Genomic DNA, 57,671 nt, shown 5'->3' with positions numbered 1-57,671 from the left:
TGGTCGGGCTCTGCACCGGCGGCGAGAGCAGCCTGCTGCTCGCGGTGCTGAGTGCGTCGTTCGCGTACCGGACCGCGCACTGGCGGTGGCTCGGTGCCGGGCTCGCGGTCGCCTGGATCTGCTTTCTGGGGTCCGAATGGTGGTGGGCGAGCCGGCCCGACCTGGAAACCGTCGTCCTGCTGTCGGCGTTCTTCGCGCTGGTCGCGCTGTTGCCGGCCGGGGTGGCCCGGCTGGTACGGCGGCAGCGCACGCTGCTCGCGGCCATGCACGGCCGCAACGAACAACTGCATCGCCAGCAGAGCGAGATCGCCCGGCAGGCGCAGACCCGCGAGCGTGCCCGGATCGCGCGGGACCTGCACGACTCGCTCGGCCACAAGCTGACGCTGATCTCGCTCTACTCCGGCATGCTGCGCGCCTCCGACGAGGATCCGGGCCGGACCGCGGAGCTGTTGGGCCGGACCTCGGCGGCGGCGATGACCGAGCTGCGGCAGATCCTCGGCATCCTCCGGCAGGACGACGAACAGCCCGCGGTGCGCCCACTCACCGGGTTGGACGAACTCGCCCGCGACGCGCGCGGATCCGGCGCGCGGGTCCGATTCACGCGGGAGGGACAGCCCCGGCCGCTGACCGCGCTGACCGAACACGCGGCCTACCGCGTCATCCAGGAGGGAGTGACCAACGCGCTCCGGCACGCGTCCGGCGGCGAGATCGTCATGTCCCTGCGGTACGAGCCGGACGCGCTGGTCGCCGCGGTGACCAACACCGCCGGGCGGCGCGTGGCGGGGCCGACGTCCGGGCAGGGGCTGCTCGGACTGGCCGAGCGGGTCCGGGTGGCGAGCGGCGTGCTGCACCACGGCCGTACGCCGGACGGTGGGTTCCGGTTGGCGGCGACGTTGCCGTACCCGGCCCGGGAGAGCCCGGAAGAACCGGCCGGAACCGAACCGGGGCCCCTGCCGCCACCGGCCGCCGAGGCCGACTTCGCGCACCTGGTGGACCGTGACCGTCGCCGGTCCCGGCTGATCCTGGTCGCCACCACGCTCGCCATCGGCGGCCTGCTGGCCCTGTGCGGGGCGGGAATGTGGCTCTCCACCACGTTCGTGACCGTCGACCGTGCCACCTACGACGCGGTCCGGATCGGACAGCCGGAGGCCGAGGTTCGCTCGCTGCTGCCCGACCAGGACGCCGGCACCGTCGGCGGAACCGGCGGCCGGCCGGTGCCGGACGCCACCTGCGTCGACTACCAGGCGTCCCCGCTGGAACAGCTCCGCGCGGAACCGGGCCAGGACTTGATCTACCGCCTCTGCTATCGCTCCGGCAGGCTGGTAGACAAGCAGGCGTTCCTGAACTCGCGGTGACGACCGCGCCGACGCGGCGAGGAATGGTAAGCCATGACCGACCCCATCCGGGTCCTGCTGGCCGACGACGACAGGCTGGTCCGTGCGGCGATCGACGCGATCCTGCGGTCGGCGGGCGACATCGAACTGGTGGGCCAGGCGGCCGACGGCGCGGAGGCGATCGATCTAGCCCTGCGGCACCGCCCCGACGTGGTCCTGCTGGACGTACGGATGCCGGTTGTCGACGGGCTGACCGCGCTGCGGGAGATCCGCCGGCTCGTCCCCGAGGTCAACGCCGTGGTGCTGACCACCTTCGGCGAGGACGAGTACGTCGCGCGGGCGCTGGCCGCCGGCGCGGCCGGCTTCCTGCTCAAGGATTCCGCCGTGGACGAGCTGCCGAACGCGGTCCGGGCCGCCGCGGCCGGTGCGGCGTTCCTGTCGCCGAGAATCACCCGGCAGGTGCTCGACCGGTTACCCGCCACGCCGGCCCCGCCGGCCGAGGACCTGGCCAGGATCGCCACGCTGAGCGACCGCGAGCGGGAGATCCTGGTGTTGCTGAGCCAAGGGCTGTCGAACGCGGAGATCGGCGCCCAACTGTTCATCACCGAGGGGACCGTGAAGACCCACGTGTACCGCGTCTTCACGAAGCTGGGCTGTGACAACCGGGTACGGGCGGCCATGCTGGCGCAACGCGCAGGTCTGCTCGACCCGTACCGGGCCTGATCCGTCCGCTTCCCCGGCCGGCTCGACCGGTCACGCCAGCATGGTCTGGCCCACGACATCGCCTCGGCCGGGCAGCCGGTGCCGGACGACGGCTGGAGCCGGTCGTTTCTCCGAGCCGGGTACAATGCTGCTGATCTGCGACCCGGTGATTCGATCACCCTGGGGCCCGGGAGCGCGCTGTCAATTCGGAGTGAACAGATGTCAGAGCTTGGCCGCGTACTCGTGATCGCCGGAGGGCTCTCCCCCGAGCGGAAGGTGTCCCTGCAGTCCGGGTGGCGGGTGTTCGACGCGCTGCGCGGGCTCGACGTGGACGTCGAGTTCGGCGATCTGGGTCCCGACACGATCAAGGCTCTGATCGCCGACCCGCCGGCGGTGGTGCTACCCGTCCTGCACGGCATCGCGGGTGAGGACGGCACCGTCCGGGAGGTCCTGGAACTGGTGGGCGTGCCGTACGTGGGGGCGTCCGCCGAGGCCTGCCGGTTGGCCTTCGACAAGCCGCTCGCGAAGGCGCTGGTGGCCCAGGCGGGTCTCGGTACGCCGGCATCCGTGACGCTGCCCCGGGAAGCCTTCCACGACCTGGGCGCCGCCCCATTGGTCTCGCTCATCCTCAAGCGGCTCGGACTGCCCCTGTTCGTCAAGCCGCGGGCCGGCGGATCCGCCTTCGGTGTCAGCCACGTCAACGACGCGGACCAGCTGCCGGCGGCGCTGATGGCCTGCTTCGCCTACCACGACACCGCACTCATCGAGCGGGCCGTGGTCGGCGTCGAGGTGGCGGTGGGCGTGGTCGACCTGGGGGACGGACCGGTCGCGATGCCGGCCGTCGAGATCGTCCCCCGGCGCGGCATCTACGACTACGCCGCCCACTACACCGCCGGGGCGACGGAGTTCTTCTGCCCGGCCCGCCTGAGTGACGAGGCGGCGGCGGCGGTCGCGCGGGCGGCACTCACCGCGCACAAGGCGCTGGGCCTGCGTGACCTGTCCCGGACCGATCTCATCGTCGACAAGGACGACCAGGTGTTCGTCCTGGAGACCGCCGTCGCCCCCGGGCTCACCGACACCTCGACCTTCGTCATGGGCCTCGCGGCCAAGGGCTACGCGTTCGACCGCGTCTGGCTGCAACTCGCCCGGCTCGCCGGGGCGAGGAACGGCGGGGCGCCCGCGCAGGGGTCGTGAGGCGGGCGGTACGCCGACGAACGCTACCGGCTGGTAGCAACCAGGGTGGCGGCCGGGCGCTGCCGGTCGGCCGATCCGTACGCCCGGTTCCGCGCCGGATGCCCGGTTCCGGGATCATCCATGGGCAACGGCTACGAATCGTCGGATGACGTTCCGTGATCGGGGCCGAGACGACGTGAGAGATGGTACGCCGCCCTCCGTATCGTCGGCGTATTCAAAGCGTGATACGCGCCGGCAACATCACGATTTGTTGACTGGGCAACCACGGCTACGCTGGCCACGCGGGCGTGTTCGACCGGCCGGACGGGGCCTACCTGGTCGTACGGGCACTGTCCTCCGAGGCGTGTCTCGCGGCCTCCTCCCGGCATGTATCGTCAGCATATGAAAAACCGCATACGTGCTGGCAACAGGACGTTGCCTTGACTGGGGGCATGGGTCACAGCGAACGAGTGCGAACAGCGGACTCCGGCGCCCGATCGCTGCCGTCGTCGTCCGCCCTGGTCGCTCCGGTAACCGGGATCACGATGTACGGCTGCGGCCAGGACGAGGCCGCCCTGTTCCGTGAGCTGGCGCCGCGCCTCGGCGTGCGGCCGACCATCATCGAGGACGCGGTGTCCGAGGCCAACGCCGAACACGCGGCCGGAAACCGGTGCATCAGTGTCGGCCACAAGACCCAGGTCACCAACGGCACGCTGCTGGCGCTCAGCCAGGTCGGGGTGGAGTACATCTCGACCCGGAGCATCGGCTACAACCACATCGACATGGCGTATGCGCAGAGCGTCGGCATCTCCGTCGGCAACGTCGCCTACTCGCCGGACAGCGTGGCCGACTACACGCTGATGCTGATGCTGATGGCCGTGCGCCAGATGAAGGCCACGATCCGCCGCACGGACGCCCATGACTACCGGCTGAGCGACGCGCGCGGGAAAGAGCTGCGCGACCTCACCGTCGGGGTGGTCGGGACGGGACGCATCGGCTCGGCGGTCATGGACCGGCTGCGGGGTTTCGGCGGTCCGGTACTGGCCTACGACACCTACCACGGCACCGCCGCCCGGTACGTCCCGCTCGACGAGTTGCTGCTGGAGAGCGACATCGTCACGCTCCACACCCCACTCACCGAGGAGACGTACCACCTGCTCAGCCGGCAACGCATCGCCCAGCTGCCGTACGGCGCGTTCGTGGTCAACACCGGGCGCGGTGCGCTCATCGACACCGAAGCGCTCGTCGAGGCGCTGGAGAGCGGCCGGCTGGGCGGCGCGGCGCTCGATGTCGTCGAGGGCGAGGAGGGCGTGTTCTACACCGACTGCCGGGACAAGCCGATCGCGAGCAAGGCGCTGTTACGGCTGCAGGAAATGCCGAACGTGCTCATCAGTCCGCACATGGCCTATTACACCGACCATGCGCTGCGTGACACCGTCGAGAACAGCCTCATCAACTGTGTCAATTTCGAAAGGGACAAGCAATATGGATAGGTTGAAGATCGGAATCATCTTCGGTGGAACGTCCGAAGAGCACCCCGTCTCCATCAAATCCGCGAATGAGGTGGCGAAGAGTCTCGACACCGAGAAGTACGAGCCGTACTGGATCGGGATCACGAAGGACGGCGCCTGGCGGCTCTGTGACGGCCCCGGCGCGGACTGGGAGATCGGTGACTCCCGCCCGGCCATCCTGTCGCCGGACCGGAGCGTGCACGGACTGCTCGTTCTGGAGCAGGGACAGTACCGGGAGATCCGCCTGGACGTGGTGCTGCCGGTGCTGCACGGCAAGCTCGGCGAGGACGGCGCGATGCAGGGTCTGTTCGAGCTGTCCGGCATCCCGTACGTCGGCTGTGACGTGCAGAGCTCCGCGATGTGCATGGACAAGTCGCTGGCCTACGCCGTGGTCGGGGGCGCGGGCATCCCGACCCCGAAGTTCTGGGTCGTGACGGCGGACGACACGCCCGATCCCGCGCAGCTCACCTACCCGGTCTTCGTGAAGCCGGCCCGCTCGGGGTCGTCCTTCGGCGTCACCAAGGTGACGAGCGGGGAGGAACTGGCGAGCGCGGTGGAGACCGCGCGACAGTTCGACTCGAAGGTGCTGATCGAAGAGGCCGTTGCCGGCAGCGAGATCGGCTGCGCCATCATGGGGAACGACCTGGACCTGGTCGCGGGCGAGGTCGACCGGGTCGCGCTGTCCCACGGCTTCTTCCGGATCCACCAGGAGAGCGAGCCCGAGCGCGGTTCGGAGAACTCCACGTTCATCGTCCCCGCCGACATCCCGGAGGAGTCCCGGGCGCTGGTCAAGGAGACGGCGAAGGCCATCTACCACGCCCTGGGCTGCCGCGGGCTCGCCCGGGTCGACATGTTCCTGCAGGAGGACGGGACGGTCGTCCTCAACGAGGTCAACACCCTGCCCGGACTGACCTCGTACAGCCGTTACCCGAGGATGATGGCGGCCGCCGGACTGCCGCTCTCCGAGGTGATCGACCGGGTCGTGTCGTACGCCCTGCCGGGTGATGTTCGATGAGGGACGGCTTCGCCTTCGTGGACGAACTCGTACCGGGAATACGTTGGGATGCCAAGTACGCCACCTGGGACAACTTCACCGGCAAGCCGGTGGACGGATATGCGGTGAACCGGATCGTCGGCACGAGGGAACTCTGCGCCGCCCTGGAGCGGGCCCAGGAGAAGGCGGCGGCCCTCGGCTTCGGCCTGCTGCTCTGGGACGGGTACCGGCCGCAACGCGCCGTGGACTGCTTCATGCGCTGGTCGGAGCAGGCGGAGGACGGCCGGAAGAAGGCGCGCCACTACCCGAACATCGACCGGCCCCAGATGTTCGAGCAGGGATATGTCGCCGCCAAGTCGGGCCACAGCCGCGGTAGCACCGTCGACCTGACGATCTACGACCTGGCGACCGGTGAACTCGTTCCGATGGGCGGCGACCACGACCTGATGGATCCGATCTCGCACCACGGAGCGAGTGGGGTCGCGCCGGAGGAAGCGAAGAACCGCGAGCACCTCTGCTCCATCATGGAGGGCTGCGGATTCAGCCGGTACGACTACGAGTGGTGGCACTACACGCTGAAGGACGAGCCCTACCCCGACACCTATTTCGACTTCCCCATCGAATGAACCTTTTTCAACCTCCCCTTGCGCTCCGGCGTCGGCCGAGGTCGAAGACGCGGCTTGCGCACCGCGCGGTTCAGGTTGAAAAGGTTCAATGATCGTAGGCCGGCGATCTCCCGCACCGGTGGCCTGCTGTGCGCCCGCTTGCGGTTCAGCGCCCTGAGCCGGAGGACGAGTTCGCGCAGGCCCCGGCCCGGCCCCGGCCGTCAGCCGTCAGCGGGTGCCGTGGCGGCGGGGAGTCGTACCGTGACGCGCAGGCCCCCGGCGGTCCGCGGGGCGAGGGTGAGCGTTCCGTCGTGGGCGTGCACGACGGCCTTGACGATTGCCAGACCGAGCCCGATACCGGCATTGTCGGCATGGATCCGTTCGGTGCCGCGCCGGAACGGCTCGGTGAGGCTCGAGGTCAACTGTGGCGTGAGCCGCTCCCCGGTGTTCTCGACCGTGAGCGTGACGTGTTCGGCGCGGGCACTTGTCGTGACCCGGACGAAGCCCCGTTCCGGCACGTTGTGGACGACCGCGTTCTGCAGGAGATTCATGGTCAGCTGCAGCAGGAGGGCGGGCGATCCGAGGGTGTGCGCCAGGTCACCGGCGGTTTCGACGGTGACGCCGTACTTCTCCGCGAGGGGCAGCAGCGTTTCGGTGGCCTCCTCCGCGACGAGGGACAGGTCGACGTGTTCCCGGGTGAAGGAACGCTGGTCGGCGCGGCTGAGCAGCAGCAGCGCCTCGGTGAGTGCGATCGCTCGGGTGTTGACGACGTGCAGACGCTCGACGAGTTCGCCGGTGACCCGGGTCGGATCCAGCCGGACCACGTCGAGCAGGGTCTGCGTGATCGACAGCGGGGTGCGCAGTTCGTGTGAGGCGTTGGCGGCGAACCTCTTCTGTTCGGTGACCTGTGCCTCGAGCCGGGCGAGCATGGAGTCGAAGGCGTCGGCCAGTTCGCGAAGCTCGTCGCTGCGGCCCGGCAGCCGGATCCGGTGGGACAGTGATCCCTCCGCGGCCAGCCGGGTCGCCTCCGTGATGCGGGTCAGCGGGGCGAGCATCCGGCTGGCCAGGATCCACCCGCCCAGCAGGCCGAACACCAGGATGAACGCCAACACCTCGGCGGCCCGCGGGGCGAACGCGCGGAGCAGGTCGTGCCGGCTGGGACCGGGCAGGACACCGATCGGACCGTCCGGGACGGCGGTGAGATCCGGTGGCGGCCGGTCCGGCGGATCGGGCACGTAGCGCAGGAGGAACACCCACACGACGGCGAGCAGCAGGGCGCCGGTGAGCATGAGGAAACCCGCGTAGCTGAGGGTGAGTCTGAGGCGAAGGCTCGGACCTGGCGCCCTATCCACGGTTTCCTCCCGTGCGCCCGCCGTCGGGCGCGGTGTCGATGCGGTAGCCGACGCCGGGCACGGTGGCGATGATCCAGGGTTCGCCGAGCCGTTTGCGCAGTGCCGAGACCGTGATGCGTACGGCGTTGGTGAACGGGTCGGCGTTCTCGTCCCACGCCAGTTCCAGGAGCCGCTCGGCGCTGACGACGCCGCCCTCGGCGGCGACGAGCACCTCCAGCACGGCGAACTGTTTCCTGGTCAGCGCGACGTACCGGCCGTCGCGGAAGACCTCGCGACGGAACGGGTCCAGCCGCAGACCCGCGATCTGCCGTACGGGTGGTCGGTTGTGGGCGCGTCGGCGGTCGAGCGCTCTCAGCCGCAGCACGAGTTCGCGCAGGTCGAACGGTTTGGTGAGGTAGTCGTCGGCGCCGAGTTCGAAGCCGGTGGCCTTGTCGTCGATCCGGTCGGCGGCGGTGAGCATCAGGATGGGCATGCCGCTGCCGGACGTGACGATGTGTCTGGCGACCTCGTCGCCCGACGGACCGGGAATGTCGCGGTCGACGACCGCGATGTCGTAGGGGTTGACGCTCAATAGCTCCAACGCGGTGTCGCCGTCACCGGCGATGTCGGCCGCGATCGCGTCCAGGCGTAGGCCGTCGCGAATGGCTTCCGCCAGATACGGCTCATCCTCGACAATCAAGACACGCACCGTCCGATGCTACGGCCGGTCGCGGTGTCGAGCGGTGTCGCCGTACGGGTGGCGCCGGACGCGTCCAAGCGTCAGAAACGCACGCTTGGACCGCCTCGTGGACATCGGCCCCGTTCAGCATGATGGAGATCGCTGGCCGCCCGTGACGGGGGCAGCGGACACCGAGGAAGGGACCCGGTCGATGAATGAGTTGAGGGAGTCCGACGACGTCTACCGTCGTTTCCAGCTGATCGTCAACGGCCCGGCGCTGTTCAACGCGGTGGTCACCGGCGTCGAGTTGGGGTTGTTCGACTTCCTCTCCGGCCGGGGCACGGCCACCGCGGCCGAACTCGTCGAGTTCACCGCGATGGAGCCGCACAAGCTGCGCGTGCTGTTGCTCGGACTGACCGCGTCCGGCCTGGTGGAGAAGACCGCCGACGGGTACGCCAACCACCCCGTCGCCGAACGCCTGCTCGCCGCCACCGGCCCGGAGAGCTGGCGGCACATCCTGCGCAGCTGGAAGACCCTGTACTACCCGGCCTTCTACCACATGACCGCGGCGCTGACCGCCGGCACGAACAGCGGCATCCAGGCGCACGAGGGCACCGAGCGGACGCTGTACGAGCGGCTGGCCCACGACGCGGACCTGGCCGAGATCTTCCACTCGGCCATGTCGGCCTTCACCCTGCAGACCATGCCCGGCCTGCTGACCCACCTCGACGTCGGGCAGACCCGACACCTGCTGGACGTCGGCGCCGGCGCCGGTACGAACTGCGCCCACCTGCTGAGCGCCCACGAGGACCTCACCGCCACGCTGCTCGACCTGCCGAACGTGATCGACATGGCCAAGACCCGGCTTCCGGCCGAGCTCACCGACCGGGTCGAGTTCTGCTCGGCCGACATGCTCAACGATCCGTTCCCGACCGGCGCCGACCACGTGCTGTTCAGCCACGTGCTGGACACCGTCTCGGCCGAGCAGGCGATGTCGCTGGTGACCAAGGCGTTCGACGTGCTGCCGTCGGGCGGAAAGATCTCGGTGTACGGCTTCAGCGCCGCCGACGACGAGCGGGGTGGCCCGTTGGCCGCCCGACTGTCGCTGTACCTGAACATCCTCGCCACCGGCCGCGGCATGGCGTGGCCGGTGGCGGAGATCGCCGGGTGGCTGCGGCAGGCCGGCTGCATCGCGGTCGAGGGCGTCGGCGATCTGCCGTACGAACACGCGATGGTCGTCGGCACCAAGCCCTGACCGCGCGGCCTCGCGTCCACGCTCTGACCGCGCGGCCTCGCGTCCACGCTCTGACCGCGCGGCCTCGCGTCCACGCCCGGTTCCGGCCGGGGCCCGACCCGGGCCGGCCGCCGGGTGGCGTGTCCGTGCGGCGTTCCGGGCCGGGAGTGGGTTCCGTCGTGCGCGCCCGGTCGCCGCTGCCACGGACCGGGCGGCACCGGCGGTAGCGGGTGGTCCAAGTGTCAGAAACGGTCGCTTGGACCCGCTCGTAGACATCGATCCGAATCAGCATGCTGGAGACCGGCGAGGCCGGTCGGATTCTCGTGGTCCGCCAAGGCGGGGGCGCGGGACGCACCGGTCGCCGGCCGGCGGCGGTCTCTCGCGCGAAAGCCGCGGCACAGCGGTTCCTCACGTCGAACGTCAGCGGATTGCGGCCCGGCGGCGAACCGGGCCCGGGCCGGGGATCCGGGGAACGGGCCGGGGTCTCGGGAACGGGCCGGGGATCCCGGGAACGGGCCGGGGGCCCGAGCAGCCGACCGGTGCAGCGGGCCGGTGCGGCACATGGTGAGCGAAGGGGGACGATGAATTCCGTAGCGCAGACCACAACGACGGTGCCCGATCTGCTCGCTCGGCAGGCGGACCGGACGCCCGACGCGGTGGCCGTGGTCGACGGGGATCGCGTCCTGACCTACCGGCAACTCGACGAGCTCGCGGGCCGGTTGTCCGGCCGGTTGACCGCGCGCGGCGTCCGGCGCGGCGACCGGGTCGCGGTCCTGCTGGACCGTTCGGCGGACCTGCTGGTGACGCTGCTCGCCGTGTGGAAGGCGGGAGCGGCGTACGTGCCGGTCGACGCCGCCTACCCCGCGCCGCGGGTGGCGTTCATGGTCGCCGACTCGGGGGCGTCCCTGGCGGTGTGTTCGGCCGCCACCCGCGACCGCGTACCGGCGGGGATCGAACCGGTCGTCGGTACGGACGGGGACACGCACGGCGGCCCGGTGGCCCCGGCGCGCCCCGGTGATCCGGCGTACGTCATGTACACCTCCGGTTCGACGGGCGTCCCGAAGGGTGTGGTGATTCCACATCGGAGCGTCGCGGAACTGGTGGGAAGTCCCGGCTGGGCGGTGGAACCCGGCGACGCGGTCCTCATGCACGCCCCGTACGCCTTCGACGCGTCCCTGTTCGAGATCTGGGTGCCGCTGGTGTCGGGGGCCCGGGTGGTGATCGCCGAGCCGGGTCCGGTGGATGCCCGGCGGTTGCGGGAGGCGGTCGCGGCCGGGGTGACGCGGGTGCATCTGACCGCGGGCAGCTTCCGTGCGGTGGCGGAGGAGTCCCCGGAGTCGTTCGCCGGGCTGCGGGAGGTGCTGACCGGCGGCGACGTGGTGCCCGCGTACGCGGTGGAGAAGGTGCGGGCGGCCTGCCCCCGCGCCCGGATCCGGCACCTGTACGGCCCGACCGAGACGACGTTGTGCGCGACCTGGCAGCTGATCGAGCCGGGTGACCCGGTGGGCCCGGTGTTGCCGATCGGCCGTCCGCTTCCCGGCCGCCGGGCCCAGGTGCTGGACGCGCGGCTGCGTCCCGTGGCGCCGGGCGCGGTCGGTGACCTGTACCTGTCCGGTGCCGGTCTGGCGGACGGCTATCTGGGCCGGCCGGAGCTGACGGCGGAACGGTTCGTGGCCGATCCGTCCGCGCCCGGGAGGAGGATGTACCGGACCGGGGACCTCGCCCGGTGGACCGCCGACGGCGAGCTGCTGTTCGCCGGCCGGGCCGACGACCAGGTGAAGATCCGCGGGTTCCGGATCGAGCCGGCCGAGGTCGAGGCCGCGTTGACCGCCCAGCCGGACGTGCACGAGGCCGTGGTGGTGGCGATCGACGGACGACTGATCGGCTACGTGGTGACGGAAGGGTGCGTGGACCCGGGCCTTCTCCGGGAGCGTCTCGGTGCGGTGCTGCCCGATCACCTGGTCCCGGCCGTGGTGGTCACGCTGGACGCGTTGCCGTTGACCGGCAACGGCAAGGTGGACCGGGCGGCGCTGCCCGCACCCGTCTTCGCCGCGAGAACCACGGGTCGGGCCCCCGGCAGCGAGGCGGAGCGGGTGCTGTGCGACCTGTTCGCCGACGTGCTGGACCCGGACCGGGTGGACGTGCCGGGCCCGAACCGGGTGGACGTCGACGCGGACTTCTTCGAGTTGGGTGGGGACTCCATCGCCGCGATGCGGCTGGCGGTGCGGGCGGCCAGGGCCGGGCTGCTGGTGACACCCAACCAGATCTTCACCGAACGGACTCCCGCGCGGCTGGCGGTCGCGGCCGGTACCGTACCGGCCGACGGATCCGTCGACCGTCCGCTGATCGTCCTCTCCGCGCAGGAGGAGGCGGAGCTGGCGGTCGCCGTACCCGACGCGACGGAGGTCTGGCCACCGGCACCGCTGCAGGAGGGGCTGCTCTTCCAGTCGACCCTCGACGACGAGGGCCCGGACATCTACCAGGCACAGTGGATCCTGGAGCTGAACGGACCGCTGGACGTGCCCCGGCTGCGGGCCGCGTGGGAGGCGGTCTTCGCCCGGCACGCCGCGCTGCGCGTGGGCTTCCACCGGCTCACCTCGGGACGGACGCTCCAGGTCGTCGCCGGGCGGGTCGTCCTGCCGTGGCGGGAGGTGGACCTGACCGGCGTCGACGACGTCGACGCGGCCGTGCGGGCCCTGACGGTACGGGAACAGCGGCAGCGGTTCGACCTCGCCGTGGCGCCACTGTTCCGGCTGGTGCTGGTCCGCTACGGCGAGGACCGGCACCGCCTGCTGGTCGTCCACCACCACATCCTGACCGACGGCTGGTCGGTGTCGGTGATTCTCAACGAGGTGGCCGAGACGTACGCGGCCGGGGGGCGGTCGCCGGACCACCCGCCCACGGCCTCCTACCGGGACTACCTGGCCTGGCTCGACCGGCAGGACCGGGACGCGGCGCGGGCGGCCTGGCGGGCGGCGTTGTCCGGCCTCGACGAGCCGTCGTCGATCGCGCGGACGAGCGCCGGTACGCGCTACGAGTACCGGGTCACCTACCTGACGCCGGAACTCCGTACCGGGCTGACGGAGCTGGCCCGTACCCACGGGTTGACGCTGAACACGGTGCTGCAGGGCGCGTGGGCGATGGTGCTGGCGCGACTGACCCGGCGGACCGACGTGGTGTTCGGGACGACGGTCGCCTGCCGCCCCGCGGAACTCGCGGGCGTGGAGGCGATCCCGGGCCTCATGATGAACACGGTGCCGGTCCGGGTCCCGCTGGACGGCGGGCAGTCGATCGTCGACATGCTCACCGACCTGCAGCGGCGCCAGGCGGACCTGATGCCGCACCAGCATCTGGGGCTGCCGGAGATCCAGCGGGCCGCCGGACCGGCGGCGACGTTCGACACGCTGCTGGTGTTCGAGAACTATCCGCGCGACTACGACGGCCGGTTCACCTACCTGGGCACGGTCGAGGGGACGCACTACCCGCTGACCATCGGCGTCCTCCCCGGGGACCGGCTCCGGATCCAACTCGTCTACCGGCCCGGGCAGGTCCGGGCGGCCGTCGCCGAATCCGTCCTCGACTGGTTCGTCGACGCCCTCGGTGCGGTGGCCGCCGACCCGTCGCGGTTGGTCGGCCGGACCGGTGCGGGTCGGGGCCGGGTGGGCGGCTCGGCCCCGGCGCTGGCGGTGGGGCGGTCGCTGCCCGCGTTGGTGCGACGGGTGGTGCGGGAACGGCCGGACGCCGTCGCGGTGGTGGACGGCGACGGTGACCTGTCCTACGGCGGACTGTGGGAGCGGGCGGCGGCGTTGGCGGCGGTGCTGCGGTCCCGCGGGGTCGACCGGGAGAGCCGGGTCGGAGTCGTGGTGGGGCGGTCGGCCTGGTCGGTGGTCGGCATGCTGGGAGTGTCGCTGGCCGGCGGTGCGTTCGTACCGGTGGATCCGGAGTATCCGGAGGAACGGGTGGCGTGGATCCTCGGGGACGCGGACCCGGTGGCGGTGGTCTGCGTGGCCAAGACCCGCGAGGCGGTGCCGGAGAGGTTCGCGGATCGGCTGGTCGTGGCCGGTGGGCCACCGACTCAGCGGCCAGCACCGGCCAATGATCCGGCCGGCGACCCGGACGGGACGCCGCCGCCGATCGGTCCGGACGACGCGGCGTACGTCATCTACACGTCGGGATCGACCGGCACCCCGAAGGGGGTGGTCGTCACGCACGCCGGACTGGGGAATCTGGCGGCGGCGCAGATCGACCGGTTCGCGGTGTCCCCGTCGTCCCGGGTGCTGCAGTTCGCGGCGCTCGGCTTCGACGCCGTGGTGTCGGAGACGTTGATGGCGCTGCTGTCGGGCGCCAGCCTGGTGATGGCGCCGCCGCAGGACATGCCGCCCCGGGTGTCGCTGGCCCGGTCGTTGCAGCGGTGGGACGTCACGCACGTGACCGTTCCGCCCTCGCTGCTGGCCACGGCCGACACGTTGCCGTCCGGGCTGGCGACGGTGGTGGTGGCGGGGGAGGCCTGTCCGCCGAGCTTGGTGGACCGCTGGTCGACCGGACGGCGACTGGTCAACGCCTACGGGCCGACCGAGGCCACGGTGTGCGCGGCGATGAGCATGCCGTTGACGGCGGGCCGGGACGTGGTCCCGATCGGGACGCCGATCGCGGGCGGCCGGTGTTACGTGCTGGACGCGTTCCTGCGACCGCTGGCCCCGGGCCTCACCGGCGAGCTGTACGTGGCCGGGATCGGGTTGGCCCGCGGCTACCTGGGCCGCGCGGCGTTGACGGCCGAGCGGTTCGTGGCCGACCCGTTCGTCCCGGGTGAGCGGATGTACCGGACCGGCGACCTGGCGTACTGGACGGACCGCGACGAGTTGGTGTTCGCCGGCCGGGCCGACGACCAGGTGAAGGTCCGGGGGTTCCGGGTGGAGCCCGGCGAGATCGAGTCCGCCCTGTCCGGCCACCCGGGGGTCGCCCACGCCGCGGTGACCGTCCGCGAGGACCGCCTGTTGGCCTACGTGACGCCGGCCGACGTCGACCCGCAGGCCGTACGGGACGACCTCGCCGCGCGGTTGCCCCAGCACCTGGTGCCGGCGGTGGTGGTGGCGTTGGAGGCGCTGCCGACCACTCCGAACGGGAAGGTCGACCGGGCCGCGTTGCCCGATCCCGACTTCGCGGCCGGGTCGACCGGCCGGGAGCCGCGCACCGAGACCGAGCGGGTGTTGTGCGATCTCTTCGCCCAGGTGCTCGGTCTGGACCGGGTCGGTGTCGACGACAACTTCTTCGAGGTGGGCGGGGACTCCATCTCGTCGATGCAGCTGGTGGCCCGGGCCCGGCGGGTCGGGCTCACCTTCGTCGCGCGGGACGTCTTCGAACTGCGGACGCCGGAGCGGCTCGCGCGATCGGTGGTGGCGGCACAGCCGCCGCGATCCGACCACCGCGCCCCGGCCGACGGCGTCGGTGAGGTGGCGTGGACGCCGGTGATGCGGCTGCTGGGTGACGGCGTCGTCGGGGCGGGGTTCGCGCAGTGGGTGGTGGCGGGTGCGCCGCCGGATCTGACGGTGCCGGTGCTGGCCGCGGGACTGGCGGCGGTGGTGGACACCCACGACATGCTGCGGGTGCGGCTGAGGCCGGGGCGGTTGACGGTGGCCGAGCGCGGCTCGGTGAACGTGGCCAGGCTGGTCGAGCGGGTCGAGGCCGGTGCCGACGACCCGGACGACGTCGCGGACCGTTGCGCCCGGCAGGCGGCCGCCGGGCTGGACCCGCACACCGGTGCGGTGGTCCGGCTGGTGTGGGTGGACGCGGGCCCCGAGCGGGTGGGCCGCGTCGTGCTGGTGGCGCACCACCTCGTGGTCGACGCGGTGTCCTGGCGCATCCTGCTGCCGGATCTGCAGGCGGCCTGCGAGGCCGTGGCCGCGAACGAGGAACCGGCGCTCGATCCGGTGGACGTCTCGTTCCGACGGTGGGCGGGCCTGCTGGGCGAGTGGGCGGTCGCCGCGGACCGGGTCGGGGAGCTGGCGGCGTGGACGAAGATCCTCCGCGGCGCCGAACCACGACTGGACGTCCGCGACCGTACGCGTGACGTCCGCGACCGTGCGGGTGACGCCCCCGACCGTGGCGGTGCGGCCGACCGGGTGGGTGAGGCCGTACCGGCGGTGGGACGGCGGTCGTGGACCCTGCCGCGGGACCGGGCGGGCGCGCTCGTGGAGCGGGTGACGTCGGCCTTCCACTGCGGGGTGCACGAGGTGCTGCTGGCTGGCTTGGCGGCGGCGGTGGCGCGGTGGCGGGGCGGGAACGTCGTGCTGGTCAATGTGGAGGGTCACGGCCGGCACCCGGTCGCGGGCATGGACCTGTCCCGGACGGTGGGCTGGTTCACCAGCGTGCACCCGGTGCGGTTGGACGTGGGCGGGATCGACCTGGCCGAGGTGCCCGGCGGTGGCCCGGCGGCCGGCGCGTTGATGAAGCTCGTGAAGGAGCAGTCCCGGGCGGTGCCGGGGGACGGGCTCGGCTACGGGTTGCTGCGCTTCCTCAACGGGGTGACGGCGCCGGTGTTGGCGGCGCTTCCGTCGCCGGCGATCGCGTTCAACTACATGGGCCGGTTCACCGGCGGCGAGCGCGGTGGCGTACGGGCGTGGCAGCCGGTCGGCGTCATCGGCGGTGCGATGGACCCGGAGCTGGGTTCGCCGCACGCGCTGGAGGTCAACGCGGTCGTCCGGGACACCCGCGACGGCCCCGAGGTGACCCTCACCCTGAGCTGGCCGGCGGACCTGTTCGACGAGGTCGAGATCGACCGGTTCGCCCGGACCTGGTCGGACATGTTGTCGGGACTGGCCCGCCAGGCCGACGACCCCTCGGCGGGCGGACACACCGCGTCCGACTTCGACCTTCTCGACCTGGACCAGGACGAGATCGAGAGCTTTGAGGCAATAGCAGCCGAGCTTGGTGGAGGCAAGACATCGTGAACACCCCGACGACATCCCCCGGATCGGCGCTCGCGGAGGTCTGGCCGCTGTCCCCGATGCAGCAGGGGATGCTCTACCACACCTCGCTCGACGAGCAGGCGCCCGACCTTCATCTCATCCAGCAGTCGCAGATCATCGACGGGCCGCTCGACCCGGTGTTGTTCCGCCGGTCCTGGGCGGCCCTGCTGGACCGGCACGCGGCGCTGCGCGCATGCTTCCACCGGCGCAAGTCCGGCGAGAGCGTCCAGCTCATTCCCCGGCGGGTCGAGCTGCCGTGGACCGAGTACGACCTGTCCGACCTGGCCGAGGACGCCGCGTGCGCCGAGGTGAGCGCGATCGCGGAGCGGGAGCGCGCCCGGAGATTCGACCTGACGAAGGCCCCGCTGCTGCGGTTGGCGCTGATCCGGCTCGGCCCGGAGCGGCACTGCCTCGTGACGACGAGCCACCACGTACTCACGGACGGCTGGTCGCAGCGCATCCTCGAATCCGATCTGCTCGCCATCTACCAGGCGGGCGGCGACGCCGGCGGGCTGAAGCCCGCCGGCTCCTACCGCGACTACCTGGCCTGGCTGGACGGGCAGGACAAGGAGGCCGCCCGGGCGGCCTGGCGGACCGAGTTGGCCGGCGCGGACGGATCCTCGCTGGGGACCCCCGAGGCCCCCGGGAAGGCTCCGGAACTGCCGGTACGGGCGGTGGTCCGCCATTCGCCGGAGTTCACGTCCGCCCTGGTCCGGTTCGCCCGTCGGCACGGCCTGACGATGAACACGTTGGTGCAGGGCGCCTGGGCGTTGGTGCTGGCCCGGCTGGCCCGGCGGACGGACGTGGTGTTCGGCGCCACGGTCGCCGGCCGACCGCCGGAACTGCCCGGCGTGGAGGAGTGCGCGGGACTGTTCATCAACACCGTGCCGGTGCGGGTACGGCTGGACGGCGGGCAGCCGGTGCTGCGGATGCTGACCGAGCTGCAGCAACGGCAGTCCGCGCTGATCTCGCATCACCACCTCGGGCTGCCGGAGATCCAGAAGCTGGGCGGGGCGAGTTTCGACACGATCCTGGTGTTCGAGAACTACGCCGGTCCGGCGGCGGACGCCCCGGGCGACCTCCGGCTGACACTGCGGGACTACCACCAGGCGTCGCCGTACGCGATCGCCCTGGGCGTCATGCCCGGTGAGAGCCTGCAGACCGAGGCGCAGTACCACCCGGCGCTGATCGACGCCCGGGTGGCCGAGGACGCGCTCCACGCGCTCACCCGGGTGCTGGAGCGGATCGTCGCGGAGCCGGCGGCCGTGGTGGGCCGCTTGGACGTGATCGGTGTGGCCGAGCGTGGGCTCACCGTCGAGCGGTGGAACCGTACCGGCGACCCGGTCGCCGCGTCGTCGGCGGTCGAACTGTTCGGCCGGCAGGTGGCGAAGGCGCCGGAGGCGACGGCGATCACGGCCGGGGACCGGTCCTGGTCGTTCGGCGAACTCGACGAGTGGTCCGGCCGGCTGGCACGGGTCCTGACGGACCGGGGCGTGCGGCGCGGCGACCGGGTCGCGGTGCTGCTGGAGCGGTCGGCCGAGGTGCTGGCGGCCTGGCTCGGGGTGTGGAAGGCCGGCGCCGCGTTCGTACCGGTCGACCCGGACTACCCGGCCGACCGGGTGGCGTTCATGCTGGCCGACTCGGCGGCCTCGGCGGTGCTGGGCCGGGCGCGGGCCGCGGGTGCGGTGCCGGCGGGGCACGCGTGGATCGCCGTGGAGGACGCCGACGCGGTCGAGGGCGACGTCCCGCCGGTCGCGGTCGGGCCGGACGACCTGGCGTACGTGATGTACACGTCCGGGTCGACCGGGACGCCGAAGGGCGTGGCGATCGCGCACGGTGGCGTGGCGGCGCTGGCGGGCGATCCGGGCTGGGAGATGGGCGCCGGTGACACGGTCCTGATGCACGCCCCGCACACCTTCGACGCCGCGCTGTACGACGTGTGGGTGCCGCTCCTGTCGGGTGCCCGGGTGCTGCTCGCCGAGCCGGGCGTCGTCGACGCGGAACGGCTCGTCGCCCATGTGGCGGACGGCCTCACCGCGGTGAACTTCACCGCCGGCCAGTTCCGGGCGCTGGCGCAGGAGTCGCCGGAGTCCTTCGCGGGGCTGCGCGCCGTGTCGACCGGCGGGGACGTGGTGCCGCTCGGCGCGCTGGAGCGGGTACGCCGGGCGTGTCCCCGGTTGCGGGTCTGGCACTCGTACGGTCCGACGGAGACGACGCTGTGCGCGACCTGGATGACGATCGAGCCCGGCGACCGGATCGGGCCGGTGCTGCCGATCGGCCGGCCGCTGCCGGGCCGGCGGTTGTACGTGCTGGACGTCTTCCTGCGTCCGTTGCCGCCGGGCGTCGCGGGGGATCTGTACATCGCGGGCGTCGGGTTGGCCCGTGGCTACCTGGGCAGCCCCGCGTTGACCGGCGAGCGGTTCGTCGCCGATCCGTTCGTCCGGGGCGAGCGGATGTACCGGACGGGAGACCTGGCGTACTGGACCGAGGACGGTGAGCTGGTGTTCGCCGGGCGGGCCGACAACCAGGTGAAGATCCGCGGCTATCGCGTGGAGCCGGGCGAGATCGAGACCGCGCTGGCGGAGCAGCCGGGCGTCGACCAGGCGGTGGTGCTGGCCCGGGACGGACGCCTGATCGGCTACGTGGTGTCCGACGCCGGTGGGGTGGATCCGGTCCGGCTGCGCGAGCAGGTGGCGAAGACGTTGCCCGACTACATGGTCCCCGCCGCGGTGCTGGTGCTGGACGCGCTGCCGGTGACGGTGAACGGCAAGGTGGACCGGGAGGCGTTGCCGGATCCCGACTTCAGCGGGCGGACGACCGGCCGGGCGCCGGTCACGGCCGCCGAGCGGTCGTTGTGCGGCCTCTTCGCGGAGGTGCTCGGCCTGGACCGGGTCGGCGCGGACGACAGCTTCTTCGAGCTGGGCGGGGACTCGATCACCTCGATGCAACTCGCCGCGCGGGCCCGCCGTGACGGGCTGGCCATCGGCGCGCGGGAGGTGTTCCAGCACCGGACGCCGGCCGGGCTCGCGGCGATCGTCGAGCCGGGCAACACACCGACGAGCGGTCCGGCCGACGGTGCGGGCGAGGCGCCGCCGGTGCCGGTGCCGGTGCCGCGGTTCGGCCTCGTGGACCTGGACCAGGACGAGATCGGGGAACTCGAGGCCGAGTTCGACGACGACCTGTGAACCGCCTTTCCCAAGCCTTTCTCTGATCGAGGGAGATATCCGTGACCCAGTCGCGCATCGAGGACATCTGGCCGCTGTCGCCGCTGCAGGAGGGCCTGCTCTTCCACACCGTCTACGACGACGAGGGGCCGGACGTCTACGTAGGACATTGGATCCTCGACCTCGACGGGCCGGTGGACCAGGCCCGACTTTGTACGGCGTGGGAGGCGCTGCTGGCCCGGCACGCCTCGCTGCGGGCCTGCTTCCGGCAGCGCAGGACGGGCGAGACGGTGCAGGTCATCGCCGGTCGGGTGGAGCTGCCGTGGCGGGAGGTCGACCTCACCCACCTCGACGATCCCGAGGAGGCCGTACGGGAGCTGGCCGAACAGGACCGGCTGCGGCCGTTCGACGTGGCGCGGGCGCCGCTGCTGCGGTTGACTCTGATCCGCCTCACCGGTGGCGGGCACCGCCTGGTGGTGACCTGCCACCACGCGATCCTGGACGGCTGGTCGTTGCCCATCGTGCTCGACGAGTTGTCGACGCTGTACGCGGCCGGCGGCGCTCCGTCGGACCTGCCGGCGGTGACGCCGTACCGGGAGTACCTGGGGTGGTTGGGCCGGCAGGACAAGGAGCGGGCGCTGGCCGCGTGGGCGGCGGAGCTGCGGGGCGCCGAGGAGCCGACGCTCGTCGCACCCGCCGATCCGGGGCGCGCCCCCGGCACGCCGGAGAGCGTCACGGCCGAGCTGCCGGCGGACCTCACCCGGGCCCTGGACGAGCTGGCCCGTGGCCACGGGTTGACGTTGAACACGGTGGTGCAGGGCGCGTGGGCGTTGCTGCTGGCGCGGCTGGCGGGTCGGACGGACGTGGTGTTCGGCGCGACGGTGTCGGCGCGCCCGGCGGACCTGCCCGGCGTGGAAGGGATGGTCGGCCTCTTCCTCAACACCGTCCCGGTGCGCGTGCGGCTGCGCGGCGCGCAGCCGGTCGTCGAGCTGCTGACCGAGTTGCAGCGGCGGCAGTCGGCGCTCATTCCCGAGCAGTTCGTGGGCCTGGCGGACATCCAGAAGGCGGCCGGGCCCGGCGCGGTCTTCGACACCCTGCTGGTCGTCCAGAACTTCCCGCGGGTGATCGGCGGATCGGGCGCCGCCGGGACCCTCCGGATCCGGGTGCACCAGGGGCAGGAAGCCGCCCACTATCCGCTGACGCTGGTCGCCGTCCCCGGCGAGCCGACCCTGTTCAAGCTCGACTACCTGCCGGAGCTGTTCGACCGGGCGACCGCGCTCGCGGTCGTCGGGCGACTCACCCGGGTGCTGCGGCAGCTGACGGCCGCCGGCGACACCACCGTCGCCGAGATCGACGTGACGAGCGGGGCCGAACGCGACCTGGTGGTACGGGACTGGGGCACGGCATCCGGCGCGCGGCCGGACCGGTCGGCCCTGGACCTGTTCGCCCGTCAGGCGGAACACCACGCCGACCGGACGGCGCTCGTCGACGACGGCGGGACGGTCTCGTACGGGGAGTTGGCGGAGCGCGCCGAACGGCTCGCCGGCTACCTGAGCCGGCGCGGGGTCCGGCGCGGGGACCGGGTGGCCGTACTGATGCGCCGGTCGGCCGACCTGATCGCGACGTTGCTCGCGGTGTGGCGGGCCGGAGCGGCGTTCGTGCCGGTGGACCCCGCCTACCCGGCGGAACGGGTAAAGTTCATGCTGGCCGACGCCGAACCGGCGGCGGCGGTGTGCGAGGAGGCGTTCCGGGCCGCGGTGCTGGACGGCGGGCTCGAACCGGTCGTCCTGGACGACCCCGCGACCCGGGAGGCGGTGGCGCGCTGCCCGCGGCTGTCGGTCGCGACCGGCGCCGACGACCTGGCGTACGTGATGTACACCTCGGGGTCGACGGGGACACCGAAGGGCGTCGCGGTGTCGCACGGCAACGTCGCGGCGCTGGTCGGTGAGCCGGGCTGGGGCACGGGCCCCGACGATGCCGTACTGATGCACGCGTCGCACGCGTTCGACATCTCCCTGTTCGAGATCTGGGTGCCGCTGGTGTCGGGTGCCCGGGTGGTGATCGCCGGGACCGGCGCGGTGGACGGTGCGGCCCTCGCCGCCCAGGTGGCCGGCGGGGTCACGGCCGCCCACCTGACGGCGGGGACGTTCCGGGTGCTGGCCGAGGAGTCGCCGGGGTCCGTCGCCGGCCTGCGCGAGGTGCTGACCGGCGGGGACGAGGTGCCGCTCGCGGCGGTGCAGCGGGTACGGCGGGCCTGCCCGGACGTCCGGGTCCGGCACCTCTACGGCCCCACCGAGGCCACCCTGTGCGCGACCTGGTGGCTGCTCGAACCGGGCGACGGGACGGGGTCGGTGCTGCCGATCGGACGGCCGCTCGCCGGAAGGCGGGTCTACGTCCTCGACGCGTTCCTGCGCCCCCTGCCGCCGGGCGTGACCGGTGAGCTGTACGTCGCCGGAGCGGGGGTGGCCCGGGGCTACCTGGGCCGTCCGGCGCTGACCGCCGAGCGGTTCGTCGCCGATCCGTTCGCCCCGGGCGAGCGGATGTACCGGACCGGCGACCTGGCGTCCTGGACCGACCAGGGCGCGCTGGTGTTCGCCGGCCGGGCCGACGACCAGGTCAAGATCCGCGGTTACCGGGTGGAGCCGGGCGAGATCGAGGCGGTCCTCGGCGACCTGCCGGGGGTCGGCCAGGCCGTGGTGTCCGTACGGGGGGAGCACCTGGTCGGTTACGTGGTCGCCGAGGCGGGGCGGGACGTCGACCCGGCGCGGCTGCGCGAGCGACTCGCCGCGACGATGCCCGAGTTCATGGTTCCGGCCGCGGTGATCGTGCTTCCCGAGCTGCCGCTGACGGTCAACGGCAAGGTGGACCGGGAGGCCCTGCCCGACCCGGACTTCGCCGCGAACTCGACCGGCCGGGCACCGGCCACCGAGGCCGAGCGGATCCTGTGCGGGATCTTCGCCGACGTCCTGGGCCTCGACCGGGTTGGCGTCGACGACAGCTTCTTCGCCCTGGGCGGTGACTCGATCTCCTCGATGCAGGTGGCCGCCCGGGCCCGGCGCGAGGGCATCACGCTGACCCCGCGGCAGGTGTTCGAGCAACGGACCCCGCAGCGGCTGGCGGCGCTGGCCGAGGCGTCCGGGTCGACGCGCCGGGACCGCGGCGCGGCGGACGCCGGCGTCGGCGAGATCCCGTGGACGCCGGTGATGCGGGCCCTCGGCGACGACGCGGTGCGCCCCGGGTTCGCGCAGGCGAGGATCCTCGTCGCTCCGGTCGACCTGCGCCCGGACACGCTGGCCGCCGCCCTGCAGGCGGTCCTGGACACGCACGACGTGCTGCGTGCGCGGGTGACGTCCGATCGGCGGCTAATGGTGCCCGAGCGCGGCGCGGTGGCCGCGGCGGACCTGATCACGCGGGTGCCGGCCGGCACCGGCGACCTCGACGACGTCGCCGCGCGGAGCGCCAAGGAGGCCGAGGCCGGACTGGATCCGTCGGCCGGGGTCATGGTGCGGGTCGGGTGGATCGACCCGCCCGGCGCGGAGCCGGGCCGGTTGGCGCTGGTGGCCCATCACCTGGTGGTCGACGCGGTCTCCTGGGCGATCCTGTTGCCGGACCTGCGCGCGGCGTACGACGACGTGCGCTCCGGCCGGACCCCGACGCTGGAAGCCGCGGCGACGTCGTACCGGCAGTGGGCGCTGCGGCTGACCGAGCAGGCGACGCACGAGAGCACCGTGGCCGAACTCGACCACTGGGTGACGGTGCTGGACGGGGTGGACCCGTCCCTGGGCGAGCACACCGGGCAACCGTCCTCATGGTCCCGTACCCTGTCCGGCGCCGCGGCGGGCAGCCTGGTGGGCCGGCTGCCGGGGGCCTTCCACTGCGGGATCCAGGAGGTCCTGCTCGCCGGACTCGCGGGCGCGGTGGCGCGCGGGCGCGGTGCCGACGCCGGCGTGCTGGTAGACGTGGAGGGACACGGCCGCCACCCGGTCGACGGCGAGGACCTGCTGCGTACGGTCGGCTGGTTCACCAGCGTCCACCCGGTCCGCCTCGACGTCTCCGGCGTCGACCTGGCCGCCGCCGCGGCCGGGAACGCGGCGGCCGGGGAGCTGCTGAAGGCCGTGAAGGAACAGGTACGCGCGGTGCCCGGCGACGGCCTCGGCTACGGGCTGCTGCGCCACCTCAACCCCGACACCGGATCGAGGCTGGCCGGGTTGCCGTCCCCGCAGATCGGATTCAACTACCTGGGCCGGTCCGGCGTCGCCGCCGGGGACACGGCGTGGCAGGTGCGCGACGGGGCGCTCGGCGCCGCGGCCGCCGGCCCGGACGTCGCCCTGGCCCACGTGCTGGAGGCCGCCGCGGACGTGCGGGACACCGACGCCGGTCCCCGGGTGCGGCTCACCCTGGACAGCCGGGACCTCGACCCCGGCGTGGTCGAGCGACTCGGCGAGGCCTGGCTGGAACTGCTGACCGGCCTGGCCACCCACGCCGGTACGCCGAACGCCGGCGGGCACACCCCGTCCGACTTCGACCTGGTCGAGGTGGCCCGGCGGGACGTGGCGGAGCTGGCGGGCGCGGCGCCGGGACTGACCGACATCTGGCCCCTGTCGCCCATGCAGCAGGGCATGCTCTTCGAGCGGGCCCGCGACGGGGACGGGGTGGACGTCTACCAGACCCAGCGGATCTTCGACCTGGACGGACCGCTCGACGCGGACCGGTTGCGGGCGGCCTGGGAAGCGGTGGTCGCCCGGCACGAGTCGCTGCGGACCAGCTTCCACCAGCTGGCGTCCGGTCGGCCGGTGCAGGTGGTCGCCGACGAGGTCGAGCTGCCCTGGCGGATGGTGGACGTGTCGCACCTCGACGAGGCGGACGCGGCCGCGGAGGTCGACCGTCTCGTCGCGGCGGACCAGGCGGAGCGGTTCGACTTCAGCCGGGCGCCGCTGCTGCGGCTGTTGCTGATCCGGCTCGCCGAGGACCGGCACCGGCTCGTGCTGACGCCGCACCACATCGTCCTGGACGGCTGGTCGACCCCGATCGTCGTGGGGGAGATGTCGGCCGAGTACGCGGGCCGACGGAGCGCCTCGCCGGCACCCTCCTACCGGGACTACCTCGGCTGGCTGAACCGCCAGGACAAGGAGGCGGCCCGGGCGGCGTGGCGGTCCGAGTTCGCCGGTTCGGACGAACCGACGGTGCTGGACCCCGACGCGGGCCGAACCATGGTGATGCCGCGGGAGCACTGCGAACTGCTGTCCGAGGAGGCCACCCGGGCCCTCACCGCGTTCGCGCGCGGTCGGGGCCTGACGCTGAGCACGATCGTCCAGGGTGCCTGGGCGCTGGTGCTGGCGCGGTTGGCCGGCCGGACCGACGTGGTGTTCGGGTCGGTGGTGGCGGGACGCCCGGCGGAGGTGCCGGACGTGGAGCGGATGGTGGGGATGTTCATCAACACCGTCCCGGTCCGGGTCCGCCTCGACGGCGGCATGCCGGTGCTGGACCTGCTCGCGGACCTGCAGCGGCGCCAGTCGGCGCTCGCCGAGCACCAGCACATGGGGTTGTCGGAGATCCAGAAGGTGGCGGGACCGGGCGCGACCTTTGACACCATCATGATGGTCGAGAACTACCCGATGGACGCCGTCGAGGTCGGCGACGACGGCGGCGTCACGATCGGCTCGGTGCTCACCCGGACCGGTACCGGTTATCCGCTGACCATGAGCGTCAGTCCCGGCCGGCGGGTGCAGATCCGCGTGTCGTACCGGCCGGGCAGCGTCGACCGGGCGACGGCCGTCGAGGTCGCGCGGCAGGTCGTACGGGTCATGGAACGGGTGGTGGCGGAGCCGGCCACGGTGCTGGGGCGGCTCGGTGTGACCGGCGGGCCGGCGGACGCGTCCGTGCTGGCGGGGCCGGCACCGACCGGTGCCGCGGCCGGTGCGGCGTCGGTGCTGGAACTGTTCCGGCGGCGCTCGCGCGGCACGCCGGACGCGGTGGCCGTCATCGACGCCGGGCGCACCCTGTCCTACGCCGACCTGGACTCCGAATCGGACCGGCTGGCGGGTGACCTGGCCGGGCGGGGTGTCCGGCGCGGCGACCGCGTCGGGGTGGTGCTGGACCGCGGCGCGGACCTGTTCGTCGCCTTCCTCGCCGTGTGGAAGGCCGGCGCCGGGTACGTCCCGGTGAACCTGGCCTACCCGCCGGAACGGATCGAGCGGATGCTGACCGACGCGGGCGTCTCGGTGGCGGTCTGTGTGACGGCGACCAGGGACGCGGTGCCGGCCGGGATCGACCCGGTGGTCATCGACGCACCGGCCGCCGGCCCGGCGCGGCCCGGGGCGCCGGCGCTGACGGTCGCGGCGGACGACGTGGCCTACGTGATGTACACGTCCGGATCGACCGGTGTGCCGAAGGGCGTCGCGGTGCCGCACGCGAGCGTGGCGGCGCTGGCCGGCGACCCGGGCTGGTCCCTCGACCCCGGCGACTGCGTGCTGATGCACGCCTCGCACGCGTTCGACGCGTCGTTGCTGGAGATCTGGGTGCCCCTGGTCAACGGGGCCCGGGTGCTGGTCGCGGAGCCGGGGGCGGTCGACGCGCGGCGGCTGCGGGAGGCGGTCGCCCGCGGCGTGACCACCGCCCACCTGACGGCCGGCAGCTTCCGGGTGCTGGCCGAGGAGTCACCGGAAGCCTTCAGCGGACTGCGCGAGGTGCTGACCGGCGGGGACGCGGTACCCCTCGCCTCCGTCGTACGGCTGCGCGAGGCCTGCCCGCAGGTCCGGGTCCGGCACCTGTACGGCCCCACCGAGACCACCCTCTGCGCCACCTGGCACCTGATCGAGCCGGGCGCCGCGACCGGTGCCGCCCTGCCCATCGGCACGCCCCTGGCCGGCCGCCGGGCGTACGTGCTGGACCCGTTCCTGCAGCCGGTGGCGCCGAACGTGCCCGGCGAGCTCTACCTCGCCGGCGCCGGCCTGGCGCGCGGTTACCTGGCCGCCGGCGCGGCGACCGCCGAGCGGTTCGTCGCCGACCCGTTCGTTCCCGGTGCGCGGATGTACCGCACCGGCGACCTGGCCCGCCGGACCGACGACGGTGAGCTGCTGTTCGCCGGGCGGGCCGACACCCAGGTGAAGATCCGTGGCTACCGGGTCGAACCGGCCGAGATCGAGGTGGCGCTGACCGAGCTTCCCGAGGTGGCGCAGGCGGTCGTCGTGGCGCGGGAGGACCGGCCGGGCGAGAAGCGGTTGGTCGCCTACCTGACCGCGGCCGAGGGCCCGGCCCCGGACCCCGACGCGGTGCGCGAGCGGCTCGCGGCGCGGCTGCCGGAGTTCATGGTGCCGGCCGCGGTGGTGGTGCTGGACGCCTTCCCGTTGACCGTCAACGGGAAGATCGACCGCGGCGCACTGCCCGCGCCCGAAGCCACCGGCCGGCCGGCCGGACGCGAGCCGCGCACCGCGACCGAGCGGGTGCTGTGCGACCTGTTCGCCGAGGTCCTCGGCCTGGACCGGGTCGGTGCCGACGACAGCTTCCTCGAACTGGGTGGTGACTCGATCCTGTCGATGCAGCTCGCCGGCCGGGCGCGCCGGGAGAACATCGTCTTCGGCGCGGAGGACGTCTTCGAGCAGAGGACGCCGGCCGGTATCGCGGCGATCGCCGAGCACGGCGGCGGGACCCGGACCGACCCGGGCGACGGCGTCGGCGAGGTCCCCTGGACGCCGGTGATGCGCGCGCTGCTCGACCGCGATCCGGGCGCGCTCACCCGCGGTACGTCGGCGCAGTGGACGACGGTGGGCGCGCCCGACGACCTGTCCACGGACGTGCTGGCGGCCGGGTTGGCCGCGCTGCTCGACGCGCACGACATGCTGCGCGGCCGGGTCGTCGCGACCGGGGGACAGGAGCTGCGGCTGGTGGTGGCCGACCGGGGCGCGGTGGACGCGGCGGGGCTGGTCGAGCGGGTCGAGGCCGGCGCCGAGGACCTGGACGACCTCGCGGAACGCGCCGCCGAGGCGGCGGCCGGGCGACTGGATCCCACCGCCGGTGTGCTGGTCCGCGCGGTGTGGGTGGACGCGGGACCGGGACGCGTCGGACGGCTCGTGCTGCTGGCCCACCACCTCGTGGTGGACGCGGTGTCCTGGCGGATCCTGCTGCCGGACCTGCGGGCGGCCTGCGAGGCCGTCGCCGCGGGCCGGGCACCGACGCTCGACCCGGTGGACGTCTCGTTCCGGCGCTGGGCGCGGACGCTTGTCGAGCAGGCGGCGACCCGGACCGGGGAGCTGGCGACCTGGACCGGGATCCTCGACGGGCAGGAGCCCCGGCTCGGCGAGCTGGACCTCGCCCGGGACACCATGTCGACGGCGGGCCGCCGGTCGTGGGTGGTGCCGCGGGGACAGGCGCGGGTGCTCGTGGAGCGGGCCACCTCGGCCTTCCACTGCGGGGTGCACGAGGTGCTGCTGGCCACCCTGGCCGGCGCGGTGGCGCGCTGGCGCGGCGGTACGGCCGTCGTGGTCGACGTCGAGGGCCACGGCCGTCAGCCGATCGGCGAGCTGGACCTGTCCCGGACGGTCGGCTGGTTCACCGACGTGCATCCGCTCCGGCTGGACGTGACCGGGATCGACACGACCGAGGCGATCGCCGGTGGCGACGCGGCCGGCCTGCTGCTGAAGACCGTCAAGGAGAGCGTCCGCACGGTGCCCGACGGCGGGCTCGGTTACGGGATCCTGCGCCACCTCGACGCCGGTACGGGACGGGTCCTGGCGGCGCTGCCGGAGCCAGAGATCGGGTTCAACTACCTGGGCCGCTTCTCCGCGCGGCCCGACGGTCGTCCGGAGCCCTGGCAACCGGTGGGAACCATCGGTGGCGCGGCGGGGCAGGACATGCCGCTGCGACACGTCCTGGAGATCGACGTGGTGGTGCTCGACGCCGTGGACGGGCCCGAGCTGCGGCTGACCCTGACCTGGGCCGGGCGGATCGTCGGCGACGCCGAGGCGCGGTCGCTCGGCGACACCTGGCTCGGCATGCTGGCCGGCCTGGCCGCACACGCCGGCCACGACGGCGCCGGGGGGCACACGCCGTCCGACTTCCCGCTCGCCACGCTGACCCAGCGGGACGTGACGGAGATCGAGGACGCCGTACCCGGTCTGCTCGACATCTGGCCGCTCTCGCCGCTGCAGGAGGGCCTGCTGTTCCACGCCGCCGACGAACGCGGTCCGGACGTCTACGCCGGGATGCGTACCCTCGCCGTGGAGGGTCCGCTGGACGTGGCCCGGTTCCGCGCGTCGTGGCAGGCCGTCGTCGACCGGCACGCCGCCCTGCGGGCGAGCTTCCACCAGCTCGCCTCCGGCGCGGCCGTGCAGGCGGTGGCCGGCGAGGTGACGATTCCGTGGCAGGAGACCGACCTGTCCCACCTGCCGGAGGACGAGGCGCTGGCGGAACTCGACCGGCTCACCGCGGAACTGCACGCCGAACGGTTCGACCTGACCCGGGCACCGCTGCTGCGCCTGCACCTGATGCGGCTGGGTGAACGCCGGTACCGGTTGGCCCTCGCGTCGCACCACATCTCGTGCGACGGATGGTCGCTGCCGATCCTGACCACCGACGTGCTGGCGGCGTACGAGTCCGGCGGTGCCGGTGCGGCCCGGCCGGCACCGACGTCGTACCGCGACTACCTCGCCTGGCTCGCCCGGCAGGACAAGGAGGCCGCCCGGGAGGCGTGGCGGGCCGAGCTGGCCGGGATCGACGAGGCGACCCACGTCGTGCCGCCGGAGACGATCAGCACGCCGATCAAGCCCGAGCGGGTGCGGTTCCACCTCGACGACGAGCTGAGCCGGCGCCTGGCGGAACTCACCCGCGGCCACGGCGTGACGATGAACACGCTCTTCCAGGGGCTCTGGGCGCTGCTGCTGGCCCGGCTGACCGGGCGCGGCGACGTGGTCTTCGGCGCCGCGGTGGCCGGGCGTCCGCCGGAGATTCCCGGCGTCGAGGCCGTGGTCGGCCTGTTCATGAACACACTGCCGGTACGGGCCCGGCTGGACGGCGCCGAACCGTTCGTCGAGATGCTGACCGACCTGCAGGGCCGGCAGATCGCGATGATGGCGCACCAGCACATCGGGCTGAGCGAGATCACCCAGTTCGCCGGGCCCGGCGCGGCCTTCGACACGATCGTGGTGTTCGAGAACTACCCGCACCCGCCGCTGCCGTCGGACAGCCCCGACGCGGTCGTCCTGCGGCCGGCGGAGATACCGGAGGACAGCGGGCACTACCCGGTGTCCCTGCGCGCGTCCGAGGGCGGCGGCGTGCACGGCGAGTTCATCTACCGGCCGGACGTCGTCGACCGGACCGAGGCCGAGCGGCTGCTCGCGGGGGTCGTCCGGGCGCTGCGGCAGGTGGCGGCGCAACCGTGGACCCCGGTGGGGCGGGTCGGCCTGATCGGCGCCGCGGAACGCGAGCTGGTGGTACGGGAATGGAACCGGACCGGGGCGCCGCTCGCCGCCGAGCCGTTGCCGGTGCTGTTCCGCCGGCAGGTGGAACGGTCACGGGACGCGGAGGCGGTGCGGGACGCCGCGCGGAGCCTGTCCTACGGCGAGCTGTCGGACGAGGCCGACGGGCTGGCGCGGCTGCTGGTGGCGTCCGGCGTACGGCGGGAGACCCGGGTGGCCGTGCTGGTGGAACGGTCGGTGGAGCTGGTGGTGGCCCTGCTCGGGGTGTCGCTGGCCGGCGGGGTGTTCGTCCCGGTCGATCCGGACTACCCCCGGGAGCGGATCACCCTGATGCTCGCGGACTCGGCACCGGAGGTGCTGGTGTGCACGGCGGACACCCGACCGGTCGTGCCGGCGGAGTTCGCGGGCGCGGTGGTGGTGCTGGACGAGCGGTCCGCCGCCGACCCGGGGACGGCGCTGCCACGGGTGGCGGCGGGTGACGGCGCGTACGTGATCTACACGTCGGGGTCGACCGGGGTGCCCAAGGGGGTGCTGGCCACCCACGCCGGGCTCGGCAACCTGGCCGGCGCCCAGATCGAGCGCTTCGCGGTGACCTCGTCCGCGCGGATCCTGCAGTTCGCCTCCCTCGGCTTCGACGCCGCCGTCTCCGAGCTCTGCACGGCCCTGCTGTCCGGCGGCACGATCGTCCTCGCCGACCCGGCGAGCATGCCGCCGCGGGTGTCGCTGGGCGACGCGCTGCGCCGGTGGGAGATCACCCACGTCACCGTTCCGCCGAGCGTGCTGGCCGTCGAGGACGACCTGCCGGACGGACTGGAGACGCTGGTCGTGGCCGGCGAGGCGTGCCCGCCCGTACTGGTGGACCGCTGGTCGCGGGGCCGTCGCATGATCAACGCGTACGGGCCCACCGAGACGACGGTGTGCGCGACGATGAGCGACCCGCTGTCCGCCGGACGGGACGTGGTGCCCATCGGTGGCCCGATCGCCAACATGCGGTCCTACCTGCTCGACGCGTTCCTGCAGCCGGTGCCGCCGGGGATGACCGGCGAGCTGTACGTCACCGGCGCCGGCCTGGCCCGCGGCTACCTCGGCCGGCCGGGCCTGACGGCGGAACGGTTCGTCGCCGACCCGTTCACCCCGGGCGGTCGGATGTACCGCACCGGCGACCGGGCCCGCTGGACCTCCGGCGGGGAGCTGGTCTTCGTCGGCCGGGTCGACGCCCAGGTGAAGGTGCGCGGGTACCGGGTCGAGCCGGGTGAGATCGAGGCCGTGCTGACGGCCCACCCGGGAGTCGCCCAGGTGGCGGTCGTCGCCCGCGAGGACGGACCGGGCGAGAAGCAACTGGTGGCGTACGTCGTCCCGGCGGCCGCGCCGGCGGCCGACGCCGACGCGCTGGTCGCCAAACTCCGCGAGGCGGCGGCCGACCGGCTGCCGGAGCACATGGTGCCGGCGGCGTTCGTGCCGCTGGAGACGATGCCGGTCACCCCCAACGGCAAGGTCGACCACCGGGCGCTGCGGGCCCCCGACTTCGGCCGGCGCTCGTCCGGGGCGGACCCGCGTACGGCAATGGAGGCCCGGCTGTGCGACCTGTTCGCGGAGGTGCTCGGCCTGGACCGGGTCGGCGTCAACGACAGCTTCTTCGAACTCGGCGGCGACTCGATCAGCTCGATGCAGCTGTCCACCCGGGCCCGCCGGGAGGGGCTGGCACTGACCCCGTGGCAGGTGTTCGACGAGAAGACGCCGGAACGGCTGGCGGCCCTGGTCAAGGAACTCCCGGCCGAGGACGGACAGGACGCGGCGCAGGAGTCCCCGACGGGCATGCTCGTGGCCCTTTCGCCTGAACAGATGGACCAACTCGAGGCCGGACCGGCCGGCGAATGACTCTCCGAAGGAGCAGATCGTGACCGTTGAGGACACCCGTACGAAGCCGCGCTCCGGCGTGGAGGACGTCTGGCCCCTTTCGCCGCTGCAGGAGGGCATGCTCTACCACACCGCGCTCGACCCGGACGGGCCGGACACCTACACCGTGCAGTCCGTCTACGGCATCGACGGCCCGCTGGACGCCGAGCTGCTGCGGGCGTCCTGGCAGGCGCTCGTGGATCGGCACGCCGCGCTGCGGGCCTGTTTCCGGTACGTCAGCGGCGCGCAGATGGTGCAGGTCATCCAGCGGAACGTCGAACTGCCCTGGCGCGAGACGGACCTGTCCGGGCTGCCGGACGACGTCGCCGCCGCGGAGGTGAGCCGGCTGGCGGCGGACGAGATGGCCGAGCGGTTCCGCCTGGAGGCGGCGCCGCTGCTGAAACTGCACCTGATCCGGCTCGGCCCGCGCAGCCACCGGCTCGTGCACACCCTGCACCACGTGCTGGTGGACGGCTGGTCCATGCCGATCCTGCACCGCGAACTCGCCGCGATCTACGCGGCGGGTGGGGACGCGTCCGGGCTGCCCGCCCCGGTGTCGTACCGGGACTACCTGGCCTGGCTGGGTCGGCAGGACAAGGAGGCGGGCCGGGCGGCCTGGCGGGAGGCGCTCGCCGGGCTGGACAGCCCCACCACGGTCGCCCCGGCCGATCCGACCCGCGTGCCGGACATCGACACCGTGCTGACCGAGCTGTCCCCGGAGCTGACGGACGACCTGGCCCGGCTGGCGCGCGGTCACGACCTGACGATGAACACGGTCGTGCAGGGCGCGTGGGCCGTCGTGCTGGCGCAACTGGCCGGCCGTACCGATGTGGTGTTCGGCGCGACCTCCTCCGGCCGGCCGGCCGAGCTGGCCGGGGTGGAGTCGATGGTCGGCATGCTGCTCAACACCCTGCCGGTGCGGGTCCGGCTGGACGGCGGGCAGCGCGTCGTCGACCTGCTCGCCGACCTGCAGCGGAGCCAGTCCGCGCTCGGCGCTTACCAGCACCTCGGCCTGCAGGAGGTGCAGGCCGTCGTCGGGCCCGGGGCGGTCTTCGACACGCTCGTCATCTACGAGAACTTCCCCCGTACCGGACTCGGCGGGTCGGCGGACGACGGCCTGACCATGCGTCCGGTGCAGCAGGGTCGGGACGCCTCGCACTACCCGTTCACCCTGGTCACCGGGCCGGGTGAGCGGATGCCGGTCATCCTCAACTACGAGCGGGGCCTGTTCGACCGGGCGGCCGCCGAATCGGTGCTGGGCGCGATCGTGCGGGTGCTGGAGCGGCTGGTCGCCGAGCCCGGCGTCCTGGTCGGCCGGCTGACCCTGCTGGGCGAGGCCGAGCGCGCCGTCGTGGTGGACGACTGGAACGCCACCGCCGGCCCGGTGCCCGGGCGGTCCGTGGTCGAGATGTTCGCCCGGCGGGTGGCCGCCGCGCCGGACCCGGTGGCGATCACCTCCGCCGACGGCACGGACCGCAGCTACGCCGAGGTCGACCGGGCGTCCGACCGGCTGGCGGCCCACCTCGTCGAGCGTGGCGTCCGGCGCGGCGACCGCGTCGGGGTGGCGATGGAGAGGTCGGCCGAGCTGCCGGTCGTGTTCCTGGCGATCTGGAAGGCGGGCGCCGCGTACGTCCCGGTGGACGTCGCGTACCCGGCCGAGCGGATCGCGTTCATCTTCGCCGACGCCGACGTCTCGACCGTCGTCTGCACCGAGGCCACCCGCGCGGTCGTGCCGCAGGACGCGCCGGGACGGGTCACCGTCGTCCTCGACGCGCCGGGAACCCGTTCGGCCGTGGCCGATACCGCCGCGCCGGCACCCCGGATCCGGCTCGGCGCCGACGACCTGGCGTACGTGATGTACACCTCCGGGTCCACCGGCGTTCCGAAGGGTGTGGCGATCCCGCACGGGGCGGTGGCCGGCCTGGCCGGCGACGCGGGCTGGCAGCTCGGCCCCGACGACGCCGTGCTGATGCACGCGACGCACGTCTTCGACCCCTCGCTGTACGAGATGTGGGTGCCGCTCACCACGGGCGGCCGGGTCCTGGTCGCCGAGCCGGGGGTGGTGGACGCGGGCGGGATACGGCAGGCCGTCGAACGGGGCGCCACCGCCGTGCACCTCACCGCCGGCACCTTCCGCGCGCTGGCGGAGTCGTCACCGGACTGCTTCGCCGGCCTGCGGGAGGTCGGGACCGGCGGCGACGTGGTGCCCGCGCACACCGTGGCGAACCTGCGCCGGGCCCAGCCCGACCTGCGGGTGCGGAACACGTACGGGCCGACCGAGACCACCCTGTGCGCGACGTGGAAACCGATCGAGCCCGGTGCCGAACTCGGGCCGGAGCTGCCGATCGGCCGTCCCATGACCAACCGCAGGATCTACCTCCTCGACGCCTTCCTGCGGCCGGTCCCGCCGGGGGTGGCCGGCGAGCTGTACATCGCCGGTACCGGGCTGGCCCGCGGTTACCAGTCCCGGCCGGACCTGACCGCCGAGCGGTTCGTGGCGTGCCCCTTCCTCCCCGGCGAACGCATGTACCGGACGGGGGACCTGGCGCGCTGGAACCGCGAGGGCGAGGTGGTCTTCCTCGGCCGCGCCGACGACCAGGTGAAGATCCGCGGCTTCCGGGTGGAGCTGGCCGAGGTGGAGGCCGCGTTGGCCGCCCAGCCGGGGGTGCGCGAGGCGGTCGTCGTGGCGCGCGAGGACCAACCGGGCGAACGGCGCCTGGTGGGCTACGTCGTCTCCGACGCCGGTGAGCTGGACACCGAGGAGATCCGGCGGCGACTGGGCCTGGTCCTGCCGGCGTACATGGTGCCCACCGCGGTCGTCGGCCTGATGAGCCTGCCCGTCACCGCCAACAGCAAGGTGGACCGCCGGGCCCTGCCCGCCCCGGATCTCGCCGGCCACGCGTCGGCCAAGGCCCCGGAGAGCGAGACCGAGAAGGTGCTCTGCGCGCTCTACGGCGAGATCCTCGGCCTCGACCGGGTGGGCGTCGACGACGCCTTCCACGACCTGGGCGGCAGCTCGGCGCTGGCCATGCGGCTCATCGCGCGGATCCGGGAGGAACTCGGTGCGGACCTGCCCATCCGGCAGCTGTTCTCCTCGCCCACTCCGGCGGGCGTGGCCCGGGCGCTGGCCGCGAAGTCACGCCCCGCGCTGGAGGCCGTCACCCGGCCCGAACGGGTGCCGCTGACCGCCCGCCAGCTGCGCGCCTGGTTGCTGGCCCGACCCGCGGAGGAGACCGCCGGCCTGCACGTCTCGGCCGCGGTGCGGCTGCGCGGCCGGCTGGACGTGACCGCCCTGGCGGCGGCGCTCGGTGACGTCGCGACCCGGCACGAGATCCTCCGGACGACCTTCCCCGGCGACGCGCAGAGCGTCCGGCAGCACATCCACGACACCGCGACCGTCCGGTTGACTCCGGCGCCGGTCACCGAGGAGGAACTGCCCGGGCTGCTCGCCGAGCGGCGTGAGCGGCTCTTCGACCTCACCCGGGAGCTGCCCTGGCGGTGCGACCTGTTCGCGCTGTCGGAGAAGGAGCACGTGTTGTCGGTGACGGTGCACCGGATCGCCGCCGACGACGACTCGATGGACGTGTTCTTCCGGGACCTCGCGGCCGCGTACGGTGCCCGGCGAGCCGGCCGGGCCCCGGAGCGCGCGCCCCTGGTCCTGCAGTTCGCCGACTACGCGATCTGGGAGCGGCGGCTGCTGGCGGGCGAACGCGAGCAGGACAGCCTGATCAGCGACGAGCTGAACTTCTGGCGGAACCACCTGGCCGGCATCGACGCCGAGACGGTGCTCCCGTTCGACCGGCCCCGGCCGGCCATCCCGTCGCGCCGGGCCGGCACGGTCGCGCTGCGGCTGGACGCCGACTCGCACGCCCGGTTGACGAAGGCGGTCGAGTCGGCCGGCGTCGACACGCTTCAGCTGGTGCAGGCCGCCCTCGCCATGCTGCTGTGCCGCTACGGAGCGGGCCAGGACCTGGTGATCGGCACGACGCTGCCCCGGGACGAGGATCTGATCGATCTGGAGCCGATGATCGGGCCGTTCGCCCGGCCCTTCCCGATCCGGACGGACCTCTCGGCCGACCCGACCTTCCTGGAGGTCGTCGCCCGGGTGCAGGAGGCGGTCCGCGAGGCGCGCCAACACCTGGACGTGCCCTTCGACAGGATTCCCGATCTGCTGGACCTGCCGGGCTCGCTCTCCCGCCACCCGGTGTTCCAGGTCGGACTGGAGGTGGCGGAGGAGGACAGCGGCGCGTGGGACGCCGCGGAACTGCCCGCCCTGCGCACCGTCGCCGAACCCACCGGGGTCGGGGCCATCGAGCTGGATCTCGCGTTCGCGCTCGTCGAGCGCCGCGACGACGAGGACGACGAGGCCGGCATCGAGGGCGCCCTGCACTACGCGGCCGACCTGTTCGACGAGGACACGGCGCGGTCGCTGGCCCACCGGCTGGTCCGGGTCCTGGAACAGGTGGCGGCCGATCCCAGTCGGCGGATCGGCGACCTGGACCTCTTCCTCGACGACGCCGAGCGGGACGCTCCGGCCGTCGCGCCGGCCCGCTGGTCCGGGGCAGTTCCCGCGGTGGTCGCGGACCTGGCCGAGGACGGGCCGCTCGGCGCGCTCCTGCTCGACGACCGGCGGCGGCCGGTCGTTCCGGGGGCCGTCGGCGAGCTCTACCTCACCGGTCCGGCGGTGGACGCGGGCGCGGCCGACCGGCCGAGCGAGCCCTGCCCGTACGGGACCGAGGGGCACCGGATGGTGCGCACGGGCCTGCTCGCCCGCAAGACCTCCGCCCGGACGCTTGTCGTCGTGGGCGAACGCCGGGGACCGAGCGCCTCGGCGAAGACGGGTGACTACGAGGTCCTGCTGCCGCTGCGCGCCGGCGGCGACCGGCCGGCACTGTTCTGTGTCCACGCGAGCGGGGGCCTGAGCTGGAACTACCGGCCGCTGCTGCGGCACCTGCCGCCGAACCAACCGGTCTACGGCGTGCAGGCGCGCGGCCTGGCCCGGACCGAGACGCTGCCCGGCAGCGTCGAGGAGATGGCGGCCGACTACGTCGAGCAGATCCGGACCGTGCAGCCGACCGGGCCGTACCACCTGCTCGGCTGGTCCCTCGGTGGCCGGATCGCGCAGGCGATGGCCGTCCTGCTGGAGTCGGCGGGGGAGGAGGTCGGCCTGCTCGCCCTGCTGGACGCCTATCCCGTCTACATGGGCAAGAACGCGACCGGTACGCCGAGCGAACGGGCCGTACGCGACGAGGAGGCCCTCGAACAGCGCAAACGGCAGGAGCTCGACCTCGCCGGTCAGATGGTCGAGGGCGCCGGCGCCCGGTCCCGGCTGGAGGCGGTCATGCGTAACCTCTGGCAGGTCGGTCCGGCCCACACCGCCAAGCCCTTCACCAGCGACGTCCTGCTCTTCGTGGCCTCGGTGGACCGTCCCGCGCACCTGCCCGCCCCGGTGGCGATCGCCAGCTGGCGGGACTACACCAGCGGGACCATCGAGCCGCACGAGATCCCGACCAACCACTACGAGATGGTGCAGCCCGCCGCGTTGGCCCAGATCGGGGCCGTACTCGCCGAGAAGCTCCGGTCCCGGGCGGAGCGGCCGGGGACGCGGCGGTGACCGACCGCTGAGCGGACCCGGTCGAGTCGTCGTACCCGCGGGAAGCCCGGGGCCGGAGGGCCCCGGGCTTCCCGCGCGCGGCCGGGTCCGGGGCGGGTGACCAAGTGTCCGGGATGCTCACTTGGACCCGCTCGTGGACATCGGGCCCGTTCCGCATGATTGAGCTCGCTGAATGCGACGGGATGGGGGACGCGGGAATGAACCTTCTTCAACCTGAACCGCGCGGCGCGCCCGAGCCGCCTTCGACCCCGGCCGACGACGGCCCGCAGGGAGAGATTGGCAAGGGCTCGCCGCGGGCGTTGTTGTGGTCGTGCGGTTCACGCGGAGACGTCGAACCCCTGGTGGCGTTGGCGGCGCGATTGCGGGCCCTCGGCGCCCAGGCGCTGATGTGCGCGCCGCGGGACAGCGCCGAACGGCTGGCCGAACTCGACGTGCCGCTGATGCCGATCGAACGGCTGCCGCGCGACCGGGCCAATCCCGCGACGGCGGGGGTGCACACGCAGTTCGACCAGGCCGCGGCCGCCGCCCAGGACTGTGACGTGGTGGTGGCGAGCGGTCTGCTGTCCGGTGCGGCCGCCGTCCGGTCGGTGGCCGAGCGGCTGGGTATCCCGTACTTCTACGTCGTCTGGAGTCCGATCCACCTGCCCACGGCGCTGGACCCGGCGCAGCGGCAGCAGTTCAACGAGGGCGCCGACGGGCTGTTCGGCGGCGTCATCAACGACCGCCGGGCCGCGCTGGGCCTGCCGCCGGTGCGGAACGTCTTCGACTACGCCTTGACCGACCGGCCCTGGATGGCGGCGGATCCGGTTCTGGCCCCGCTGCGGCCGGGCGTCGAGGCCGTGCAGACCGGTGCCTGGATCCTGCCCGACGAACGGCCCCTGCCGGCGGACCTGGCGGCGTTCCTCGCGGCCGGCCCGCCACCGGTGTACGTGGGCTTCGGCAGCTCGGGCGGCGCCGAGGACGCCGCCCGGGTGGCCGTCGAGGCGGCCCGGGCCCAGGGCTGCCGGGTGATCCTCTCCCGGGGCTGGTACGACCTGGCCCTGCCCGACGACGCGACCGACTGTTTCGCCGTCGGCGAGGTGAACCTCCAGGCGCTGTTCGGCCGGGTGGCCGTCGCCGTGCACCACGACGGTACGGGCACGACGCACGTGGCCAGCCAGGCCGGCGCACCCCAGATCCTGGTCCGTCAGATCGTGGGCCAGGTGTACTACTCCGAGCGGCTGGTCGAGCTGGGCGCCGGTGCGGCGGTCGACGGGCCCGCACCGACCTTCGACGCCCTGTCGGCCGCTCTCCGGACGGCCCTGGCGCCGCGGACCCGGGAGCGGGCGGCGGCCGTGGCCGGCCGGATGCGTACCGACGGCGCGGCGGTGGCCGCGCGGATGCTGCTCGACGCGGTCAGCCGGGAGAAGCCGCCGGTCTCCGTGTGACCACCCGGGTCGGCGACCCGGAACCGGCGGGAACCTACGGAGGGGAATACGCGATGCGTGTGTTGTTGTCGACGTCGGGAAGCCGCGGCGACGTCGAACCGCTGGTGGCGCTGGCGGTACGGCTGCGGGCGCTCGGTGCCGAGGTGCGGATGTGCGCGCCCCCGGACGCCGCGGAGCGGCTGGCCGAGGTCGGCGTGCCGCTGGTGCCGGTCGGTCGGTCGACCCGTACCGCGATCAACGCGGCGAGGCCGACCCCCGCGGACGGGCCGCGGCTCGCCGCCGAGGCGATGGCCGCGCAGTTCGACCAGGTCCCGGCGGCCGCCGAGGGCTGTGACGCGGTGCTGGCGACCGGCGTGTTGTCCGACGCCGTCGCCGTCCGGTCGGTGGCCGAGAAGCGGGCCATCCCCTACTTCTACGGCTTCTACTGCCCGATCTTCCTGCCGTCGCCGTACTATCCGCCGCCACCGCCCCTCGGCGAGCCACCCGCCCGGGACGTGACCGACAACCGGGCGCTCTGGGACCGGAACAACCGGGGTGCCCATCGGCGGTTCGGCGAGCCGCTCAACAGCAGGCGGGCCGCGATCGGCCTGCCGCCGGTGGCGGACATCTTCCGGTACGGCTTCACCGATCACCCCCTGCTGGCGGCCGACCCGATCCTGGCGCCGCTGCAACCGACGGACCTCGACGCCGTGCAGACCGGCGCGTGGATCCTGCCCGACGAACGCCCTCTCGCGCCGGAGCTGGAGGCGTTCCTGGCGGCCGGTCCACCGCCGGTGTACGTGGGGTTCGGCAGCATGCCCGCGCCCGCCGACGCCGCGAAGGTGGCCGTCGAGGCGGTCCGCGCCCAGGGCCACCGGGTGATCCTCTCCCGCGGCTGGGCCGGCCTGGCCCTGCCCGACGACCGGGACGACTGTTTCGTCGTCGGCGAGGTGAACCACCAGGTGCTGTTCGGCCGGGTGGCGGCCGCCGTGCACCACGGCGGCGTGGGTACGACGACCACGGCCGCCCGGGCCGGCGTCCCGCAGGTCGTGGTGCCGCAGATGGTGGACCAGCCGTACTTCGCCGGCCGGGTGGCCGAGTTGGGCATCGGCGCGGCGCACGACGGTCCGACGCCGACCGTCGACTCCCTGTCGGCCGCGCTCGGGACGGCCCTCGCGCCGCGGACCCGGGAGCGGGCGGCGGCGGTGGCCGGCACGATCCGCACCGACGGGGCGGCGGTGGCCGCGCGGATGCTGCTCGACGCGGTCAGCCGGGAGAAACCCGCCGTCGCCGTGTGAACGGCGTCCGCGGCGGGATGGGCCACCGGAACAGGAGATGCGAGATGCGCGTGTTGTTGTCGACCTCGGGAAGCCGCGGCGACGTCGAGTCGCTGCTGGCACTGGCGGTGCGGCTGCGGGATCTCGCCATCCGGGTACGGATGTGCGCACCGCCGTTCGCCGCGGAGCGGCTGGCCGAGGTCGGTGTGCCGCTGGTGCGGATCGGTCACGGGACGCGCGCGTTGCTGCGGGACGGGTCGGCGCCGCTGTCGCCCGAGACCCGGCGACGGATGACGGCCGAGGCGGTCGACGTGCAGTTCGACCAGGTCCCGGCGGGCGCCGAGGGGTGCGACGCGGTGGTGGCGGCCGGGGAGTTGTCCGCCGCGGTCGCGGTGCGGTCGGTGGCCGAGAAGTTGGGCATTCCCTACTTCTACGCCGCCTACAGTCCGGTCTATCTGCCGTCGTCGCACCACATGCCCCCGTTGGATGAGCGACTCACCCCGGGCGTGACCGACAACCGGGTGCTGTGGGAGCAGCGCGGTCAACGTTTCGGTGAGCGGTTCGGTGATCCGGTCAACCGGCGGCGGGCGGCCATCGGGTTGCCGCCGGTGGCGGACATCTTCCGGTACGGCTACACCGACCGGCCCTGGTTGGCGGCGGATCCGGTGCTGGCGCCGCTGCCGCCGGGCCTCGACGCGGTGCAGACCGGCGCGTGGATCCTGCCCGACCAGCGGCCCCTGCCGGCGGAGCTGGAGGCGTTCCTGGCCGCCGGCCCGCCACCGGTGTACGTGGGCTTCGGCAGCGCCTCCGAGACCGGTGCGACCGCCCGGGTGGCCGTCGAGGTGGTCCGGGCCCAGGGCCACCGGGTGATCCTCTCCAGCGGTTGGGCGGATCTCGTCCCGCCCGACGACGGGGCCGACTGCCTCGCCGTCGACGAGGTCAACCTGCAGGCGCTGTTCGGGCGGGTGGCCGCCGTCGTCCATCACGGCGGCGCGGGCACCACGACCGCGGCCGCGCGGGCGGGCACCCCCCAGGTCCTGATACCGCAGTACACGGACCAGCCGTACTTCGCCCGGCGGGTGGCCGAACTGGGCATCGGCGCGGCGGTCGACGGCCCGACGCCGACCGCCGGGTCCCTGTCGGCCGCGCTCACCACCGCACTGAGCCCGCGTACCCGGGCGCGGGCCACCGCCGTGGCCGGCACCATCCGTTCCGACGGGACGACGGTGGCCGCCCGACTGCTGCTCGACGCGGTCAGCCGGAACGAGCCGTTCGTCCTCGCGTGAACCACACCGAGTCGACGATCCAGCAACTCGGCGGGCGGACCGAAACCCGCCGGAACAGGAGATGCGAGATGCGCGTGTTGTTGTCGACCTCGGGAAGCCGCGGCGACGTCGAACCACTGGTGGCGTTGGCGGTGCGGTTGCGGACCCTCGGTGCCCAGGTACGGATGTGCGCGTCGCCGGCGTTCGCGGAGCGGCTGACCGAGGTCGGTGTGCCGCTGGTGCCGGTCGGTCGGGCGATGCGGATGATGCTGCGGGACGGGATGGGTCCACCGTCGCCCGAGACCCAGCGACGGATGGCCGCCGGGGCAATCGACGTGCAGTTCGACCAGGTCCCGGCGGGCGCCGAGGGGTGCGACGCGGTGGTGGCGGCCGGCGAACTGGCGGCCGCGGTCGCGGTGCGGTCGGTGGCCGAGAAGCTGGGCATCCCCTACTTCTACGCCGCCTACAGCCCGGTCTATCTGCCGTCGTCGCACCACACGCCTCCGTTGGATGAGCGACTCACCCCGGGCGTGACGGACAACCGGGTGCTGTGGGAGCAGCGCGGTCAACGTTTCGGTGAGCGGTTCGGTGATCCGGTCAACCGGCGGCGGGCGGCCATCGGGTTGCCGCCGGTGGCGGACATCTTCCGGTACGGCTACACCGACCGGCCCTGGTTGGCGGCGGATCCGGTGCTGGCGCCGCTGCCGCCGGGCCTCGACGCGGTGCAGACCGGCGCGTGGATCCTGCCCGACCAGCGGCCCCTGCCGGCGGACTTGGAGGCGTTCCTGGCCGCCGGCCCGCCACCGGTGTACGTGGGCTTCGGCAGCACGTCCGAGACCGGTGACGCGGCCCGGGTGGCCGTCGAGGTGGTCCGCGCCCAGGGCCACCGAATGATCTTCTCCCGGGGCTGGGACGACCTCGTCCCGCCCGACGACCGAACCGACTGCCTCGCCGTCGACGAGGTCAACCTGCAGGCGCTGTTCGGCCGGGTGGCCGCGGCCATCCACCACGGCAGCGCGGGCACGGCGCACGTCGCCACCCGGGCCGGCGTCCCCCAGGTGGTGATACCCCGGTACACCGACCAGCCGTACTTCGCCGCCCGGGTGGCCGAACTGGGCGTCGGCGCGGTGGCCGACGGTCCGACCCCGACCGCCGGGTCCCTGTCGGCCGCGCTCACCACCGCCCTGGACCCACGGACCCGGGCGCGGGCCACCGCCGTGGCCGACACGGTCCGGGCCGACGGGACGAACGCGGCCGCGGACCTGCTGTTCGACGCGGTCAGCCGGGAGAAGCCGTCCGTTTCCGTGTGAACCACACCCTTCGACGATGGGGAGCCAGGCAAGTGACGACTCGTGTATGGGACTACCTACCGGAGTACGCGAAGGAGAAGGACGACATCCTCGACGCGGTGCAGCAGGTCTTCGGCTCCGGGCAGTTGGTGCTCGGGGACAGCGTCCGGGGCTTCGAGGCCGAGTTCGCCGCGTACCACGGGGTGCCCTACGGCACCGGCGTCGACAACGGGACCAACGCCGTCAAGCTCGGCCTCGAGGCACTGGGCATCGGCCCCGGCGACGAGGTCATCACCGTGTCCAACACGGCGGCGCCGACCGTGGTCGCCGTCGTCGGTGCCGGTGCGACACCCGTCTTCGTCGACGTCCGCGCCGACGACTTCCTGATGGACGTCGACCAGGTCGCCGCGGCGATCACCCCCCGTACCAGGGCGATCGTCCCGGTGCACCTGTACGGCCAGTGCGTCGACATGGCACCGCTGACCCGCCTGGCCGAGCGGCACGGACTCAAGATCCTCGAAGACTGCGCCCAGGCGCACGGGGCGCGCCGGCACGGACGGCTCGCCGGAACCATGGGTGACGCCGCCGCGTTCTCCTTCTATCCCACCAAGGTGCTCGGCGCGTACGGTGACGGCGGGGCGGTGTTGACCTCCGACGAAGAGGTCGACCGCAACCTGAAGCAACTGCGCTACTACGGCATGGACAAGGTCTACTACGTCGTGCGCACGCCGGGCCACAACTCCCGGCTCGACGAGGTCCACGCCGAGATCCTGCGGCGCAAGCTGCGCCGCCTGGACGACTACATCGCCGGCCGCAACGCCGTCGCCCGCCGGTACGCCGAACGCCTCGGCGACCTCACCGGGCCGGGCGGGCTGCAGCTACCCGCCACCAACCCCGGCAACACCCACGTCTACTACGTGTACGTGGTCCGCCATCCCCGCCGCGACCACATCATCGAGGCGCTCAAGGACCACGACATCGCCCTGAACATCAGCTACCCGTGGCCGGTGCACACGATGAGCGGCTTCGCCGACCTCGGCTACCCGGTCGGGTCGCTGCCCGTCACCGAGGAACTCGCCGGCGAGATCTTCTCGCTGCCGATGTACCCGTCGCTGCCCGAGGACGTGCAGGACCGCGTCATCGACGCGCTGCGTTCCGTCCTGGCGACGCTGTGACCACCGACGCCTCCGGCACCCACGACTTCGCAGTGAAGGAGCACAACGCATGGCCGCGGTGACCGTCGTGCCGTCCGCGATTGACGGCGCTTTCCAGTTTCGACCCACGGTGTACCCGGACAGTCGGGGACTGTTCGCGTCGCCGTTCCAGGAGGTCGCCTTCGCCGAGGCGCTCGACCGGCCACTCTTCCCCGTCCGGGACGTGAGCCACAACCTGTCGGCCCGTGGCGTGCTGCGGGGCATCCACTACACGGCCACCCCACCCGGCCGGGCCAAGTACGTCTACTGCCCGTACGGCGAGGTCCAGGACTATCTCGTCGACCTGCGGGTGGGCTCGCCCACCTTCGGCCAGTGGGAGATGACGGAACTCAGCGGCGACAACTGCCGTGCCCTCTACATCCCGGTCGGCGTCGGCCACGCGTTCCTGTCGCTGCGGGACGACACCGTGATCGTGTACCTGATGTCCGAGGGCTACGTCCCGGCCAACGAGCGCGCGGTCTCGCCGCTCGATCCCGGGATCGGGCTGCCCGTACCGCAGGGGCTGACGATCCGGCAGTCCGAGCGGGACACGGCGGCGCCGACCCTGGCGCAGGCCCGCGAGCAGGGCCTGTTGGACGACTACGAGCTGTGCCGGAACGTGGAGGCGAAGCTGTGGCGGTGAAATCACCCCTGGTCGTGCTGCTCGGCGCCAGCGGCTTCGTCGGCTCCGCCGTACTGCGCGAGCTGGCCGCCCGTCCGGGCCGGGTGCGCGCGGTGTCCCGCCGCCCGGCGGCGGTGCCCGACGACGCCCGCGCCGAGGTCGAGGTGCTGGCCGTGGACCTGTGCGAGCCGGGTCGGCTGGCCGAGGCCGTGGCCGGCGCCGACGTCGTGATCCATGCCGTGGCGTACATCGCCGGCTCGACCACCTGGCGGGTGGCCGACGGCGACTCGGCGGCCGAGCGGGTCACCGTCGGCCTGGTCCGCGACCTGATCGAAGCCGTACGCCGGTCCGACCCGCCGGTCCACGTCGTCTTCACCGGCGCGGCGTCGCAGGTCGGCCCGGCCGACCGGGAGGTCCTGGACGGTACCGAGACCGACCGGCCGGCGGGGGAGTACGACCGGCAGAAGCTGGCCGCCGAGCGGACCCTGCTGGCCGCCCACGAACAGGGCCTCGTCCGGGCAACCTCGATCCGGCTGCCGACGGTCTTCGGCGCCGGCCCCCGCTCCACCGCCCGGGACAAGGGCGTGGTGTCGCTGATGGTGCGCCGCGCGGTGGCCGGCCAGGACATCACCATGTGGCACGACGGCACGGTGCGCCGCGACCTGGTCTACGTCGACGACGTGGCCCGGGCCCTGGTGGCCGCGGCCGATCACGTCGCGGAGCTGGCCGGCCGTGCCTGGTTGCTCGGTTCCGGGTACGGGGCGCCGCTGGGCGAGGTGTTCACCAGGGTGGCCGAACTGGTCGCCGAGGAGACCGGCAAGCCACCGGTGCAGGTCGTGTCGGTGCCGCCGCCCGCGCACGCCGAGGCCGGTGACTTCCAGAGCGTCACCATCGACTCCTCGGCGTTCCGCGCGGTCACCGGCTGGCGCCCGCAGGTGCCACTCGACGAGGCGCTGCACCGTACGGTCGTCCACTGCGTCGACGCGATGGAGCCGTCGTGACCGCGGCCGTCGCCCTGCGCCAGCGCGTCGACGGCGCCCTGCCCCACCGGCTGCGGCGTTCGGCGGCGCAGACCGACGAGGGTCACATGATCCGTACCGCGGATCTGCTGGGGTGGCTCGCCGACCGGGCCCGGGCGCACCGTTTCACGGTCGACCGGATCGCGTTCGACGAACTCGACGGCTGGTCGTTCGCGCCGGGGACGGGCAACCTGGTGCACCACACCGGCCGCTTCTTCAGCGTCGAAGGACTGTCCGTCACCCTCGGCGAGGGCACCGTCCCGAGCTGGGAGCAGCCGATCATCCGCCAACCCGAGAACGGGATCCTGGGCATCCTGGTGAAAGAGTTCGACGGCGTCCTGCATTTCCTGCTCCAGGCCAAGATGGAGCCGGGCAATCCCAATCAGCTGCAACTGTCGCCCACCGTGCAGGCCACCCGCAGCAACTACACGGGCGTGCACCGTGGTGCCGAAGTCCCGTACCTGGAGCACTTCACCGGGCCGGGACGCGGCCGGGTGCACATCGACGTGCTGCAGTCCGAGCACGGCTCCTGGTTCTACCGCAAGTCCAACCGCAACATGCTTGTCGAGGCGACCGGCGAGGTGGTGCCGCGGGCGGACTTCTGCTGGCTCACCCTGGGCCAGATCGGCGAGCTGCTGCGGCTGGACAACGTGGTGAACATGGACTGCCGGACGGTCATCGCCTGCCTGCCGATCGCCGCCGGCGAGCCGGGGGCCCTGCACAGCGACGCGGAGCTGCAGTCCTGGTTCACCGTCGAACGGTCCCGGTGGGACCCGACGATCGAGTGCAAGCCGCTGGCGGCGGTCGCCGGCTGGGAGCGCGACGCGTACTGCATCCGCCGGCCCGACGGCCGCTACTTCCGGCTGGTCGCCGTCTCCGTGGAGGCCAGCAGCCGGGAGGTGTCGAGCTGGTCGCAGCCGCTGATCGAACCGACCGGGACCGGCGTCACCGCGTTCCTGGTCCGGGACATCGGCGGCGTACCGCATCTGCTGGTCCAGGCGAAGGCCGAGGCCGGCCTGCTGGACAAGGTTGAGCTGGCCCCCACGGTGCAGTGCAACCCGGCCAACTCGGCGCACCTGCCCGCGGCGGAGCGTCCGCCCTTCCTGGACCTGGTGCTGGCGGCCCCGCCCGAGCGGATCCGCTACGAGGCCCGGCACTCCGAGGAGGGTGGCCGGTTCCTGAACGCGGAGAGTCGCTACCTGCTGGTCGACGTCACCGGGGACGAGGTCGCGCTGCAGCCGCCGGCTGGCTTCCAGTGGGCCACCGCCGGCCAGCTCGGCGGCCTGGCCGGCCACGGCCACTACCTCAACGTCCAGGCCCGTACGTTGCTGTCCTGTCTGCACGCCGGCGCGGCCCGGCTGCCCTGAGAGGCGACAAGGGAACCCACATGACGGACATCAACGGAGACCAGCGGATCCAGTCCGAGGTACTCGAGGGCCTGGCGACGGCCGTGAACCACCGGCGGTGGTTCGTCGAGCTGGCCCTGCCGTACCTGGGCGACAACCCGATCGAGATCGGCAGCGGTCTGGGCGACTACGCGGTCGAGTGGGCCAAGCACGTTCCCCGGTTCACGGCGACCGAAGCGGACCCGGACCGGCTCCAGCGGCTCGAGGAGCGCCTCGGCGGGCGGCCCGGCATCGAGGTGTGGAAGATGCTGCTGCCCACCACCGAGGCGACCGGCGAGTTCAGCGCCGCCGTCTCGTACAACGTTCTCGAGCACATCGAGGACCATGTCGGCGCGCTGCGCAGCATGGCCGGACTGGTCCGGCCCGGCGGCCGGGTCATCGTGATCGTGCCGGCGTTCATGTTCGCGATGAGCGCGGTGGACATCGCCACCGGCCACATCCGTCGGTACACGAAGAAGACGATGCGCCAGGCCATGACCGAGGCCGGCCTGCGGATCGAGAAGCTGCACTACGCCAACGCCCTCGGGCTGCTCGGCTACTACGGCGCCACCAGCATCTTCAAGCTGGCGCCGAAGGAGGGTCCGATGGTCAAGCTGTACGACACGCTGGTGTTGCCGGTCACCAGGGCCGCCGAGCGGATCGTGCGGCCGCCGTTCGGTCAGTCCGTCTTCGCCGTGGCACGTACGCCCGGCTGAGGATCCGGCGTCCAGCCGCTCAATACGGTCGGTTGGACGAGCACCCGGAGTACCGGTGCCGGCGTCGTCCGCGGTGCGCCGGCACCGACCTGGACATTGAGCAACTTCACTATGGTTGGACCACGTCCGAGCTGCCTGCGGGCCGGGAAACGGCGGGTGAGATGCGTGTACTGATCTGGTCGTACGGACCACGCGGAGATGTCGAACCACCGGTGGCGCTGGCGGTGCGGTTGCGGACCCTCGGTGCGGACGTACGGATGTGCGCGCCGCCGGACTTCGCCGACCGGCTGGCCGAGGTCGACGTGCCGCTGGTGCCGATCGGCCGGGCGGTGCGGGAGGAGGCGGGCGAGCTGGGCGGGCCGCCCGGGATCCACGGCGTGCTCGCGGAGATCCGCACGCAGTTCGACGCGGTCCCGACGGCCGCGCGGGGATGCGACGCGGTGGTGGCCAGTGGCCTGATCTCCGGCGCGGTCGCCGTACGGTCGGTGGCGGAGAAGCTGGGCATCCCCTACTTCTACGCGGCCGCGTCCCCGTTCGTCCTGCCGACGCCGCAGGAGCGGGGCCCGTTCAACGAGAGCGCCGACGGGCTGTTCGGCGGTGAACTCAACCGGCAGCGGGCCCTGATCGGCCTGCCGCCGGTGCGGAACGTGGTCGACTACTGCCACACCGATCGACCCTGGCTGGCGGCCGATCCGGTCCTGGCGCCGCCGCAACCGGGCGTCGACGGTGTGCGGACCGGTGCCTGGATCCTGCCCGACGAACGGCCGCTTCCGGCGGGGTTGACGGCCTTTCTCGAGGCCGGGCCGCCACCGGTGTACGTGGGCTTCGGCAGCGCGCCGGCTCCGGCCGACGTCGCGAGGGTGGCCGTCGAGGCGATTCGCGCCCAGGGTCGGCGGGCGGTCCTGTCCCGCGGCCGCGTCGGCCTGGCCCTGCCCGACGACCGCGACGACTGTTTCGCCGTCGGCGAGGTGAACCTGCGGCTGTTGTTCGGCCGGGTGGCCGCCGCCGTGCACCACGGCGGCGTGGGCACGACACACGTCGCCACCCTGGCCGGCGTACCCCAGGTCGTGGTGCCCCAGGTGGCGGATCAGCCGCACTACGCGAGCCGGGTGGCCGAGCTGGGAGTCGGCGTGGCACACGACGGTCGGACACCGACCGTGGACTCCCTGTCGGCCGCGCTCGCCACGGCCCTGGCCCCGGCGACACGCGTACGGGCGGTCGCCGTGGCCGGCACGATCCGCACCGACGGGACGACCGTGGCCGCACGCCTGCTGTTCGACGCGGCCCGTCGGGGATTGCCGGCCGTCACCGGCTGAGCGACGTCGAGTCCACCGGCCGGGACGGCCATTGTCCAACGTGCACCCGTTGTAGCGCGGGAACAGCCTCACGAGACTGGTCCCCGTGCTTCGAGAGCCCGGCGGGACCTGACCTCGCACCGTAACGCCGTATCACGACTGGAGGTACCGGGATGTCCGAAACCCTCACCGATCTGCCGTCACCGTCCCGCGAGCAGGTGCCCGGGGGCCGCCCCGGTCGATGGGCGGTATGGCGCTCGCCGGCCGACCAACCGGCCTGGGCCCGGCCCGCGTTGCTGGGTATCGCGCTCCTGGCGCTGGTGCTGTACGCCTGGAACCTGCGGCTGGTCGACTACGCGCCGCTGTACTCGGACGCCGCCCGGAGCATGTCCGGAAGCTGGAAGGCGTTCCTGTACGGCGCCGCCGACCCGGCGGCGACGTACACGCTCGACAAGCTCGCCGGCTCGTTCATACCGCAGGCCGTCTCGGCCAGAATCTTCGGTTTCCACCCGTGGTCCCTGGCACTGCCGCAGGTCATCGAGGGGGTGATCTCGGTGCTCGTGCTCTACCGCGTCGTGCGGCGGTGGGCCGGCGTGGTACCCGGCCTGCTCGCCGCCGGCATCTTCACCCTCACCCCGGTCACCGCCTCGATGTTCGGGCACAGCATGGCGGACGGCGCGCTGGTCATGTGCCTGCTGTTCGCCGTCGACGCGTACCAGCGCGCCGTGCTGGAGGCACGACTCCGATCGCTGGTCTGGGCCGGCGTCTGGGTCGGGCTGGCCTTCCAGTGCAAGAGCCTGCAGGCGTGGTTGGTCCTGCCCGCCCTGGCGGTCGGCTACCTGCTCACCGCGCCGGTCGACCTGCGTGGTCGGTTGCGGCACCTGGGGATCGCCGGCGTGGTGATGCTGGCGGTGTCCCTGTCGTGGGTCCTGCTCTACACCGTGACCCCGGCCGCCGACCGGCCCTACGTCAGCGGCAGCACCAACAACAGCGCCTTCGCCATGGTGTTCGGATACAACGGGCTCAGCCGCCTGGGCATCCACATCCCCGGCGCCGCGCCGCTCAACCTCAGGGGTGAGGGCGGCGGTCCGTGGCTGGGCCCGGACGGCAACGCGCGGGCGCACGAGCGCGCGGGTGACGTCGGCTCGCGGGGTCAGGACCAGGAGGGCAACGTGGGCCCGCGGGGTCAGGACCAGGAGGGCAACGTCGGCCCGGGAGGTCAGGACCAGGAGGGCAACGTGGGCCCGGGAGGCCCGGACCAGAACGGCAACGTCGGCCCGCGGGCCCAGGGTCAGGGGCCGATGGTCGAGGGCCCTCCGGACGGGGACCTGTCCAAGGCGGAGAGCAGGGTGGATCCGTTGGGATCGACCAAGCTGCTCGACGGCCATCTCGGCGTCGCGATCGCCTGGCTGTTCCCGCTCGCCCTGCTGGCGTTGCTGTGCGGGCTCTGGTGGAAGCGCCGGACCGAGCGCACCGACCCGGTGCGCGGCGGGTTGGTGATGTGGGGTGTGTGGCTGGTGACCTTCGCCTTCGTCTTCAGCGCGAGCGCCGTCGACCACACCGCGTTCGTGGCGGATCTCGCCCCCGCGATCGCGGCCCTCTGCGCCCTCGGCGTCGTGACGTTCTGGCGGGAGTACCCCGGCGGCGGCGGGCGGGCCTGGGTGCTGCCGCTCGCGGTCGCGGCCGAAACGGCGTGGGCCGCCTGGCTGTGGTCCCACTACCCCAACTTCCTGCCCTGGGCCAGATGGGGCACGCTCGCGCTCGGCGTGGTCGCCGTGCTGGTGCTGGTCCTGGCGCGGGTCGTCCGGACCGCCCCGACCGCCCTGGTCACCGCCGGACTCGCCCTCGGCGTCGCGGCCATGCTGGCCGCACCCGCCACGTACGCCGTCTCCGTGCTCGATCCCGACTACTCCGGCAGCTCCTTCGACGCCAATGCCGGACCGGCGTCGGGCTCCGCGTGAGCCGAGCCGCGCCGGCACGCTCGGTGCCATCTACGCGTGGGGTCACCGCGACGTGCGCGGCCGTGACCGACGACGTGGTGCCACGCGACCAGCTTCTGTACCGCTGCGGCTGAGACGGCCGCTCGGACCCACTCGTGGACATCGGCTCCCGCCGCCACGATGAGATCGATGATGTCGCGAGTCATCTGAGAGAGGATGCTTTGTGGACGTGGTGCTGAACTTCGGGGGACAGCCGAAGAGCGCTGAGGGTGATCCGGATCCCTGGCAGAGCAAGGTCCGTCCGGGGACGGTGCGCAGGGTGCTCGCCTACTTCCGCCCGCACATCGGCAAGGTGGCGCTCTTCGTCCTCATCGCCGCGCTGGAGTCGCTCGCGGTCATCGCGACCCCGCTGCTGCTGATGAGGCTGGTCAACGACGGCATCCTCAAGAACGATCCCCGGCTCGTGGTGATGATGGCCTGCCTGGCCGCCGGACTCGCGGTGGCGGGTGGCCTGTTGGAGTTGGCCTCGGCCTACATCTCCGGCCGGATCGGGCAGGGGGTCACCTACGACCTGCGCGTCCAGTCCCTGAGCCACGTACAGCGGCTGCCGATCGCGTTCTTCACCCGGACCCAGACCGGGGTCCTGGTCGGCCGGCTGCACACGGAACTGATCATGGCCCAGCAGGAGTTCACCCACCTGCTGATGGCGGCCACGAGTGCGCTGACGGTCGCGCTGGTGCTCGCCGAGTTGTTCTACCTGTCGTGGCTGGTGGCCGTCGTCACCCTGCTGGTGATTCCGCTGTTCATCGTGCCCTGGGTCTACGTGGGGCGGGTGATACAGCGGCGCACGGAACGGCTGATGGAGGCGAACGCCAACCTCGGTGGACTCCTCCAGGAGCGGTTCAACGTGCAGGGGGCGATGCTCTCCAAGCTCTTCGGCCGGCCGAAGGAGGAACTGGCCGAGTACGCCGACCGGGCCGGGCGGATCCGCACGATCGGCGTCAACCTCTCGGTGTTCGGCCGGCTGGCCTTCGTCATGATGGGGCTGATGGCCTCGCTCGCCACGGCGCTCGTCTACGGGGTCGGCGGTAACCTGGTGCTCGACGGGGCGTTCCAGCTCGGCACGCTGGTCGCCATCGTCACCCTGCTGAGCCGGCTGTTCGGTCCGATGGTCCAGCTGTCCGGGCTGCAGGAGACCGCGCAGATGATCGTGGTGAGCTTCTCCCGGATCTTCGAGCTGCTCGATCTGAAGCCACTGATCCAGGAACGGCCCGGCGCGGTCGGGCTCGCCCGGAACGTGGCACCGGACATCGAGTTCGAGAACGTCGCGTTCCGCTACCCCACCGCGAACGAGGTCTCGCTGGCGTCGCTGGAGTACGTGCGCGCCGAACGCAAGCGCGGGGAGACGACGCCGGAGGTCCTGCGGGGCGTGAGCTTCCACGTGCCGGCCGGGACTCTCACCGCGCTCGTCGGACCGTCCGGCGCGGGCAAGAGCACCATCACCCACCTGGTGACCCGACTGTACGATCCGACCTCCGGCACCGTCCGGATCGGCGGACACGATCTGCGCGACCTCACCTTCGACTCGCTCCGGGCGACGGTGGGGGTGGTCAGCCAGGACGCGTACCTCTTCCACGACACGATCCGGGAGAACCTGCTCTACGCCCGTCCCACCGCGACCGAGGACGAGCTGATCGAGGCGTGCAAGGGTGCCCAGATCTGGGACCTGATCGAGTCCCTGCCGGGTGGGTTCGACACCGTCACCGGTGATCGCGGCTACCGCATGTCGGGCGGGGAGAAGCAGCGACTGGCCATCGCCCGGCTGCTGCTGAAGGAGCCCACGGTCGTCGTGCTCGACGAGGCCACCGCGCACCTGGACTCCGAGTCAGAGGCGGCCGTGCAGCGGGCGCTCAAGACCGCCCTGCGCAGCCGTACGTCGCTGGTGATCGCCCACCGGTTGTCCACCATCCGGGAGGCCGACCAGATCCTCGTCATCGACGACGGCGGGGTCCGGGAGAGCGGTACGCACGAGGCGCTGCTGGCGCGGGGCGGCCTCTACGCCGAGCTCTACCACACGCAGTTCTTCAAGCCGGGTGGCAACGGGACCGGTCCGGCGGGCGACGCGGTCGACACGCTCACCTACGAAGCCGAGCTCGACGACGAGCCGGAGCCCCTGCGCCACGTGGTTCGTGGCGGATGACAACGCACACCACGGGGCCGGCCCGGACCGGGTCGGCCGTCGCCGAGAAGCTCCGGCCCGGGCCGGAGCGGGAGAGGACACCACGATGACCAATCCGTTCGACAACGAGGACGGCTCCTTCTTCGTGCTCGTCAACGACGAGGGCCAGCACTCCCTCTGGCCCGCCTTCGCCGAGGTGCCGGCCGGCTGGACCGTCGTCCACGGCGAGGCGTCCCGGCAGGAGTGCCTCAGCTACGTCGAGCAGAACTGGACGGACCTGCGGCCGAAGAGCCTGGTCGAGGAGGTCGGCGCGTGAACGGCGGTGTCCAGCCGCTCAGGGCGGACGGTTGGACGGGTCCGACGACCCGACGTACGCCGCTCGGTTGAGCGAAGGGATCGGTGGCGTGTTCGAGGAGATCAATGTTGTCCAGGCCCTGGAGCTGCACCGGAGGAACCGGTTCGATCCGATACCGGAGCTTCGCGCCCTGATGGCCGAGGGCCCGATGACGTCGTTGGGCAGCGAGGACCACCCCGGCGGCCGGACCGCGTGGCTCGCCACCGGGCTCGACGAGGTCCGGCAGGTCCTCGGTTCGGACAAGTTCAGCGCCCGGCTGATCTACGGCGGGACCGCGGCCGGCATCGCCTGGCCCGGCTTCCTCACCCAGTACGACCCGCCGGAACACACCCGACTGCGCCGGTTGGTGGCGCCGGCCTTCGCCGTCCGGCGGATGCAGAAGTTCCGCGGCCAGGTCGAGCGGGTCGTCGGGGACACCCTGGACACGATCGAGGCGACCGGCGGCCCGCTGGACTTCGTCCCGCACTTCGGGTGGGCGGTCGGCACCACGGCGACCTGCGACTTCCTCGGCATTCCCCGGGACGATCAGGCGGATCTGTCCCGGTGCCTGCACGCCAGCCGGACCGAACGGTCGGAGAAGCGGCGGGTGGTGGCGGGGAACAAGTTCATGACGTACATGAACAAGGCCACCGCCCGCACGCGCCGCGACCCCGGCGACGACATGTTCGGGGTCGTGGTGCGCGAACACGGCGACGAGATCACGGACGCGGAACTGACCGGGGTGGCCGCGTTCGTCATGGGTGCGGGCGCGGACCAGGTGGCGCGTTTCCTGGCCGCCGGCGCGTTGCTGATGGTGGACGAGCCGGAACAGTTCGCCCTGCTGCGGGAGAAGCCGGAGACGATCCCGGACTGGCTGGATGAGGTCACCCGGTATCTCACCACCGACGAGAAGACCCATCCGCGCATCGCGCTGGAGGATGTGCGCATCGGTGACCGTCTCGTCAAGGCCGGTGACACCGTCACCTGCTCCCTGCTGGCCGCCAACCGCCAGAATTTCCCGGATCCGGTGGACGGGTTCGACATCACCCGGACCCGGCCGGAGCATGTCGCGTTCGGCCACGGAATCCATCACTGCCTCGGCAGAAGTCTGGCCGAGTTGGTGTTCCGGACGGCCATTCCGGCGCTGGCGCACCGCTTTCCCACCCTGAGGCTGGCGCAGCCGGACCGTGCCGTCACCTTGGGGCCGCCCCCGTTCGACGTGGAAGCCCTGCTGCTCGACTGGTAGAGCCGGAAAGCACAGGAGGATCGATGGCACTTCCCCTGCCGCACCAGCGGCACCGGCTCGACCCGGTACCGGAGTTCTGTGCGATGCAAGAAAAGGGGCCGCTGCACGAGTACGACACGGAACCGGGGATGGACGGCCGCAAGCAGTGGCTGGTCACCGGCTACGACGAGATGCGGGAGATTCTCGCCGACCACGTCCGGTTCAGCTCGATGCGGCCCGTCGACGACGAGGCGGACCGGGCCCAACTGCCGGGGCTCCTGCAGGTGTACGACCCGCCCGAGCACACCCGGTTGCGCAGGACGGTGGCGCCGGCGTACTCGGCCCGACGCTTGAAGGTGCTGCGGCCCCGGATCGAGGAGATCGTCGAGGACTGCCTGGACGACTTCGAGAGCGTGGGATCGCCGGTCGACTTCGTCCGGTACGTCGCCTGGCCGATCCCGGCGTTCATCGCCTGCGAGTTCCTCGGCGTCCCCCGGGACGACCAGGCCGAGCTGTCGCGGATGATCCGGGACAGCCGGGAGAGTCGGATTCCCCGGCAGCGGGCCGCGGCGGGGCTGGGCGTCGTCAACTACGCCGAGCGGCTGGCCACCCGCAAGCGGCGCGATCCCGGCGAGGGGTTGATCGGCGCTGTCGTGCGCGAGCACGGGGACGAGGTGTCCCAGGAGGAACTGGCCGGGCTCGCCGAGGCGAACCTGACCATGGCCACCGAGCAGATGGCCGCCCAACTGGCGGTCGCGGTGCTGCTCCTGGTGACCCATCCCGGGCAGTTGGCGCTGCTGCGCGACCGTCCGGAACTCGTGGACGGCGCGATCGAGGAGGTGCTCCGCTACGCGTCGGTCGTCGAGGCGCCCTCGCCGCGGGTGGCGCTCACCGACGTCCGGCTGGCGGGGTACGACATCCGCGCCGGTGAGGTGCTGACCTGTTCGATGCTGGCGGCCAACCGTACGCGGGACGACCGGTTCGACATCACCCGGCAGGCCCCCGCGCACCTGGCCTTCGGGCACGGCATCCACCACTGCATCGGCGCGCCGCTGGCCAAACTCGAACTGCGGGTGGTGCTGCCGGCGGTGGTCCGCCGGTTCCCGTCGTTGCGGCTGGCGGTCCCGCCGGAGGAGTTACGGTTCAAGCCGGGCCGGCCGGCACCCTTCGCCGTCGAGGAGCTTCCCCTTGAGTGGTGACGACTCGCTCCCGATCCACGCCCGTCGACAGGGCTTCGATCCGGCGGACGACCTGCGCGCCGCCGGAAAACTGACGAAGATCACGCTGGGCTCCGGGGCGGAGGCCAGCCCCACCTGGCTCGCCGCGGGGCACGCCGTCGTCCGCCAGGTGCTCGGCGACCACCAGCGGTTCAGCGCCCGGCGTCGCTTCAACCCGCGGGACGAGATCGGCGGGAAGGGCGTCTTCCGACCGCGCGAGCTGGTCGGCAACCTGATGGACTACGACCCGCCCGAGCACACCCGACTGCGGCAGTTGATGACACCGGGATTCACCCAGCGCCGGATGCGGCGGCTGGCGCCGCGCATCGAGCGGATCGTCGCGGACCGGCTCGACGTCATGGAGCAGGAGGGGTCGCCGGCGGACCTGGTCGAGCTGGTCGCCGACGAGGTGCCCGCGGCCGTGCTCTGCGAGCTGATCGGGGTGCCCCAGGACGACCGGGCCATGTTCCGGCAGCTCTGTCACGCGCATCTGGACGCCGCGCGGAGTCAGAAGAAGCGGGCCGCGGCCGGCGAGGCGTTCTCCCGTTACCTGCTGGCGATGATGGCCAGGGAACGGAAGGACCCGGGCGAGGGGCTGCTCGGATCGATCCTCGCCGAACACGGTGACACCATCACCGACGAGGAGCTGAGGGGCTTCTGCGTGCAGGTGATGCTGGCCGGCGACGACAACATCTCCGGCATGATCGGTCTGGGCGTGCTGGCGCTGCTGCGCCACCCCGACCAGATCGCCGCGGTGCGGGGCGACGAGAAGGCGGCGGATCGGGCGGTCGACGAGCTGATCCGGTACCTGACGGCCCCGTACGCCCCGACACCCCGGACCGCCATCGAGGACGTCACCGTCGCGGGTCGGGTGATCAGGGCGGGGGAGACCGTCCTCTGCTCGCTGCCCATGGCGAACCGCGATCCCGACCTGCTGCCGGACGCGGACCGCCTCGACGTCACGCGCGAGCCGGTCCCGCACGTCGCGTTCGGGCACGGCGTGCACCACTGCCTCGGGGCCGCCCTGGCCCGGCTGGAACTGCGCATCGTCTACACGTCGCTGTGGCGGCGCTTTCCCGGGCTGAGACTGGCGGATCCGGCCCAGGAGACCAGGTTCCGGACCAGCACCCCGGCGTACGGATTGACCAGCCTCATGGTGGCCTGGTGATCGACCCCGGTGTCAGATTGACGAACTTCACGCCGACGCGGTGCGACGTCAGAATCGGCAACAACAGGCAAATACTCGATCGAGAGACGGTGTGACATGCCGGTGGAAGAGTTCGACGTGGTGGTGGCGGGTGGTGGGCCGGCCGGTTCGACGGTGGCTTCGCTGGTGGCCATGCAGGGTCATCGGGTGTTGTTGCTGGAGAAGGAGGTCTTTCCCCGGTACCAGATCGGCGAGTCGTTGCTGCCGTCGACGGTTCACGGGGTGTGCCGGCTGCTCGGCGTCACGGACGAGCTGGCGGAGGCCGGCTTCCCGAAGAAGAAGGGTGGCACGTTCCGTTGGGGTGCGCGGCCGGAGCCGTGGACGTTCTCCTTCGGCCTCTCGGAACGGATGACCGGGTCCGCGTCGTTCGCCTACCAGGTCGAGCGGGCGCGGTTCGACGAGATCCTGTTGAACAACGCGAAGCGCAAGGGTGTCGAGGTGCGTGAGGGTTGTTCGGTCACCGGTGTAATCGAGGGCGAGGAGCGGGT

The 57,671-nt window shown here is 72.8% G+C and carries 30 protein-coding genes and 1 pseudogene (1 of these 31 running past the window's edge); 28 read left to right on the top strand and 3 right to left on the bottom strand.

Translation table 11 applies throughout. The annotated features are described in order from the left end of the window. The 6 genes from ACFOX0_RS20720 to vanX form a co-directional block, all read left to right on the top strand. Positions 1–1,355, top strand: partial view of a sensor histidine kinase gene (locus ACFOX0_RS20720; RefSeq protein WP_377548480.1) — the 3' portion only. Its footprint begins 226 nt before the window's first position; the window shows 1,355 of its 1,581 coding nt (coding positions 227–1,581); the start codon falls outside the window, past its left edge; its stop codon occupies positions 1,353–1,355. Positions 1,356–1,388: 33 nt separating this feature from the next. Further along, a complete protein-coding gene (locus tag ACFOX0_RS20715; RefSeq protein WP_377548477.1) occupies positions 1,389–2,057 on the top strand; it encodes a response regulator transcription factor in 669 nt (222 codons plus the stop codon). 198 nt (positions 2,058–2,255) lie between these two features. After that, positions 2,256–3,230, top strand: coding sequence for a D-alanine--D-alanine ligase family protein (locus tag ACFOX0_RS20710; RefSeq protein WP_377548475.1), 975 nt, complete (start codon positions 2,256–2,258; stop codon positions 3,228–3,230). A gap of 524 nt (positions 3,231–3,754) precedes the next feature. Next, a complete protein-coding gene (locus tag ACFOX0_RS20705) occupies positions 3,755–4,702 on the top strand; it encodes a D-isomer specific 2-hydroxyacid dehydrogenase family protein (RefSeq protein ID WP_377548472.1) in 948 nt (315 codons plus the stop codon). Continuing rightward, entirely contained in the window at positions 4,695–5,735 is a 1,041-nt protein-coding gene (gene vanA / locus ACFOX0_RS20700; RefSeq protein WP_377548469.1) for a D-alanine--(R)-lactate ligase, read from the top strand. The genes ACFOX0_RS20705 and vanA overlap by 8 nt, the downstream gene beginning before the upstream one ends. Further along, positions 5,732–6,340 (top strand): D-Ala-D-Ala dipeptidase VanX, encoded by a 609-nt coding sequence (vanX, locus tag ACFOX0_RS20695; RefSeq protein ID WP_377548466.1) that lies wholly within the window; start codon positions 5,732–5,734, stop codon positions 6,338–6,340. Before vanA ends, vanX begins: the two co-directional genes overlap by 4 nt. Before the next feature lie 92 nt (positions 6,341–6,432). Here vanX and ACFOX0_RS20690 read toward each other — a convergent pair. The 3 genes and pseudogenes from ACFOX0_RS20690 to ACFOX0_RS20680 all read right to left on the bottom strand — a co-directional run. After that, positions 6,433–6,519: pseudogene (locus ACFOX0_RS20690) on the bottom strand (response regulator transcription factor); the annotation flags it as partial. A 21-nt stretch (positions 6,520–6,540) separates the two neighbouring features. After that, positions 6,541–7,671: a sensor histidine kinase gene (locus ACFOX0_RS20685; RefSeq protein ID WP_377548463.1), complete on the bottom strand. Its 1,131-nt coding sequence runs from the start codon at positions 7,669–7,671 to the stop codon at positions 6,541–6,543. After that, positions 7,664–8,359 (bottom strand): response regulator transcription factor, encoded by a 696-nt coding sequence (locus ACFOX0_RS20680; RefSeq protein ID WP_377548461.1) that lies wholly within the window; start codon positions 8,357–8,359, stop codon positions 7,664–7,666. Before ACFOX0_RS20680 ends, ACFOX0_RS20685 begins: the two co-directional genes overlap by 8 nt. Positions 8,360–8,540: 181 nt before the next feature. Between ACFOX0_RS20680 and ACFOX0_RS20675 the strand changes: the two genes are divergently transcribed. The 22 genes from ACFOX0_RS20675 to ACFOX0_RS20570 all read left to right on the top strand — a co-directional run. Then, complete coding sequence (locus ACFOX0_RS20675) at positions 8,541–9,584, top strand: methyltransferase (RefSeq protein WP_377548458.1); 1,044 nt, start codon at positions 8,541–8,543, stop codon at positions 9,582–9,584. Positions 9,585–10,144: 560 nt separating this feature from the next. Next, positions 10,145–16,510, top strand: coding sequence for an amino acid adenylation domain-containing protein (locus ACFOX0_RS20670; RefSeq protein WP_377548455.1), 6,366 nt, complete (start codon positions 10,145–10,147; stop codon positions 16,508–16,510). Further along, on the top strand, positions 16,507–19,713 hold the full coding sequence (locus ACFOX0_RS20665) for an amino acid adenylation domain-containing protein (protein ID WP_377548452.1): 3,207 nt from the start codon (positions 16,507–16,509) through the stop codon (positions 19,711–19,713). The genes ACFOX0_RS20670 and ACFOX0_RS20665 overlap by 4 nt, the downstream gene beginning before the upstream one ends. Positions 19,714–19,754: 41 nt before the next feature. Next, positions 19,755–31,982, top strand: a complete 12,228-nt coding sequence (locus ACFOX0_RS20660) for a non-ribosomal peptide synthetase (RefSeq protein WP_377548449.1) — start codon at positions 19,755–19,757, stop codon at positions 31,980–31,982. 19 nt (positions 31,983–32,001) lie between these two features. After that, positions 32,002–37,614 carry an amino acid adenylation domain-containing protein gene (locus tag ACFOX0_RS20655; protein WP_377548446.1) on the top strand — a complete coding sequence of 1,871 codons (5,613 nt, stop codon included), beginning with the start codon at positions 32,002–32,004 and terminating at the stop codon, positions 37,612–37,614. Positions 37,615–37,811: 197 nt separating this feature from the next. Continuing rightward, positions 37,812–39,041 (top strand): glycosyltransferase, encoded by a 1,230-nt coding sequence (locus tag ACFOX0_RS20650; protein ID WP_377548443.1) that lies wholly within the window; start codon positions 37,812–37,814, stop codon positions 39,039–39,041. A 53-nt stretch (positions 39,042–39,094) separates the two neighbouring features. Next, entirely contained in the window at positions 39,095–40,318 is a 1,224-nt protein-coding gene (locus tag ACFOX0_RS20645; protein ID WP_377548440.1) for a glycosyltransferase, read from the top strand. A 44-nt stretch (positions 40,319–40,362) separates the two neighbouring features. Next, complete coding sequence (locus tag ACFOX0_RS20640; protein WP_377548437.1) at positions 40,363–41,583, top strand: glycosyltransferase; 1,221 nt, start codon at positions 40,363–40,365, stop codon at positions 41,581–41,583. 68 nt (positions 41,584–41,651) lie between these two features. After that, positions 41,652–42,872 carry a glycosyltransferase gene (locus ACFOX0_RS20635; protein WP_377548434.1) on the top strand — a complete coding sequence of 407 codons (1,221 nt, stop codon included), beginning with the start codon at positions 41,652–41,654 and terminating at the stop codon, positions 42,870–42,872. 32 nt (positions 42,873–42,904) lie between these two features. Then, complete coding sequence (locus ACFOX0_RS20630; protein WP_377548432.1) at positions 42,905–44,026, top strand: DegT/DnrJ/EryC1/StrS family aminotransferase; 1,122 nt, start codon at positions 42,905–42,907, stop codon at positions 44,024–44,026. Between the two features lie 49 nt (positions 44,027–44,075). Beyond that, positions 44,076–44,687, top strand: a complete 612-nt coding sequence (locus ACFOX0_RS20625) for a dTDP-4-dehydrorhamnose 3,5-epimerase family protein (protein ID WP_377548429.1) — start codon at positions 44,076–44,078, stop codon at positions 44,685–44,687. Further along, complete coding sequence (locus ACFOX0_RS20620; protein WP_377548427.1) at positions 44,678–45,667, top strand: NAD-dependent epimerase/dehydratase family protein; 990 nt, start codon at positions 44,678–44,680, stop codon at positions 45,665–45,667. The genes ACFOX0_RS20625 and ACFOX0_RS20620 overlap by 10 nt, the downstream gene beginning before the upstream one ends. Next, the gene (locus ACFOX0_RS20615; RefSeq protein WP_377548424.1) at positions 45,664–47,052 is read left to right on the top strand and encodes an NDP-hexose 2,3-dehydratase family protein; all 1,389 of its coding nucleotides are present in this window, start codon (positions 45,664–45,666) and stop codon (positions 47,050–47,052) included. Before ACFOX0_RS20620 ends, ACFOX0_RS20615 begins: the two co-directional genes overlap by 4 nt. Before the next feature lie 20 nt (positions 47,053–47,072). After that, the gene (locus ACFOX0_RS20610) at positions 47,073–47,786 is read left to right on the top strand and encodes a class I SAM-dependent methyltransferase (RefSeq protein WP_377548422.1); all 714 of its coding nucleotides are present in this window, start codon (positions 47,073–47,075) and stop codon (positions 47,784–47,786) included. Positions 47,787–47,947: 161 nt separating this feature from the next. Then, positions 47,948–49,102, top strand: a complete 1,155-nt coding sequence (locus tag ACFOX0_RS20605) for a glycosyltransferase (RefSeq protein WP_377548420.1) — start codon at positions 47,948–47,950, stop codon at positions 49,100–49,102. Positions 49,103–49,254: 152 nt separating this feature from the next. Beyond that, a complete protein-coding gene (locus tag ACFOX0_RS20600; RefSeq protein ID WP_377548418.1) occupies positions 49,255–51,042 on the top strand; it encodes an ArnT family glycosyltransferase in 1,788 nt (595 codons plus the stop codon). Between the two features lie 202 nt (positions 51,043–51,244). Then, on the top strand, positions 51,245–53,221 hold the full coding sequence (locus tag ACFOX0_RS20595) for an ABC transporter ATP-binding protein (protein ID WP_377548416.1): 1,977 nt from the start codon (positions 51,245–51,247) through the stop codon (positions 53,219–53,221). 85 nt (positions 53,222–53,306) lie between these two features. Continuing rightward, the gene (locus tag ACFOX0_RS20590; protein ID WP_377548414.1) at positions 53,307–53,516 is read left to right on the top strand and encodes an MbtH family protein; all 210 of its coding nucleotides are present in this window, start codon (positions 53,307–53,309) and stop codon (positions 53,514–53,516) included. Positions 53,517–53,583: 67 nt separating this feature from the next. Beyond that, positions 53,584–54,780 carry a cytochrome P450 gene (locus ACFOX0_RS20585; protein ID WP_377548412.1) on the top strand — a complete coding sequence of 399 codons (1,197 nt, stop codon included), beginning with the start codon at positions 53,584–53,586 and terminating at the stop codon, positions 54,778–54,780. Positions 54,781–54,803: 23 nt separating this feature from the next. Then, on the top strand, positions 54,804–55,958 hold the full coding sequence (locus ACFOX0_RS20580) for a cytochrome P450 (RefSeq protein WP_377548410.1): 1,155 nt from the start codon (positions 54,804–54,806) through the stop codon (positions 55,956–55,958). After that, entirely contained in the window at positions 55,948–57,144 is a 1,197-nt protein-coding gene (locus ACFOX0_RS20575; protein ID WP_377548407.1) for a cytochrome P450, read from the top strand. The genes ACFOX0_RS20580 and ACFOX0_RS20575 overlap by 11 nt, the downstream gene beginning before the upstream one ends. Positions 57,145–57,240: 96 nt before the next feature. After that, on the top strand, positions 57,241–57,671 hold a 431-nt coding region (locus ACFOX0_RS20570), incomplete at its 3' end, for a tryptophan 7-halogenase (protein ID WP_377548405.1).

It is taken from the genome of Micromonospora zhanjiangensis (genome assembly GCF_042650605.1).
GTDB classification, from domain to species: Bacteria; Actinomycetota; Actinomycetes; order Mycobacteriales; family Micromonosporaceae; genus Micromonospora_J; species Micromonospora_J zhanjiangensis.
This window is presented reverse-complemented; position numbering and strand designations above follow the sequence as displayed.

What these genes read in the sequence shown, in the direction of transcription:
- ACFOX0_RS20605 (WP_377548420.1), top strand. Translation starts at nt 47,948, where the DNA reads ATGCGTGTACTGATCTGGTCGTACGGACCACGCGGAGATGTCGAACCA.
- ACFOX0_RS20670 (WP_377548455.1), top strand. Translation starts at nt 10,145, where the DNA reads ATGAATTCCGTAGCGCAGACCACAACGACGGTGCCCGATCTGCTCGCT.
- vanA (WP_377548469.1), top strand. Translation starts at nt 4,695, where the DNA reads ATGGATAGGTTGAAGATCGGAATCATCTTCGGTGGAACGTCCGAAGAG.
- ACFOX0_RS20675 (WP_377548458.1), top strand. Translation starts at nt 8,541, where the DNA reads ATGAATGAGTTGAGGGAGTCCGACGACGTCTACCGTCGTTTCCAGCTG.
- ACFOX0_RS20645 (WP_377548440.1), top strand. Translation starts at nt 39,095, where the DNA reads ATGCGTGTGTTGTTGTCGACGTCGGGAAGCCGCGGCGACGTCGAACCG.
- ACFOX0_RS20640 (WP_377548437.1), top strand. Translation starts at nt 40,363, where the DNA reads ATGCGCGTGTTGTTGTCGACCTCGGGAAGCCGCGGCGACGTCGAGTCG.
- ACFOX0_RS20715 (WP_377548477.1), top strand. Translation starts at nt 1,389, where the DNA reads ATGACCGACCCCATCCGGGTCCTGCTGGCCGACGACGACAGGCTGGTC.
- ACFOX0_RS20710 (WP_377548475.1), top strand. Translation starts at nt 2,256, where the DNA reads ATGTCAGAGCTTGGCCGCGTACTCGTGATCGCCGGAGGGCTCTCCCCC.
- ACFOX0_RS20580 (WP_377548410.1), top strand. Translation starts at nt 54,804, where the DNA reads ATGGCACTTCCCCTGCCGCACCAGCGGCACCGGCTCGACCCGGTACCG.
- ACFOX0_RS20635 (WP_377548434.1), top strand. Translation starts at nt 41,652, where the DNA reads ATGCGCGTGTTGTTGTCGACCTCGGGAAGCCGCGGCGACGTCGAACCA.
- ACFOX0_RS20600 (WP_377548418.1), top strand. Translation starts at nt 49,255, where the DNA reads ATGTCCGAAACCCTCACCGATCTGCCGTCACCGTCCCGCGAGCAGGTG.
- ACFOX0_RS20705 (WP_377548472.1), top strand. Translation starts at nt 3,755, where the DNA reads ATGTACGGCTGCGGCCAGGACGAGGCCGCCCTGTTCCGTGAGCTGGCG.
- ACFOX0_RS20625 (WP_377548429.1), top strand. Translation starts at nt 44,076, where the DNA reads ATGGCCGCGGTGACCGTCGTGCCGTCCGCGATTGACGGCGCTTTCCAG.
- ACFOX0_RS20590 (WP_377548414.1), top strand. Translation starts at nt 53,307, where the DNA reads ATGACCAATCCGTTCGACAACGAGGACGGCTCCTTCTTCGTGCTCGTC.
- ACFOX0_RS20610 (WP_377548422.1), top strand. Translation starts at nt 47,073, where the DNA reads ATGACGGACATCAACGGAGACCAGCGGATCCAGTCCGAGGTACTCGAG.
- ACFOX0_RS20650 (WP_377548443.1), top strand. Translation starts at nt 37,812, where the DNA reads ATGAACCTTCTTCAACCTGAACCGCGCGGCGCGCCCGAGCCGCCTTCG.
- vanX (WP_377548466.1), top strand. Translation starts at nt 5,732, where the DNA reads ATGAGGGACGGCTTCGCCTTCGTGGACGAACTCGTACCGGGAATACGT.